The organism is Neorhizobium sp. JUb45, from assembly GCF_004343585.1.
GTDB lineage: Bacteria > Pseudomonadota > Alphaproteobacteria > Rhizobiales > Rhizobiaceae > Neorhizobium.
The window spans coordinates 56,182-113,852 of the sequence record NZ_SLYW01000011.1 but is presented as its reverse complement, the minus strand read 5'-3'; the positions used below and the strand labels follow the sequence as shown (position 1 = coordinate 113,852).

The window sequence follows — 57,671 nt, the reverse complement described above, 5'->3', positions numbered from 1 at the left end:
GCGGCACATATCGTCAAGCTGCTCCTTACAGTCTTTTTCCGGATGTCTATATCCAGAATTGCCGCGTCGAGAATGTCCGCGGAAGTTTTGACGAGATCCATGCCGACGTTTTCCAGCTGGACTATTCGCTGCACGATCTGAAGATCGACTGCCTGACCGCTGATACCGACTACCAGGGGCTATACCTCAGGCCGACGGTGGCCATCAGTGGCAAGATCGATATCCGCCGCTGCAATTTCACTCTCAATACCGCGAACGGATTGCAGCCGAGCGCACGTCTCATCTACCTTTTCAAGAATATGTCCGAGGTTTCGGACACCCGCCACCTTCTCTATTTCAGCGAGGTTTATTGTGACGTCCCGCATGGACTGGACCCGAGAACCTTTTTCTCCCCCCGCCAAGGCATGGAAATCGCTGCGGATGCCCAAGGCACTTACGTCTGGTGGCCAGACCTGAGTCAGAGAGTAATGGATCTCAAAGGTCAGCCCGCCCGGATACGCATAGGCAAGCCGCCAAATGGCGATTTCGCGCCCGCGACCTCCGTCGGTCTGGGCTACCGCAGTCCCGGATACCAAACTTCTCCAACAACCCACATGAACTTTGATCCCCAACCATAGGAGACGATCATGCCCATTGTCAGCAAGTTGCTTCTAGCCACGGCGCTCGGGGCCGCGATCTGCGGCCCGGCATCCGCAGAGGATTACCGACTTGGCGCGCAGGATAAAATCAGCATCAGCGTCTACGAGTATCCGGGGCTGAGCGGAACCTTTGCCGTCGGTCCCTCCGGTGAGATCGGTGCGCCACTGATCGGAGATGTCAAAGTGGAAGGGCATTCGACGGGTGAGGCCGGCGCGCTGATCGCGGCGGCTTTGGCACAAGCTGAAAAACTGCGGGAAACGCCCCGCGTGACGGTCCAGATCGTCGAGTATCGTCCCTATTACGTTGTCGGACACGTCGATCGGCCGGGACGCTACACCTACGAGCCCGGGATGACCGTGCTTAAGGCGTTGGGGGCGGCAGGCGGGCTGTATCGCCCCTCGGGTGGCGATGTTCTGCGGCTGGAGCGTGATGCCACCAATGCAGAGGGCCTTGTCCAGACGCTGCAGATCAGTTCCGCACAATTGCGCCTTCGTATTCAGAGGCTTCATGCGGAGCGCAATGATTTTCCCGAGTTCAAGCCGGAAGTCGTGCGCGTCGAATCTGACAAAAACGCGCTGTTGAATAGCTTCATTCAGCAGGAACAAATGATCTTCAATGCCAAGCGAAAGCTGCTTTCTGGGCAGGTCGATGCGCTGAGCAAGCTTGCGAAGACGTACAGGGCGGAGGTTGCGTCGTTGCGGGAGCGGGTGAAATTGAAGGGGGTCGAAGTTGCCGCCACGCAGGCTCGCCTCAATGTCGATTACAAGCTCGCCACATCCGGAGCCACCGCCTCGTCTGTCGCGCTGGAGCGGGAGCGCCTGTTGGCCGACATTCGGGGGGAGGAAGAGGAGCTTTTGAGCTTGGTCTTACGGGCGGAGCAAGGTGTAACTCAGAGTGAGCAATCGTTACGTAATCTTGTCGACAGTCGCGAGCGCGATGATGCGCAGGAATTGCATGATGCCGAGGTCGAGCTAGCTCAGGCCCAGGCAAAGCTTAAAACCGCAAAGGCGCTCGTCAATGAAGCGTTGGTGTCTGCTCCTGCGACATATAGAGAATGGGCGTCTGATATGCAGCAGCAGCCGTCCTACAGGATCGTCCGTGCTGCTGGCGAGGGCATTGTCGAAATTTCTGCGAACGAGAACGATCCCGTTAAGGCCGGGGACGTCTTGAAGATAGTCGCTGCATCTATCTCCCAATAATCGTGACTTGTACTCGGTTTTCTTTCGAGTGCGTCCCGATTGCTGCCCTTATATTCGCAATTACTAATTAAATAGTCCAAATTTACTAGATAGAATTTAATGTATTAATGATTTTTATATTAAGTGTATCATGTACAATGAAAAGCTGTATTGTATTTTAAACTGATGGTCGTCCGAATTGATCATATGTAGATATCTAGCTTTTTTAAGCTAAATATATCCCATTAAATCATAGATCGGCCTTTAACGAAGATTGATGAGATATGGAGGGAATATGTTGTGTGATTCAACAGCTGAAAGCTCCAAATGGTCACTGCTGGTTGGCAGTGGCCTGCGCGGCGATGCCAAAAAGACAAAAACATTGATGGATTTGTTCCAGGGATGCGGATCCCTGACTAAGGTAGACTCGAATTATCTTCCAAGAAAAAGCGAAGTAAATTCGCGGCATCTTCTAATAATACTTGACCTGACGTCGATAGATAATGCCGATTCCGTGATAAATCACCTTCAGATAGAATTTCCGGACGCACGTTTTGTAGCGGTGTTTGATAGCGAAGAGCGTGAAGCTTACAGTAGCGCTGTGCTTCTTAAGGCGCGTTATGGCAAGCCTCATGGCTTTATTCCTGTGACCGCAAACCCGGATACCTGTGCCGCTATTCTGTGTGTGGTAAATGCCGGCGGCGAGATCATGCCGTGGACACAGCTTGATCAAAACTTTCCGTCTCTGGTCCTCAACGGCGTGCATGGTAGCGGCTTCGGGCGCGTGGCGCACGTTCCACCGGCCGGCCCTCGTCCGGAAGGCTACACCAATGGCAGCTTGAGAGAGTTCGCGCTGACCGAGCGGGAAAAACAAGTTTTACGCCTCCTGATGACCGGGATGCAGAACAAGGTCATCGCAAATAAGATGGCAATTTCGGAGAACACAGTCCGAATTCATATTCATCACATTCTGCGGAAATTGGGTGTGAGGAATAGAACAGAAGCCACAAACGCAGGAATCCGATCCGGATTTATATCGCTCATGCTTTTCTTCGGTGCCGCCTGGCGTTGCACGTCAGAGATTCTGTTGTCGTAAAAGGCTTGCTCGGTTCGATACCTTTCCCAGGGGGGCGTGATGGAAATCGAATATCAACCGGCTTTGCCTTTGCGGCACCATTTGTTTTCATGGCCCGTCGATCTCTTCAGCAAAGTAAGCTTGCTGGAATTCCTGAAATATCGTCTGTCGACACGATCCAAAACGATTATCGCCAACCTTAATCTGCATGCACTGCATTGCCTCGAAAACTCGGCCGGTATGGCCTCGCTGATCAACGCAAAAAACACTTTCGTGCATATCGACGGAATGCCGATCGTATGGCTGTTGAAGGCACGAGGAATTGGCGCCAAGTCTTACCATCGTCTGACATATCTGGACTGGGCATTGGACGCATTGGCGCTTTGTGAAAGCGAAGGCTGGACGGTCGGATATATCGGATCCACCCCCGAAATCTGCCAAAAGGGGCTCGTGTATTTTCGTAGCGAGTTTCCGGGGCTTCAGATCAGGGGATGGGATGGGTTTTTCGACATGTCGGACACGACGACAGGGTCAAAACTCTCCGAGACGCTCAGCGCCGTCAATGCCTTCAAGCCGGACCTTTTGATCGTGGGGATGGGAATGCCGCGCCAGGAAGAGTTTCTTCAACTTTACTCCGGCCAATTGAACTATGGTGTCGCCATCTGTTCGGGTGCATTTTTCGAATATTTCACAGGTGGACAAAAGCGTCCGCCCAGATTTTGGGGCAGGCTGGGGCTCGAATGGTTCTACAGGCTGGCCAATGATCCGCGGCGTTATTCCAGGCGTTACCTGCTGGAGCCGCTGCTTCTGGCCCGAAGGCTCATCTGGTCCCGGCGCCGTAAAGTGATCGGTCGGGCCTGACTTCAAAAGCCTTGGCTCTTTTCCGCGGTGTTTTGACTAAAGACTGGTATGCAGTGGTGGTGGCCAGCTTAGCCGAATACAGTTTGCATCGAAGTTGTAACCCGCGGATACAGGGCGCGGGTTGTTCCGGGGATCCGTCGCCTCGGCCAAAGGTGCGGAAAAAAGGATCGAGACCCCTGTCAGAATGAAGAGGCGGCGATCGACACCTTCTGGTTGCAAGGGGCGGATGGCGGTTGGTTTTGAAAGCTCATCTTTCATCGGTTGCTCTGGTGAGCGGGACTCACGTGTGCGTTAGCAACGAGCATGCTGGTCTGGCGCATACGGGCGAAGTCCGCCCTTAAGTTCGCCTCGTCGCGACCATTGTGGCTTTTGACGGAATGGACAATCTTCTTGTTCATCTGGACCAGTCTTGACGGGCTGGCTGGCAGGCCCTGCCATGTCAGACCCAGAGGGTAGCCGTCTCCGGCAAAATCTGACGAACGAAATCCCGCAGCCACGACCAGCAAGCCAAACAATTGGTCATCACATAGCGATGTCGTGCTCAGATCTTTGCAGCCCAGCAGCCCGCCCTCCAGCATGGCAACAAGTGCCGCGTGGCTGTAGAAACAGGCCGCTCCGAGGCTGTGCTCGCCCGGCTCGTAACCGTTCGCCTGCGCAATCTTGCGTATCTGACGCAGGCGCCTGGCCAAACGCGGGGATTTCATCATGCCCAGCCATGAACTCTCAAACGCCAGGCGCCGCGCTGCTGGCCTGAAATCCCGGCGATGTCCGAGGCATGTGTGTCGAAAGCTTCCCAGCGCGCCGATCGACGGATCAAGAGAGAAAGCCCTTGCCGCGTCGCTTTGTGCGCCTTCGCCGATCATCAGCGCATCGTCATCCATGCGTAGAAGAACATCAAAATCGTAGTTCTCGATGATGGTTGTGATGGCTTTTGACAGGTTCGTGTAGAGGCGTCCTCTGACCGAGTATCCTGTGGCCGGCTCGGCCCGACAGATGCTGATTGCCATGCTGTCGGACAGTTGCGTTTTTTTCAGGCCGCTGCGGGTCTCGTCGACCAGAACGAGAACCGAGCCCTGTGTTGAAAATGCCGCGATACTATTGATCGTGTCTTTTATGTTGTTGATTGAGCTGTTGGGGCCTATCGGCATAAGTATAACGGAGCATTTTCCGCTTATAGGCTCGATCTGTTCGTGCATATCGACACCATATGGATTATGGATATAGCACGATAGCACCATGCCACGTGCCTATGATTTTCCATATATTTCTATCGGCCCTATATTTGCTTTTGGCAATAAACCAATAGGTTCTAGTCCTATTTGTGTACTTAACAAAGATTTAAAATCTGCAATGGATTGCATAGCGAAGCTGCTGTCAGCCCCCTTCCATCACCAGGCCCCAGAGGCAGAGTTGGATGTGCTATGCTCAAGAGAGACTACGCCGCCAGACCGGTATATCAGAACGAAATGCTGTTGGGTCAGACGCCAGTTGCCCCAATATTTGCGCGGGAACTGCAGATCATTAGGCAGCATTGGAAACTCGTCCTGATTTGCATCATGCTGTCAGCAGCGGCTGGCATTGCGGTGGCAATCCTGATGCCACCGCGCTACGCGGCACTGGTACAGTTCAATGTCGACTATCGAACCATGCAGCTGCGGCAACAAGACGCCGTCTATTCGGAATCCGCCGTCACGGATGGTGTCGTGGAAAGCGAGGTTGAGGTTCTCAAGTCCGAACCGACTGCTCTTGCCGTCATCACGCAGCTGAAGTTGACAGATGATCCGGAATTCGTTCCGGCAGGAACGTCCTGGCGAAACAGGCTTGCAATGTTTTCGGGTCTCGCCTTTCTTCGCGGCGACGAGGCGTCCAGTGCCAGCCGTACGGCGCTTCACAATTTCCAGAAAGCCCTATCCGTTCATCGGATCGGCCTCAGTCATATTATCGAGGTCCGCTTTCGTTCAGCCGATCCCCAAAAAGCGTCCCTCATCGCCAATACGATTGCCGACGTCTATCTGCGGGGGCAGCAAGAAGCGCGCGCGAATTATGCCAGATCTGCCAGCGCCTGGTTGAGGCCGCGCGTGCAGGAAGCCGGTCCATCAACGTCAGTGCTGGCACGCGCCGAGCCACCGTCTTATGCGTCGGGCTTGAGCGACAAGGTGATTTTCGGTGCCTTTCTCCTGTTCGGCGCCTGTTCAGGCATGGGATTGGCATTAGTGGTCGAAGCCACCAATAACCGAATCCGTAACCGCGACGATCTGGTTAACGCGGTTCCGCTCAGCTGTTACGGCGTCCTGCCCCGCGTTGCCGCCTTGCGCCGCCCAAAATCCGGTCGGGATTTCCTCGAGTTCATCGTCAAAAACCGAAACACGGCGCTGTCGCACGTTATCCATCATTGCAGACTTGCCGTCATGTCGTCACACCCGAGTGAGACGGTTCGCACGATCGGCGTAACGTCCTGCGCACAGGGGAGTGGTAAAAGTCTTGTCGCTGTGCAGTTGGCGATGCTTATGGTTCAATCAGGAGAGAAGGTTCTCTTGATCGATGCCAATCCTTATAATCCGAGCGTTTCGAGATTGCTTGCGCCACATGCCACAGGTGGCTTGCTTCAGGCCCTGAAGGGCGATGCGCCACTGCGTGATTGCATTTTCGAAAGCAACGGGCTCGGCATACTTCCAATCATCTCGACATCATACAGCAGCCAATCCGGCCTGATGTGGACGCCTCGAATGAGCCGGTTGATTGGCGAGGCACTGGCAACCTGCGAATACGATGCAATCATTTTCGACCTGCCGTCTATATCGCCCTATGCGGATGTTCGCGCCAGCGCGCCGTTGATTGACGTGTTTCTGCTGGTCGTCGGTCATGGCGAAGAGGCCGAAAACATCCGCGAGAAACTTCGAGAAATCGACGACGTGGCACAAAAGGTATCTGGCACCGTCTTGAACAACGGCGTCAATCTCTAAGCGGTCACCAACTTAAATCCGTCCGTTCTCCCGCTGCTTCCAGGCTGCGCGGTGATCGGCGTGCCTAAAGATTGGACGAGACATTGCAGCCCCTTGCAGCAAGAGCAGATACGGCGACCATAGCTGCCCGAGACGAGACGGGCGCAAGCATATGGATGAGCGGCACGGCAACGATCGTGATTGCCTCGCTTCTGCTTGAAATCCACCAATTCGACGTCGGCATAAAACTTGGCAACATCGTGTTTGCCGTCATATGCCTTTTGGTGTTCAGGACAGGCCTGTGGCGTCTCGAAGCCCGCTTTGTGCTTACTGCGGCGGATTACTGGATGATCCTTTATCTGCTGTGGGCCGCCTTTTCCGTCCTTTATTCGCCAGCCCCAGTGGAAACCATCTTCCAGGTTGGCTTGGCCACGATTGTATGGGCCTCGCTGCTTGTCCTCAGGCAGCCGCCGCTGACGAATACGCTGCATATCGTTTTTGTGGTTGCCGCGATCATATCAACCTTCTCCGTCGCCGCTTACCTTTTTGATGCCGACTTCGCCATACAGCCATTTTCATCGACCGGAGCAGCAGAGCTGCGGGGAGTATTTGAACATCAGTTGCGGCTGGGAATGCTTGCGGCAGTTGCTGTCGGCCTGCTCGTCGTTGCCTTCATCAATGGCGATCTTCCGAAGCTGCGAGGCAGGCTCACACGGCCGGTGTTCGGCGGCTGCGTCGCTGTCATCGTTGCAACATTGTATCTGTCGCAGGCCCGGTCGCCGACGGCGGCGCTCATGCTCACATTGGCTGCCTGTTGCGCGTTTGCTGCGCCTCAACGATGGCTGCGCTACACCGCAATTTTCGGCATCGGCGCAAGTGTCTTCCTCATTTATCTGTATGGGCAGGAAATATCGAGGGCGGTGTTTGCGACCGAAAGTGACCTGACATTTTCGGGCCGATTGAAGATCTGGCAGGAGACGTGGTCTGCGGCCGACCTGCAGGGCTGGACGGGTTACGGCTTCGCGTCGTTTTCGTCATCCACCTTTGACTGGCTCTGGGGGCATTATCGACCCACCAGCGCGCACAATTCACTGCTGCAAACCTATTTCGAGACCGGCTATATCGGCTCACTGCTGATGCTGGGTTTTGTCATCGCGCTGCTGTCTCGCGGCCTTTCCATCTCTTTCCGCACCAGGCGGATCTCATACACGCTGTTCATGGCGATCTATGGGGTATCTTGCAGCCTGATGAGCGTCATTTACGGCGGCAAGCTTTCTATCCTGATGACACTGATCCTGCTGATCAGCGGACAGGAGCAGGCTGGCAAAGCTGGCCCGACCGCTTCCTCCAGGCGAGCAACGTTGGATGCTGCGCGCAGACGCATGACGCCGCCGCCGTTCACCGGGAAAGCGACCGGCACATGACTGTCACTGCTTATTCCAAATGCATGCAGGGGCTAAAGGCGCAAACGCTATCGCTGATGGTATTCAGCACCGCCTCCAACCTCCTGGCGCTGATCAGCAGCATCTACATGATGCAGGTTTTCGATCGCATCCTGTCGACGGGCTCGCATGACACGCTGCTGTGGCTGACCGTCGCCGCCATCGCCGGCCTGCTCGCGATGGGACTGATCGACCATGCCCGCCGCAGGATGCTGGCCTTGGCCGGAGCATGGATGGAGGAGCGCCTTGCGACGACCGTGATCGGCCGTTGTGTCCATGCGAAGCTGGCGGGTTTCAAGAGCGAGGCCAGTACTGCCGACTTGGCGGACCTGCGTGCGTTTATCGGCGGCGAAGCAATGCTGGCCTTTCTCGATGCGCCTTGGATGCCATTTTTCATCGCCATCCTTTGGCTCATGCACCCGATGCTGGGGGCGTTGACGCTGGCGGGGGCGGCATTGCTGCTCGGGCTTGCCATCCTCAACGAAATACTGACACGCCAGAAATCCGTGCGTGCGGCAGGCGAGCAACGTTTCCTGCAGCAGCAGGCGCTGGAAATCGTCGAACAGGCCGAGATCGTCAGGCCGTTGGGTATGATCTCGAACATGCTTCAGCGCTGGCGGAGGATGCAGCAGCAGGTTCACGCCAGTTCGCATGGCGCCCAGGAAATCACCGAGCGAATTTCCGCCGTGACCAAAACCCTGCGGATGGCATTGCAAATCCTGATCATGTGCGTCGGCGCCTATCTGGTTCTGGCGGGCGAACTGACATCCGGCGGAATGATCGCCGCTTCCATTCTTCTCGGGCGTGCGCTTTCTCCGGTGGAACGGGCGCTCGGCGCATGGCGGCATTGGGTTTCTGCCTGCAAGGCACGGCGCAACCTTACCGCGCTGTTCGAAGCGGTGCCGGAGGAGAGAAAGAGGACGCAGCTGCCTGTGCCGAAGGGGCGCCTCACTGTGGAGGCCGTGCGCCATGTTACGCACGGGGCAATCGAGCCGGTTCTCCGTCGTGTGGATTTTGTGGTGGAGGTCGGGACAACCTGTGGTCTGATCGGAACTTCCGGCTCCGGAAAATCGACACTGTGCAGACTGATCGTTGGCGCCTGGACGGCGACGAGTGGGCACGTTCGCCTGGACGGCGCCGACGTTGCATCCTGGGACCCCGACGAACTTGGCCAGCACATCGGCTATCTGCCGCAGGAACCGAAACTGTTCGCAGGCACGATCGCGGACAATATCGCGCGCATGGGGCAGGGGGATCCACAAGCGGTGATGCGCGCCGCGCAGATGGCTGACGTGCATGAGATGATCCTGCGGCTGCCGGACGGATACGAAACCGATGTCGGCCTGCACGGGCACAGACTGTCCGGAGGTCAAAGGCAGCGGATAGCACTTGCCCGTGCCCTTTATGGTAATCCGGCTCTGATCGTGCTGGACGAGCCGAATTCCAATCTCGACGGGCAGGGCGAAGAGGCTCTCCGCAAGGCACTTCTGGAACTCAAGCGGCTTGGAAAGACTATCCTGATCGTCGCTCACCAGCCGAGTGCCTTGCGAACGGCCGACACGCTGATCGTCTTGCGCGATGGTATTGTTCAAGCGCAGGGGCCCCGCAGCGAGGTTTTGCGGGATCTCGCCGTAGGCCTGCCGGCATCCTCATACGACGCCGGCAGCGCCACGCATCCCTTCGCAACCCTAAGCGATGCAAAGGCGGATTAGGTCATGGAACAGACACACGGTCCTCAAAACGAGACGACTTCTATCAAGACCCTCATGGATAAAGCGCTATTGCATTTCGATGGCTGGCAAAGCTCTCTGGGCGCGTTTTTCGCCGGCATTCGTCATGATCCGGCGACGATGGTGATCTGCCTGCTGGTGGTGATGTTTATCGCTGCCGTTATTTTATGGACGAGCGCACTGCCACGTTCTCCTGAAGGCACGGAAATGTCGCTGGATGACGCCATCAAAAGCTCGCGTCGGCTGGGCTGGATAACGATCGGCCTGTTCTTCGGCATCGGTGGGTTGCTCGCTGTTGCAATACCGATGGCCGGAGCCGCCATGGCGCCCGGCGTCGTCAGCCCGGAGGGCAGCCGCAAGGCCGTACAGCATTTCGAAGGCGGCATTATCCAGCGTATCCATGTCCGGGAGGGACAAATCGTCACCAGGGGTGAGCCTCTGGTGACACTTGAGGATACGAAGGCGAAGGCGGAACTGGCGGAACTGAGGGAGCGGATGGCCTATTACCTTGCCGTCGAGGCGAGAATACAGGCCGAACGCGTGAACGCCGTTGCCGTCAGTTCACCCGTCTCGCAAGACCTGCTCGATCCGGCTCAGCTTGCCCGATCCGTTGCGGCACAGCAGAGCCTGTTGCTCAGCCAAACCGAACGGCACCTGTCGCGCCAACGTCTGCTTGCCGGTCAGATCGAGGAATTGCAGGCCCGTATCTCTGGGTTTCAGTCTCTGGATCAGGCGCAACAGGTGCAGCTGGAACTGATCGGGCGGGAGATTGGCAATGCCCAGTCTCTGGTCTCGCGCGGTCTTGAACGTCTGCCACGGCTTCTTGAACTGCAGCGGATGCAGGCGGAACTGCGTGGCGAGATGGCCTCCAATGGCGGCCAGATCGCTTCCGCCACCCAATCCATGCGGATTGCCGCGATGGAGCTTGAAGCCACCCGCAATCAGGAGAAGGAAAAAACCGAGGAGGAATTTGCCACGGTTCAGGCCGAGCTCGCTGTGCTGCGCCGCAAGATACCGGCCGTGCTGGACGTGGTGGGCCGAACCTCCATCGTTGCTCCGATCTCGGGTGTGGTGATGAATGTGCGTGTGACAACGGAGGCGGGCGTTATCAAGCCGGGTGAAGTCATCCTCGAAATCGTGCCGATGGATGGCCGGGTCGTCCTTGATGCACGGATCAATCCCATGGACATCGACCTCGTTCATGCCGGCATGAAGGCCAAGGTGGTGCTGTCTGCCTACGCACAACGCAACATGCCGCAGATTCACGGTACCTTGCGCTCCGTTTCCGCAGACAGCCTTTTGGACGAGCGAACAGGTCAGCATTATTTCCTGGCCAAGGTCGATGTCGATCCATCCGACATTCTGGCGATCAGCGCAAATCTTCAGCTCCTGCCAGGCATGCCGGCGGAAATCTTCATCCTGACCGGCGAGCGGACGGCAATGGACTATCTCCTGCGCCCGTTGCTGAATTCCATACATCGCAGTTTCAGGGAAACCTGATCGGCGCGATCCCGCAGCTTTAGACAGCATTCACACGTGCATGACGACGTCGGACGTTTCGCCGGCATTCCCAACGGGAGCAACGACCATGGCACTCAGTGATTTCACCCAGTATGCCCTCGAAGGCGTATCGATCAACAATCCGACGTCTGTCGAATTCGGTGCTGACGGCCGCCTCTATGTCACGCAGCAGGATGGCTTGATCAAGGCCCTTGAAATCGCGAAGAAAGTCGATGGCGGGTATGCGGTTGTGGACGAGGAGATCATCACGCTCGTCAAGACGATGCCGAACCACAATGACGATGGCACGATCGCTGCCGACATAAACGAGCGTGAAGTCACGGGCGTCGTCACCACCACCAATGCCTTGGGGCAGATGGTTCTCTACGTGTCCTCGTCCGACAGTCGCATTGCCGGCGGCAGCAGCGGTGACGATTCCGATCTCGATACCAATTCCAGCATCATCTCTCGCCTGACGTTGACAGACACGGGATGGGTCAAGGTCGATATCGTGCGCGGGCTGCCGCGCTCGGAGGAGAACCATGCGGCAAATGGCATGCAGCTGACGGAGATCAACGGCGTGCCGACACTGCTGGTTGCGGTGGGCGGGATCACCAATAGTGGTGCGCAGGGCAACAATTTCTCGCACACAAACGAATATTATTATTCCGGCGCAATCGTCTCGATCGACCTGGAAAAGATTGCCGATCTCGAAGCGCAAGGGTTGAAGACCTATGCGCCTCCCGGTTATGCGCCGCAGTCCTACGTCTTCGATCTCCCCACGCTCGATGATCCGACACGGCCGAACGACGTCAACGGCAAGGATATTTCCGGTAATGGCATTGCAGGAGGCGACCCTTTCGGCGGCAATGACGGGCTCAATCAGGCGATCTACGACACGTCCGGCACGGTGAAGATCTTCTCGCCCGGTTATCGTAATGCCTATGACATCGTCATCACCCAAGACGGCAAGCTATACACCTATGATAATGGCCCCAATGCCAGCTGGGGCGGCATGCCGGTCAATGCCAATGGCGAACTGATCGTCGATCTCAACAAGGACGGCATCCCGGACAACGGCCCTGCGGTGACGCTTCATGATGCGGCCAATCCCGGCAATATAGGCGTCAGCAAGCCCGACCAGCTGCATCTCATCGATACGAACATCGCCGATGGGCTGACCAATAGCTATATCGATGGCACACCTTACAACACGCAGCTCTATTTCGCTCAGGGGCTGGGTTATTACGGCGGCCATCCGAACGTCACGCGCGCTTATGGCACGCAGGCCGGGCTCTATCTCTATAACGAGGCCGGACAACCGTTGACGATCGTCAACGGCGCACTGGTCGTGTCTGCGACCGGGCCGGTGGATCTCGGGCCGATGATCGCCAACTGGGGAGACATCGTCGGCTCCGATGCCGAGGGCAACGAGTTCATCGATCCGCGACAGGCCATCTACCTGTCGCCGAAGCCCAATGACGGCAATCTGCCATTCGACGGCTCGCTCCATTCGATCGCCAGCTCGACCAACGGATTGACCGAATACACATGGAGCGGCGACGAGCTGCAACACGCACTGCTGACGGTTTCCTTCAACGGCAATCTGACAGCCCTCAATCTCGATGCCGAAGGCCGCGTCATCTCCACCGAAACGCGCGGTATAGGTGGCAATCCGTTGGATGTGACGACCCAGGGAAACAACGAGATCTTCGCGGGAACGATCTGGATTGCGACCCACGGATCGGACAAGATTTTCATTCTCGATCCGGAAGCCGGAACCGGCATCACGCCGGATCCGACCGATCGCGACCTCGATGATGTCGAGGATACGTTCGACCCGTTCGCCGCCGATCCGACCAATGGCATGGCCAATGTCATCAACGGCAACGAGACGCTGGTCTGGGAGTTTATCTCGGGTGCGCCGCTTCCCAACGATCGCCCCGACTTTTTCGATGGTGCATCCGGCCTCTATAATGGCTTTGATATCGGTTTTACCGGCATCATGACGGATGGCACCGGCCTGCCGGAATCTTTTTATGACAACGAGAACCTGATTGCAGGCGGAGCGCCCGGCGCCTTTCAGATCAAGCGCGTCGAAGCCGGAAATCCGTTCGACGATACGCAGCGCGGTGCCTACCAGTTCGGCGTAACGCCCGGTGCCGATACCGGCATCTTCACCGTGTCGACGCTGATGGACAGCTTCTTCGACGAGATTGCCGGCGTGCCGGCTGGCGCCAAACTGGTGCAGGGCATGTTTGCCGGTTCGGGCGATATGGACAATTTCGTCTATATCGCGGCGGTGAAGCTGCCGGACGGCACGACCGGCATCGAAGTTGCCTGGGAATTCGAACGGCCGTTTCAGCCTAATGGGCAAGGCACGGCGTTTTACCGCATCGATGCGCTCGCATCGGCGACATCCACCGATTCCATCAAGGTTTCCCTGGAATTCGATACGGCAACAGGCATCGTGACACCGCACTGGACCTATACCAGCGGTGGCCAGACCTTTACCGAAGCAGCGTTCGGCGGCACGATCGAAACCGTGCAGCTGGAAGGCACTGCACTCGCCGCCCTGACAGGTACGAACGAACTCGACCTGAAATCCGGCGGGACCGTTCCATCGGCGCTTGCCGTCGGTATTCTTGCCTCCAATTCGTCCGCCGAGGCTCTCCAGAATAACGTCGTCGCTGCCGTCAATGCCGGTGGAAACGACTACACTGCCATAGTTGGCGGTGAGAGCGTGACCTTCCTTTCGGATAAGCCGGGGGGTGCCGCCAACGGCTGGATCACCGGAACAGGTTACCGCAGCTTCGAGCCTGCACCCTTCAACATAGACGGCACCGAGCTTGATGTGCTGCACCAGTCCGAACGATCGCAGACCGGGACCTGGGGGTATGCGGTTCCCGTCAGCGAGGGCGGCCTGTTCGATATCGATCTCTACATGGCGGAGATTTTCTACGGGGCACCGGGTGGCGGTGCGGGCGGGCCTGATGCGCGTCTCTTCCGGATCAAGATCGAAGGCCAGTATGTCACCATTCCCGGATCTCCTGACGGCCTTCTGGACATATACGAGCTGAGCGGCGGTGCTGCCAAGGAACTGCTCCTGAGCTACGAGGTTCAGGAGCGGGCCAATGATGGAAACTCGACGCTGGATATCGAATTCGAGTCGGTAACCGGTCAGGCAAAGGTTTCCGGTTTCATCATCCGCGAGATCGAGGCGTCCGAGACATTTGCCGCCGACTGGGAAAACATCATCATCACCGGCGAGCAGAAGGATCTGAGCGGCGACACGACACCACCGGTGGTGACGATCGATGTGCAATCGGCGCCGGCTGGAGATGCGCAGTTCGTGGCGACGGTCGTGTTCACCGACACGATAGCGATGAACCTCGACAGCATCGGCGAAAACGATCTCATCATGTCCGGGCCAAGCTCCAACGAGTTGCTCGACTTCCAGAAGAGCATTTCTGCGGACGGCAAGACGGTAACTGCCGTCTACTCATTTGGTTCGACATCCGGCGGATGGGTACAAGGCAATTATTCCTTCACCGTCGCTGCAGGGGCTGCATCCGATGCCGCCGGCAATCCGGTCATCCTGACGGTCGCCAGCGCTCCATTCGGCACGCCGGACGAGGTCCTGGATCGCGGCGCTTTTGTTCTTGCCGTCAACTTCAATGGCGGGGCGATCACTGCCGAAGACGGTATCACCTATCAGGCCGACGACGACAACAACAACGACGGAACAGCATGGCTCGGCTCCTACAAATATGTCGATGGCCAGTTCGGCGATACGGTCAGCCCGATTACCAATGTCGAGGGGCCGATGGAGGCCGAGATCTACAAGACGGCGCGCTATGGCGGCAAGGCGACCGATTTTTCCTATACGATCAGCCAGCTGGAGGCGAACACCCAGTATGTGCTGACACTCAAATTCGCAGAAATCTGGTATCTGCACTCGACGCCCGGCAAACGCGTTTTCGACGTGCTGGTCAACAATGCGCTGGTGATAGACAATCTTGACCTGATGGCGCGCGCCGGCATGCACATCGCTTTCGACAAGGATGTGCTGGTCACGTCCGACGCCAATGGCGTCATCAAGATCACCATGCCGGTGACGGCCGATAATGCGCAGATAGCAGCAATTGCGCTTCACAAGGCCCCCGAACCCGCGGACCAGGGCCCAACGGCTGTGATGACGCATGATGTGCCCGACAGTGCCGATGAGGCACTTGTGGTCACTGTCGTCTATCGGGACGCAAACGGCATCGACGCGACGACTGTCGACGTGTCCGATATTGTGCTGACGGGAGCGACCGCGAGTTCCGTTACAGTCAGTTTCGATCCGCTGACATCAACGGCCATCTACACGTTCATGCCGCCGGCTGGTGGCTGGACAGATGGCGCTTACAGCGTGCAACTGGCGGCCGGAGCCGTGGCTGACGGGTCGGCCGCCGGCAATGAAAGCCTTGCCGGAACTCCCGTCAATTTCAACCTCGACTTTCCAAACAGTCCGCAGCCGGAACTGGACAAGGGGTCGCTGGTCATGGCCGTCAATTTCAACGGCGGAGCGGTCACCACCGAAGATGGCATTACCTATCAGGCCGACGAGGACAACAGTACGGATGGAACAGCCTGGATCGGCTCGCACAAGATCTCCGACGGTCAGTTCGGCGACACGCTGGCGCCGACCACGAACGCCGAGGGGCCACTTGATGCGTCACTTTACAATACGGCGCGCTACGGCGGAAAAAACACCGAATTCTCGTATGTGATCAGCAATCTTGCCGCCAACACCCAATACGTGCTGACGATGAAATTCGCCGAGATCTGGCATCTGAATTCGACACCCGGCAAACGCGTTTTCGATGTAATCGTCAACAATGTCGTGGTCCTTGACGACCTCGACCTCGTCACCGAAGCAGGTCTGCACGTCGCCTTCGACAAGGACGTGATCGTCACCTCCGACGCCAATGGTGTGATCAAGCTGACGATGCCGGCAAGCGTCGACAATGCCCAGATCGCTGCCATCGCCATCCACAATCTTCCCGGCATCGACAATCAGGGGCCGACGGCCGTTCTTTCCCACAATTTGCCCCAGAATGCCGATGCGCCGTTGGTTGTGACCGTTACCTACCACGATGATAGCGGCGTCAATTCGTCGAGCATCGATGCAAGCGATATCCTTCTGACCGGTGCAACGGCCAGCAGTGTCACCGTCAGCTACAATGCGGCGACCGCCGTGGCCGTGTATACGTTTCAGCCGCCGGCCGGTGGCTGGGGAGAGGGGGGATACAGCGTCCAGCTCGCGGCAGGGTCGGTGTCCGACACCTCTACGCCGGCCAATACCAATACCGCTGGTCTCACGCAGGCCTTCACACTCGACTTCCCCAATATTCCGCCACCGGGTGACCTCGACAAGGGAACGCTGGTACTGGCCGTCAATTTCAACGGCGGTGCTGTGACGACAGAGGACGGCATCACCTATCAGGCCGACGAGGATATCGGTACGGACGGCACCGCGTGGATTGGCTCGCACAAGATTTCGGACGGTCTTTTCGGAGACACGGTCGCACCGATCACCAACGCTGCCGGACCGCTTGATGCCTCGCTGTACACGACAGCGCGGTATGGCGGAAAAAGCACCGAGTTTTCGTATGCGATCAGCAACCTCGAGGCCAATACGCAGTATGTGCTCACCCTTAAATTCGTGGAGATCTGGTATCTGAACTCGACTGCGGGCAAGCGCGTATTCGACGTCCTCGCCAATGGCCAGATCATCCTCGACAATCTCGACCTGACCGCTCAGGCCGGTCTGCATTCCGCCTTCGACAGGGACGTTATCGTCACTTCGGATGCCAATGGCGTCATCAAGCTGACGATGCCGGCGAGTGTCGACAATGCTCAGATCGCCGCAATCGCGCTCCACAACATGCCTGCAATCGATGATCAGGGCCCTGTCGCCAGCCTCAGCTACACGGCGCCGGCATCCGAGGACGCCGCTCTTGTTGTTGCCGTGGTCTATCAGGACGCAAGCGGTATCAATGCCGCAAGCGTCGATGCATCCGATATCGTGGTGACCGGGCCTTCGAGTGCAGGCAGCCCCGCCGTCAGCTATGATACAGAAACATCCACTGCACTCTACACGTTCCAGCCGCCTGCCGGCGGATGGAGTGATGGTATCTACAGCGTGCAGCTCGCATCCGGGGCGGTATCGGACAATGCCACGCCGGCAAATGCCAGCGCCGCGGTTGCGCCCCAGAGTTTTGCCCTCGACTTCCCTGAAGGTCCCGGTATCGGGACGGGACCTTCCGAAGATTTCGATGGTGACGGCATTATCAACCAGAGCGATGGCGACATCGATGGCGATGGTGTGCTGAATGGCGATGACATGCTGGCCTATGACAGTGATGACGATGGCCACGGCGTCACGCTTGCCGCGGGTGCCAGCCTGTTGCTTGATTTCAACGTCGCCGGCACGCCTTACCAGAGCGGTTTCACGGGAGTGATGGCAAGCAGTAACCCCGCTTTCAAGGCGGAGGATACAGGCTCCGGCGTAGTGTCCGGCGGCAAATTACATGTCACCACCACCAATGGTGATACGGGCTCGGCCAATACGCCGCAGAACGGCTATCAGGTCGGCATCCGCAACGCGTCCTTCACCGTCGAGGCACAGTTCGACAATCCGTATTTCAACACCGGTGAAGTACCCAACAATTACGAACAGCTCGGTTTGCAAGTCAGCCTGCATAGCGATGCCTTCGTAAAATTCGTTTTCGGTTCGCCGGGTGCGAATATCGAATTTTCGCAAAATTCCGGTCTCGCACTGAAACCGGCCTTCGCAAACGGTCATGTTCTGGCGGATTTCGCGTCCGCCAAATTGCAACTCGCCGTCACCACGCAGGGCACGACATCAACCGCCACAGCGACGATTACGCTTCTCGATACGGCCGGCAACGTGATCCCCGGAGGTGGCCCGACAACGGTCGGTACCTTGACACTCGATCCGGCGCTGTCGGCAGCGTTACGCGATGGCGGCACGGCCGTGGGTGTCGGGGTCACTTCGACGCATTTCGGCGGAGATGCGTTCACGTGGTCGGCGGACGACTTCAAGATCATCGAAGGCGGATATCAGGCCCCGCCGCAGCCAGATGCGGCCAGCATCCTGTCGACGCAAACGGATATCGTCAAAACCGATGTCTATTCAGGCACGGCTAGTGGTGCTGCTGTTTTGAAGATCCTTGCGGGCGGCACCAATGTGCAGACGTCCAACTACGGCGGCAATTCGTTCATGCTGCAGAATGTTGGCGACAAAAAAATCGCCGGAGTGTTCCTCGACGTGCGCTCGGCACTCTACAGCGACAGCGTGTTCGACGCCGATGGTTCAGGCGGCGACCAGATCACCAAGGATTTCGCCTTTCAGACCAACCAGGCAACCGGAGCCATTCTTCCCAGCACCTACCAGCATTTCTTCTATGCGGCGCGTGATCCTGGACTGCCGGATCCTCTTTACAACAATGTCTATTCGGATTCGGCCAAGGGAGCGGGCGGCGGCTTCCGGGGGCTTCTTCTCAAGTTCTCCGGCAACCAGAACGGCTTCCAGATCGGCGAAAGCATGGGTTTCAGCGGCGATATGGATCCGAATTCCATTGCCGGCCTGCTGAAGAGCACCGTTGATGGAACCTCCGTCCCGGGCTGGGATGTCGGTGGGGTCTCCGGTGCCGAACTGATCGGCGCGCGCGTCACGATCATGTTCTCCGACGGAACGATGGCAACCGGCCAGTTGATGGGGGACGGCAGCCAGGCGGGCGCTCAGGCGCTGATCACCCAGCAACAGGGACCGTTGCCGATCGCTCACCTGAGCGTCAACGGTTACGAGGACGGTGAAAACGGAACCTACGGGGGAACGCTGCCTCAGGTCATCGTTTCCGGTCCTGTCGGAGAAACGGTCAGGGTGATCATGACACGTGGCTTCGATCCCGTGAATTCGTCCAAGCTTTTGGCGAACGGGTCGATCACCGTGGATGCTTTGGTGGCGCAGCGACTGGCGGCACATGATTTCGCAGCCAGCAATGCTGCCGATTTCCAGACGGTCGACATCGTCATCCCGGCTGGCGGGTCGATCGATATTTCCAGCCTTTTCAATTATGGCAGCGCGCCGAACGGCAATGCCGGCATACCTGATTATGACCAGTTGCAGCTTGGGTTCGTTGCTGCCGTCATCGATCCGGACAATGGCAGTCTGCCGATCGGCGCAGTCACGGATCCCATCTATCTCGTCAATAACGGCAGCCCGGTGGTTGCCGCCAACGTTGCGCCGACGGATATCAATCTTTCCGGTCTGCTGAGCGTCACGGAAAATAGCGCCGGCGCGGTGATCGGCACGCTTACTGCCGTGGATGCCAATATCGCGGACAACCACATCTTCACCACCGACGATTCCCGCTTCGAGATTATCGGTAATCAGCTGAAGCTCAGATCCAATATCGCACTCGATCATGAGCTGGCCGCAGCCACAAACGTGGCTGTGACGGCGACGGATAGCGGTGGCTTGTCGATGGTCAGGACCTTTGGTCTGGTGGTGACCAACGATCCGTCCGACGATCCGACAGGCTCGACCTTCATCGCATCCGTCAACGGCGCCAGCGGCGATCTGGAGCAGGGGTCGTTTGCGTCGAGCGTCGATCTGGAAACCAACCGTATCATCGGTATCCAGTTCACCGTTCCTGCCGGCATCGATCTGTCATCGGGCGCATTCATCGAAAGCGCCATCATCAGCTGGATCTCCGACAGGTCTCATACGACGACAAACACGGCGTTGACCTTCTCGGTAGAAAGCCAGTTGAACGGTGCGCCCATCACCACCGGCGTGACCAACCGGAGCTATCTGCCGGAGCGCGATATCTGGCAGGCGGGTGGAAGCTGGACCGACGGGCAGAAGATTACCGTGGGGATCGATCTTGCCGACCAGCTGAACGATCTCATTGTTACCGACGGGCTGGTGGCGGGCGACGTCATCACGGTCAAGGTCGAGGGCACCGGCGGCACGCGTTACATCGAGGCTGCAGGTGGAAACCGCAGCGGACCGGAATTGGCGATCACCTATGTCGATGCGGCGAACCGCGCCTTTTTCGCGCGTGATTATGCGCCCTCAACGTTCGACGACAACGTGGAGGACTATCTCCATATCACCCAGTCAAATCCGGTGGATCAGGAGGTGCCGGATATCCTGTGGGCAGGACATGAAACGTTACCAAGCGATATTACCGATATGGCAGACACGCATCTGGCACACCATTTCGATCTTTGAGGCTCAGGAGTGCTGTCAGGCGCTAAACGAACTGCATCGATGATCTGAACATCAATACGTCGATCGGCTTGACCGACAGATTTTGATGTCGCCCGGTTTAAGGATCGGTGCAGTTGAACGGCTGACACCCGATAACGGCACGCAGCGCTTCATACACGTTCAGCTCAGCCACAAGGGAAAAGGCGAAATTATTCTTGCCGATGGTGTGAATTGAAAATGACAATATATCGCCTTTGGTGGTGCGAAATCATTGGCGAACAGCCGTGATGCACTTCTCTCGGGATCCGCGGCGATCGGCTCGAGCCTATCTTCGGGTATGCACTTCGCCAATCGCCACTGGCCCGATGAAAACCAGCGCCGCCAAAACCGTTTCCATCTAGCAATGAACCGATCTGGCAGAGTGGCTGCGGTACGATGGGCTTTCAAATGGGCGCCATCGATCATCGACTGCTCGGGCTTGCCGCGTTTGGCTGTCAGTTCGGCCAAAATCCGGTTAAAGCGGCATGCGTTCGATGTCGGTGAAGCAAGCAAGGTAAGCCGCCGCGAGCTATTTAGACGACGTCGCAGCCAATTGGCCCCCATCCTGGATTTTTATAGGCTTCCTCGGCTGATTTCGTGGATCAGCGCATCATGCCGTGTGGAGGACGGGCAACCAGCTCGTTTCTTATGAAAAAATAATACACAGTCACATGTTGACTTTCTCCATTTGGTTGCATTATCTTACATTAAATCAATTTAGAGTATATGTTGAAGGCGGTAATGTAGCAGGTTGGGAGACCTGTATAAGTTCCTGACGGCGAGATGTAGCAAAGTAGATCAAGACACCCGTGGGGGGCTTTTCCAGAAGAGACGGGGCACGGCCGTCTCGGCCGATTCCATCGTTGAGTTCAGTTTGTCGGTCGTTCGCACGAGTAAAATTCTCCGCACAGAACAACCAATAGTTGGTGCCTGAGTCGAATTTTGAGCCGTTTGCAACAGTCTTGCTGCTGCTGGGTCACGTTCGTCGACGTCGGCATGGAAGCCACCGTGAACAGTATCCGCCTATAGGGGCCGACGTTGCGTGCGGCCCAAAGGAAAACCGCGTTTTCTCCTCTCTCGATCAGCAAGAAGCAACAGAATTTGGAGTCTGCAATGACAGAGACGCACGCCAAGGGCATTGGTCAGGCGATGGGATCGACTGCGCCTCCGATTACGCCGAAACCCGCATTTGCCCAGACAGATCTGGTTGCATTGTCACGCTATTTTCTGTTGCGGATGTTGCGGAACGTCACCAGTGACGGTTATGTGATCGAGGACCCTGTCAGCCCTGATGTGTTTTCAAAAGCGGGCTGTGTCATTGCCGCGCCTTCCTATCCGGCCAATACGCCGGGGGTTGATCAGGACTACGTGTTCAACTGGGTGCGCGACGGAGCTATCACGGCTATCGAGATCGCCTTCGCAAATCTCCCTCCCGTCAGCGGAGGTGGGGTACCTACTCTCCTGGACTATGTCAGTTTCGCTTCTATCTGTCAGAACAACGCCAAAAGCTCGGCGAGTGTCACGCTCGGTCATGCCTGTTTCACTGTGTCCGGCGAGGTCCGCCCGTGGTCTGAACAGAATGATGGCCCCGCCATACAATCGATCGCCTTGCTGATCGCCTACGATCAACTAGACAGCGCCACCCAGCCGCTGGCAAAGCGACTGATCGAAACCAATCTTTCCTACCTTTTGCAGGTCTACCAGAACATGACCGCCAACCTGTGGGAGGAATATGTTGGATATTCCTTCTTCGCCAGAGCCGTACAACTGCGCTTTTTTCGCGAAATTTCCAGCAATTCGATCGGTGTTTCTGTTCCCGCAGGCGTTGCAGATGCCATTTCCTGGCTGGAAGCTCAGCTTGCCACGCATTGGAACGGCCAGCTCTATGTGAGCATTCTCGACGCCGCGGCGCAGCCTGGATATGACGCCAATATCGATATCATATGCTCGGTCTGTTATGGCGGTATCGATCCGACCGATACGAAAATACTGGCGACCGCCGCCATTCTCAAAAGCCAGTGGGCCGATCCGTCGATTTCGACCTTCTATCCGATCAACGGTGCCGATGCCGGCAAGGGACTTGGCCCGCTGTTCGGACGTTACCCCGGTGACCATTATGACGGTGACGTGGCTTTTCCCGTGACCGGCGGCCATCCATGGGCGCTATGCACGGCCAATTTTGCCGAGTTTCAGTACCGTCTTGCCAATGCCATCGAGGCGCGGGGTGCCATCCCGCTGGATGATCTTTCAAAGCCGTTTTTCGCAGGGCTGTCGATCGATGGCTCCACTTCGCCTGCCGATGCTGCTTCCGCACTCCGCAGTTCCTCCGACGCGATGCTGCGTGCCATCGTCTATCACAGTGACCACTACGAGTTGAGCGAGCAGTTCGACGGCACGTCCGGTTACGAGAAGAGCGTGCGCAATCTGACCTGGAGTTATGCGGCATTCCTGTCGGCCGTGCGTGCCCGCTCCGGTATTGCCCAGGCCGCCAAGCCGGCTGATCCGGGCAAAGCCAAAGCAAAGTCCTCTCGCAGTCTGGCATCTGCCGCCACATAGGCGGTCGGGCCTGGCTGCCGCGTCTATGTTTCCTTCGTGACCAACAAACCAACGGCCGGCTCCCGGATTGAGTAACAGTGGCGTTTCCAAAGCAAGGAAGCCGGCCGGGCATGGTCGTGTTTCAACGTGGCTCCGTATGGCCTGCCGCTGCAGTCATCCGGGAATGATGGAGGATTTTGGAGTGCTGTTCCCACCTGAATCGGCCGTGAGGGCCGATCCGACGACCGTCGATGGTTCCGACGATTATGATATCGTCATCGTCGGAACCGGCATATCCGGAGCGATCATTTGCAGGCAGGCCGCAGAAGCCGGCAAGCGCGTCCTTCTTCTGGAAGCCGGAACCGGTGCAAACCGCACGCTGGCGGGATACGACGATCTGCTGACGAATTTTTATTCCGCTGCAACGAAAGACAATCAATCGCCATTTCCGGTGAATGCAAATGCGGCCATGCCCCGCAGTCCGCAATTACGCAAGCTGCACGCGGGTGACACCGACAGTTCATCGTATATGGTGCAATCCGGCCCCTATGTCAGCGACACGACCTATACCCGTATCTTTGGCGGCACCACCATGCATTGGGAAGCAAAGACGCCACGCATGCTGGCATCAGACTTCCGGTCGCGCAGCCTGTTCGGCCAGGGGCTCGACTGGCCGCTGAGCTTCGAGGAGGTGGAAAAGGATTATCGCTTCGCCGAGCGGGAAATTGGTGTGTCGGCGGATGTAGAGGACCAGACTTATCTGGGCCAGACGTTTCCCGACGGATATGTCTTTCCCATGCGCGGATTGCCGCTGTCTTACCTGGACCAGCAGGTCAATGAGGGTATCGAGGGTTCCAGCGTCGAGCTTTACGGGAAAAACTATCCGTTGAAGGTCAGGCCCTATCCGCAAGGGCGCAACGGCATACCCAATCCGGCCTATGATGGTGGCAGGGGCTACCGTCCGGTCGGTGCCGTCGATACGCATCAGGTCGAGGAGGGCGGGCGCTGTCAGGGCAATACCAATTGCGTGCCGCTCTGTCCCGTGCAGGCGCGGTATCATTCCGGCAAGACGCTGGCCAAGGCATTCTCGACCAATACCGGCAAAAGTGGGCCGTCACGGGTCACATTGCTGTCGCAGGCCGTCGCCTCCCGGGTTGTGATCGATCCGGACAGCGGCAAGGTCGAAGCGCTGGAGGTGAAGGTTTACAAGGATCCTTCTTCCGGGGCACACGAGACGATCACCGTCAGGAGCAAAGTGTTCGTTCTGTCTGGCGGTGCCATCGAGACGGCGCGTCTGATGCTGGCTTCCGGCCTGCCCAGCACCAGCGGTCTGGTCGGGCGCAATCTCATGGATCATGCCTATCTCCTGAACTGGGCGCTGATGCCGCAGATCTGCGGCACGATGCGCGGCACCAGTTCGACAGGTGGCATCGTCGATCTGCGCGATGGCCCGTTCCGGGAAAAACAGGCCGCTTTTGCCATCGATATTCACAACGATGGATGGGGCTGGGCAACGGGTGCCCCGACCTCCGACCTGATGGAACTGGTGGACGACCGCAACCTTTATGGCGCGGATCTTCGGCGCGGCGTGATCGATCGCGTGTCGCGGCAGCTGTTGCTGGCAGTCATGCTGGAGGTCATGCCGGTCGAAAGCAACCGCATCACGGTGGATCCGCAATATACGGATCAACTGGGCAACATGCGGCCGATCCTCTCCTTCACCGTTCCGGAATACACCATGCGGGGTGCTGCCTATGCCCGCCATTTTTCCCGCACGGTGTTTGCGCGCCTCGGTGCCGAGGATCACACGGAATACGACCTCAGCGATTACGGTTATGTGGCCTATGAGGGAGAGGGCTATGCCATACGTGGCGGCAATCATCTGGCCGGCACCCACATTATGGGGACGAACAAAAACAACTCGGTGGTCAACAAGAACCAGCGTAGCTGGGACCATGAAAACCTCTATCTCGTGGGCGGCGGAAGCATGCCGACGATCGGCACGGCCAATGTCACGTTGACGCTGGCGGCAATGTGCTTTCGCACCGGCCGAGACATCCTCAAACGCCTGCACTGAAGCACGGGCGGCTGCTGCCGCACGGCGGCATGCGCCTGAATGAAAGCCACCTGACCGCCACGAGAACCATTTCACGGAGCTTGAGCATGGATAACAACAGGATCAAAACGCTTCCCGAACTGAAGGAGTTTCTCTACCGGGCAATGCAGCTCGAACATGCCACCATTCCTCCCTATCTGACGGCGCTCTATTCGATCCGGCCCGGCATCAATCAGGACGCGGCACAGATCCTGCGTGTGATCGTCGTGGAAGAGATGCTGCATCTCACCATTGCAGCCAATATCCTCAATGCCATCGGCGGCAAGCCGGATCTCACCCGAGCCGGCTTCGTGGCCAATTATCCGGCCTATCTGCCGGACGGGGAAACCGACTTCGAAGTCGGCATCCAGGCTTTCGGCCGGCAGGCGCTGGAGACGTTTCTGAAAATCGAACGGCCCGCCGAGCGGCCTGATAATCTGCAGGCGGGCAATGCACTGATCCGCCGCAAGGCTGTGCCGAATGGAACGATGCTGGGGGCCCACCCGAGCAATGAGAACCTGCATTTTTACAGCATCGGCGAGTTCTATTCCTATATCGCCGAGGGCATCAAGGATCTGGAAGAACAGGCGAGGCAGTCTGGAAAGACGATCTTCACCGGTGACCGATCAAGGCAGATCACCTCGGAATATTATTATTCCGGTGGCGGTGAACTGTTTCCGGTTTACGACCTCGAGACCGCCCTCGACGCCATCGAACTGGTTACCGAACAGGGGGAGGGCGAGGGCGACACGATCTATGACGATGACGACCACGAACTGGCGCATTTCTTCCGGTTTCAGGAATTGTTCAAGGGCCGCTATTACCAGAAAGGCGACAAGCCGGGGCATCCGACCGGGCCCGAGCTGACGGTCGACTGGGATGGCGCCTATCCGATCGCGACAAATCTCAAGGTTGCGCAGATCGAGGCGGGGTCGCAGTTGCGCGATGCAGCGATCGCGTTCAATCGCCGTTATGGCGAATTCCTCGGCCTTCTGACGCGCGCCTATAACGGCAAGCCGAACCTGTTGCTGGAAGCCGTGCCGATGATGTTCGAGTTCCGCAACATGATCGTCGAGCTCATCCGCAATCCTTTGCCGGGGCGACCCGGTGTCAACGGCAGTCCGACCTATGAGATCGGCGGCGACAGTGCTCCCTCGCCGGTCGGCCAGAAGGTGGAGGTCGGCGCATGAGCAGCCGTCTTGAAACCTTTCTCGACCTCTCTACCGAACTGACGGCCTTCTCTCATTTCGATCTTTTGGGAACGGGACTGGCGGAACGTTATCTCGACACGCTCGACACGGTTGTCGGCAAGGAAACGACCGATGCCTTGCTGGCGGCTTTCCGCGGACTGCCGTCATCGAATGACGGTGGCCGCGCCAAGGCACTGCGCCTGACAGTGCTGGGAAATGAACTTCTTGGGGACGTTGCCCGCGCACTGATCAAGCTTTGGTATTCAGGCCGCTGGTTCGAACTGCCATCCAGCTGGACCCAGCGATTTGGACCAAGGCCCGCCAACCGGGATTTTGTCATTTCTCCCGACTCCTATGTCGAGGGACTGTTGTGGAAGGCGATCGGTGCCCATCCGGCCGGTGCCAAAGCGCCCGGTTATGGCTCCTGGGCCGCGCCGCCCGTCATTCCGTCATTTCTCGGTTCCGCGTTCGAAGTCTGATGCCCTTCCCGTTTGCCGCCAAAAAACTGGAGAATTGTCATGGAAAAGAACCTGCATCGCCTGACGCCCGACAAGGTCTGGCTCGGTGTCATCCCCACACTCTGGTGGAATGACGATTTCATCAATATCGATATCGGCATCCCCTATGAGCAGGCCCTGAGCGAAATGGCGCTTGCCGGTTATGTCGGCTGCGGGGTGGGTCACAAATATCCGACCGACCCGAAGATTTTGCGGCCGGCGCTGGAATTGCGGGGCTTGCGGATTTCCGAGCCCTGGGTCAGCACCTATTTCACCATCAAGGCGATGAAGCAGCATACGCTCGACAATGTCGATGCCCAGCTGGATTTTCTGGAGGCGATGGAAGGCGGAAGCAACGATCCGCGGCGGGCCGATCTGGTGGTCGCGGAATTTGGCGGTGCCGCCAATCCCCAGCCCATCGCGCTGTTTCCAAATTGCCCGGACTTTTCAGATGATCAATGGAAACGTCTGATCGAAGGTCTGCATGAGGCGGGCGCGAAGGCCAAGGCGCGGAAGCGGCGGCTCTGCTATCACCCGCATCTGGGCACCGGCGTGATGAAGACGGAAGCGATCCACCGGCTGATGGATGAGACGGATCCGGCGCTGGTCAACATGCTTCTGGATACCGCGCATCAGGCTGCGGCCGGAGCCGATCCGCTGGCGCTGGCAAAACGTTATGGCAAACGTATCAAACATGTTCACCTGAAGGACATCCGCGCTGACGTGGTCGCGGCCATCCATGCCAAGGGGCTGTCATTCCAGCAGGGCATCGAAGCCGGCATTTTCACGGTGCCCGGAGACGGTTCCATCCAGACCTTTCCGCAAATCCTCGATGCCCTGGCCGCCGCAGATTTCGCCGGTTGGATCTGCGTCGAAGCGGAGCAGGATCCAGCCAAGGCCAATCCGTTGCAATACGCAAAGATGGGCCGGGCCTATCTGCACAAATTGCTCGGTTGGTAGCGCATCCAGGACATTGAGGCCGATCCACAATGGTTCCCCGGATCGGTCATGTTTCAAAGCATTCCCACAGCTGGAGCGATGACGATGACGGCGCCATACACCCGAGAGATCTATTTCAGCTTCTTCATGTTCACGGCAGACCTGAAGCCGGACGATACGGCCTATACCCAGATCCTGATCGGGCATCTGCGGGCCCTGAGCGACATGGGCTATACCGGCTTCGATCTGCATATCGCCAGCGGGCCGGCCGGGCTGGACCATGCCGTCGAACTTGCCAGCTATCGCCGCCTGAAGGCTGCTTTCGACAAGGCCGGTTTCAAGGACAAGAAGTTCACGACCAATGTCGGAACGACCCGCACCTTCGATCCGACCTCACCCTATGAACAGCAACGTCGGCAAGCGCTGGATTATCTGAAATCGCGTGTCGATATCACCTGGGCATTGGGTGGAGACGGATCAATCATGTCCGGCCCGTTCCTCTATCCATACGGTGTCTTTCCGACGACCGATTCCGGAGACGGCATCTGGAGCGACGCACTTCAGGACTGGCTGAAGCCACGTTATGCGGCGGCGGCTCCGATCTTTCGCGAACTGGCCGATTATGCGCATCGGAAAAAGGTGACGCTCGCGATCGAGCCGGTGAAGAACTGGGAAACGCCCGGCACGACCATGGTTTCGGATGCTCTGGATTTTCTGGATGCCCACAATATACCGGCCTGCGGCGTGACGATCGATACCGCTCAGGTGGTGATGGAAAGCCAGGGGCCTGCGGTCTTCAGGAGCAATGTGGCGCGGGCGATCGCCAGGAACCAGCTCAATTACATCCATATTTCGGCCCCGGACCGTGGCGCTATACAGGATTGCTGGATCCCCTGGGACATCATGCTCGGCGAGATCGAGCCGGCCTATGCCGGACCTTATCTGGTCGAAGTCTTCAACGCGATCCCGCCTTTCGAAAGTTCGATGAGGATGACACGCAGGCGGTTCTGGCGGCCGGGCGAAGATGCGCCGGAGAAAGGCCGCGACAGCGCCTATGACGTTGCGCTCATCGGCCTGAAGACATTGCAGGACAAGCTCACCGCGCACGGTTCCTCGGTCAAGCCGTGATAGGTGAACGGCTTGCGCCAAAGCTCGGATTTTCGAAAGAGGGAGATACGTTCATGGTAACGCAATTGCCTGATCCGATCATCATCGCCCGACGCGTGGGCGGGGTGCGGCTTCACACCTTCATTTCCGCATATACGCAAGACAACATCGCCAATGCGACGCACATCATCGAAAGCGAGAACAAGCTGGTTCTCATCGACGGGCAGTTTCTCGTTCCGTACGCATTGAAATTCAGGGCTTATGCCGACAGTCTCGGCAAGCCTATCGACCGGATCTACCTGTCCCACCGTCATCCGGATCACTGGTTTGGTCTGGCTGCAGCATTCTGCGACATTCCGATGTATGCGCTCGCCGAAACGATCGAATTTCTCAAGCAGGATGGGGCAACGTCGCTTGCGGACCACTGGAAAATGGGCAATCTCGCACCTGACAGCGTGCCGATGCCGCAAGAGGTCGTATCTGCCGGAGAGGAGACGATCGACGGGGTCAGATATGTCTTCGACCAGGTGGTGGATACGGAGATCGATTTTCTGCTCACCATCGCGCTTCCCGATCTCGGTGTGATCATCCTGCAGGATCTGATTTACAGCGGCACCCATCTCTATCTCACCCAGACCATGGAACACTGGATCAAGGTTCTGCAGAAAATCCTGCTGGGCGATTTCGATCTGTTCCTTGCAGGGCACGGAGTGCCGGCCGACAGAAACGAAGTGGCGCGGAATATAGAGTATCTGACCGTCGCCATGGATGCGGTCGGCACGGGACTCGTGAACGACGATTTCAAGCACTTCATGATCGCACATTATCCCGAGCGAAAATGCCCGGCGATTTTCAACATTTACATGCCGCGCCTTTTCGGCAACGCGCGCCAGTTCTGACGCATGCCGCGGCCAGCGGTTTTGCGGTGATGACATGCAACATACAGAAGATTACGGGCGTGGCGGGTGTCCATGAGGGAGCGCTGCCCGCTGATGTCTTTCATCTTTTCAAGAAGAGGAGCAGGCGGGCATGACCGATACATATACAGTGGGAAATTATCTGGTCGACAGACTTCATCAGCTCGGTCTGCAGCATCTGTTTTCCATCGCCGGCGACTATTCGATCGAATGGGTGGATAACTATGTCGAGCAAGGCGGCATCCAGGTCATCCAGGAGGTCAACGAGCTTAACGGCGGTTATGCCGCCGATGGTTATGCCCGCCTCAAGGGCATTGGTGCCTTGTGCGTCACCTATTCCGCGGGTTCGTTGTCTGCGACCAATGCAATCGCGGGCGCCTTTGTCGAGAAAGTACCTGTCGTTCTGATTGCCGGCGCGCCGAGCATCAAGAAGGCCCTTACCTTCGAGCAAACCGGCTACAGCGCCCATCACTTCATCACCAACCACCTGACAGATCTGCAGGTTTTCGAGTATATCACCGCCGCTGCGGTGAGGATCGATAGTCCGCAGATCGCCCCCATGCAGATCGATTACGCGCTGACCCAATGCATAACCCAGCGGCGTCCCGTCTATATCGAACTGCTCGAGGATATGGTGGACCTGGCCTGCCCGCAGCCTCTCGGCACTTTGACGGCGGCCCCCGTTATTTCCGACCCGGACAGCCTGTCCCAGACCATCGCGCAGATCGGCGAAAGCCTGCGGCAGGCGTCCAATCCGCTGCTGTGGATCGGGATAGAGATCGATCGCTTCGGGCTTCAGGCAGAAGTCGAGAAACTGATGCAGAAGTTGCATATCCCCTATGTCACCGAGTTTATGAGCAAGGCTGTCCTGTCGGAAAACGATGCCCAGTTTGCCGGCGTGTTCGACGGGCGATCTTCATCGCCTGCCGTGCAGGAGTTGATGAAAAAATCCGATTTCGCGCTGGGCCTCGGTGTCTGGCTGACCGACATAAACGACCTCGGCTGGCCGATCGATTTCGCCAAGACCGCTTTTGCATCCTTCGACACGTTCAAATTTGGTGCCGTTTTTAATGCGCAGGTTTCACTGGCGGATCTGATCGACGGTCTGCTTCAGGCGCCGATACAATGCAGAAGCGACCCGTTGCCGGAATATGTGTTTCCCGAGCCGGTGCCCGGCAGCCTGACGGACGAAATCTCGTATCAGGGTTTCTACGATTTTATCCGGTATTACATCGATTCGAACATGATCATCGGAAGCGATGCCAGCCTGAATTATTTCGGAAGCATGCTGCTCAAGATCGGCACGCCCGGCGGCTTCATCGTCCAGTCCTCCTATTCGACGATCGGTTACATGGCGGCGGCTGCTACCGGCGCCAGTCTTGCGAAAGACGCGTCCCAGCGCGTGGTCGTGTTTTCCGGCGATGGCGGTTTCCAGATGACTGCGCAATGCCTGTCGACACAAACCCGTTTCGGCCTCAACCCGATCATCTTCGTCATCGACAACGGGGTTTATGGCGTCGAGCAGTGGCTCGCCGATGCATCGGTCTTCGCGACGAAGAAGCCGTTCCACAAATCCTGCATCCTCCATCGCTGGAATTACAGCAAGCTTGCCGATGTCTTCGGTTGCAAGGGATGGGAGGCGCGCACCTACGGCGACCTCAAGGATGCGGTCATCGGAGCGCTGGCCAATCTCGATAGCCCTTCAATCATACAGGTAGTGGTGCCAAGCTGGTCAATTCCCGATAATGCAAGGTGGAAGGAGAATTAGTCGTAACGCCTTCCCGTTTTCCGGTTTTTCGCAGCCGTCGGGTGTCAAACCGGCCGTTCTGGATTTGCAACAGATGTATGGGCGCTGTAGATCAGTAACATGATCCTCATGGCGGCGAATCTTCGCCCGCCGACCTGAATTTCTGATGACTGCACGCGCTGAACAGCGCCGTTGACGTCCGCCGAAATGAGAGCCTGATGCAAAGCCTTTATGCCCACCCCAAAGACGCACTCGAAAAAGTATGGGGCTACAAGACCTTTCGCGGACAGCAGGAGGCGGTTATCGACACTGTCCTGCGCGGCGGCGATGCGCTTGTCCTGTTTCCGACGGGCAAGGGAAAATCCCTGTGCTTCCAGATCCCGGCGCTTTGCCTCGATGGATTGACCATCGTCGTGTCGCCTCTTGTGGCGCTGATGCATGATCAGGTGGAGGATCTGAAAGCGCTCGGTGTTGCGGCCGGTTGCCTCTCTTCGGGGCAGACGGACGAACAGAACAGCGAGGTGCGGCAACAGCTGCATGCCGGCAGCTTGAAGCTGCTTTATGTAACGCCCGAGCGTATCGTCCTGCCGTCATTCCAGACCATGCTTGGCCGGGTGAAGGTTTCGCTGATATGCGTCGACGAATGTCACTGCGTCAGCACCTGGGGCAATAATTTCCGCAAGGACTATCTCGGGCTTGGCAGCCTGAAAGCACTTTTCCCCGGTGTGCCGAGGATTGCCCTGACGGCGACCGCCGATCCGCATACGCGCGAGGATATCATCAGGCTGCTCGATCTCGGCGATGCGCAGGTGTTTGTCGATAGTTTTGATCGCCCCAATATCTATTACGAAATCGTGGAGCGCTCGAACGGGCGCGCGCAGTTGCTGGAGTTTCTGAACAAATTCAAGGGCGAGAGCGGTATCGTCTACTGCCTTTCACGCAACAAGGTGGAGGAGACCTGCAACTGGCTGAATGACCAAGGGTTCCGGGCCCGCTATTATCACGCTCGCATGGATCCCGCCCTCAAGACAGAGGTGCAGGAAGCATTCCGCATGGAGGAAGGGCTTTGCCTCGTGGCCACGGTGGCGTTCGGCATGGGTATCAACAAGCCCAATGTCCGTTATGTCGCGCATCTCGATCTGCCGTCTTCCGTCGAAGGTTATTACCAGGAAACAGGCCGCGCGGGTCGTGATGGCCTGCCGTCCTCGACCTTCATGACCTACAGCATGCAGGATATCGTCCAGCGGCACCGGATGATCGAGGAGAATGCCGAATCCTCCGATGAGACCAAGCGCATCGAACGGTCCAAACTGAATGCATTGCTGGCCATATGCGAAACCGCGGGATGCCGGCGCACAGCCATCCTGTCCCACTTCGGTGAACGTTATGGGCAGGCCTGCGGCAATTGCGATACGTGTCGGCAACCGGTCGAACAGTGGGACGGCACGGATGCGGCGATCAAGGCGCTCGCCGCCGTCTACAGGACCGGCGAACGGTTCGGCACCGGACATCTCATCGATGTTCTGATCGGAAAGGTTACCGAAAAGACGCAGAAATTCGGCCATACCGAATTCCCGGTTTTTGGGGTCGGTCGTGACCATTCGGTGCAGACATGGCAATCGGTTTTCCGGCAATTGCTGGCATTCGATCACATCGGTATCGACCACGGCAATTTTGGCGCGGTGATATTGCGCGAAAGCGCTGCCGACGTTTTCAAGAAGCGGTGTCAGGTGATCTTCCGCAGGGACAAGACGCGCGCCGATCGCAAGGCCGCAAGAGGATCGAGCGCGGGTGCAAATAGCAGAGCCGGTCTTTCGGAGGTTGAGGCCGTTTTGTTCGAACGCCTGCGGCAGCTTCGTCTGGAGATCGCGAAAGACGCCGGCATCGCGCCCTACATGGTTTTCCCGGACACGACGCTGGTGGCCTTTGCACGAGAGCGCCCGACGAACGAGCGCGAAATGCTCGGTATCGCGGGCGTGGGAGAAACAAAGTTCAAGCGTTACGGCGACGATTTTCTGGCCGCCATTTCTGAATAGCTGCGGGTTTCAGCACTTCTCCGTTTGGAGCAGCTTTAGAAGCCGGAGTTGTCACACCTCTGTCTCAACCGAAACACCTGTCGAGTCTCGCCCGCTAGACGTCGCTGATTGATGGAAGATGTAACTCCACTTCCCGTCGGCTCTTGTCTTCCAGCGGCTGGATTTTTTCATTCCAGAAAGCGGCAGCTTCCTGTGTGTCGCCTTCCCAGTCACGTGTGCTGACGATGTTGTCATCGACTTTCGCGCGCCGTTTGCCGCCCAACCGGATATATTCCTCTGCCAGCAGAAGAGATGGCGTCTTGCCATCTTCGCGCGTTTCGTCGTCGTGCTGTGACTGAGGTGTGTGAGCGGTTTCACTGAGAATGCGGCGCAATGCATCCTGCTCCGGTGTTGCGGGCCTGCGGTCGAGAAACACCTGCGCGGGCATACGGGTTTCGTGTCCACCGGAAGGCGGGTTGCCGCGATGGACGACGATGGCGTCACGAGAGCCGTGTTGCTGCTCAAGCAACCAACTGTCGCCGTTCGAGCTTCTGGCGAATTCCTTCATGTCGTCCATGTGCGTGGATCCTTTTCGGGTCATGTGTTCAGGCATGTGAATGGTGCCGTACGGACCAAACTCCCCCATTCGCCATTGGTTGCAATTCCCTTTGAAATGCCTGAGCCAACCTCACTGTGTACGAGATTTTCTCTGTTGGCCGAACTGCTATGACCGCAAGTATTTCGTCTCGCTCTTCATCATTTGTCATCAAAGGCGCCGTAATTCATACGCGATGAATTCTTCGTGGAGCAGGATATGATCGCTATACAGCCTCATCGACATGTTTCGCCAAAGGCATCGAGCGCCGAAGGATTTACGGCGCGCCGATACGATGATTTCGCCGAGGTTGAGCAGCTCTGGCGGCATATGGAGGATCGAGGCTGGGTCAGCCTATTCCAGCAATATGACTGGGCTGAGCAGGTCCGGGCAAATCTGGCGACAGGGTCGGACACCCTTCCCTTTGTTGTCGAGATCACCGATCCGCGTGTCGAAGCGCCGGTGATGTTGCTGCCTTTCGTGTTGCGAAAGAAAAGCGGCTACAGCGTCGTTGAATATTTCGGGCTCGGGGTCTGCGATATCACTGCGCCGCTGCTTGCCCCCGACTATGTTTTTCCAGCCGATGTCGGCCCAGCCTTATGGGAGGCAATCCTTTCTGTTCTCCCGAAAGCTGATTTCATTCGCTTGGACCAGATCATTAGTAAAGTCGGCGAGGCCGCCAATCCGCTCCTGTCGCTCCCTGATGTCCATGTCAGCATATCACCGAGTTTCGAGGCACCGATCGATGGCGCATTCGAGACGGTGGTTGATCGTATCGTCAACAATCAGACGCGCCGCATCCTGAAAACCTCCAGTCGACGAATAGCCGAGATCGGTGAGGCGCGGTTTGTCGCGGCGACCACGAAGGCCGAGCTGGACGTCCTGATCCCGGCAATGATTTCACAACGTCTGCAGCGCTTTCAGGAGATGGGTCGGGTCGATCTTCTGACGCGGCCGGACGTTCAGGCCTTCTACAGGAGTGCCGCGGTTGCCGGTCTGGAAGGGAAGGGGCCAGCCCGCGTTTTCGGACTTTTTGTCGGCGACGAATGCATTGCCACCACATACGGCCTTGTCGACGGCCGCAGTTTTTGCCTGACCATCATGACGATGGCAGGTGGCCCTTGGCAAGCATGTTCGCCCGGCATGGCAATCATCGCACGCGTAATCCAGTGGTCGCGGCAGCAGGATTTGAAGGTCATCGATTTTTCTGTTGGAGAGCTGTCTTACAAGACCGGCTTTGGCGGACAACGACAGGAGCGCTACGCCTTGTGGCAAGGGCTCACCGTCAAGGGGCGCTCGGCCATCGTGATCTTGCATGCCTTGTCGGCCACGAAGCGGACGCTGAAAAATAATCCTGCCCTGTTCAATCGACTACGGTCATGCGTGCAGTTTGTTCGCCGAATGCGCCGCTCGCGAAGCAAACCTGAAGTGTAAAGAAGCGATGGCTTCAAATGACACATCGGCAGCATTTGGCCTCATACAGTAGACAGAAAATTTAGACATCTGAGCAATAACTCAGGATTGTATGATCGAGCCTGACATGCGTTAGGAATTTTTATGTCCAATGTTTTGCATGTCGCTTCCAAGCCATATCAGCCGGACCAAAGTTTCGATGGTGGATCGACTGTCGAGCTGGGCGATCTCAAATCCATATTGCTGCATCGTCGTGGCCTGATCCTTGGCACTGCCGCTTTGCTGACGCTGGCAGTGATGCTTTATGGCCTGCTCACGCCGGCACTGTTCAGCTCCACGGCGCAAATCATCATCGACCCTCGCGACCGGCAGGTCATCACCAACGACATAAACCCCAGCAGCATTTCGCCGGATGGCGGCATTGCGCAGGTCGAAAGTCAGGTCACGGTCGCACAGTCGACCAATGTGCTGTTGCGGGCCATCAAGGCCACGGATTTGACGCGTGATCCGGAGTTCAACTCTGCCGGATTGCTCGGTGCATCCGGGGGCAATGTCGAAGCCTTGAGTGATGAAGACCGGCAGGTTGTGGGAAGCGATGTCGCCACGGTCAAAACGCTGGATACTTTACGCCGAAAAATGTCGGTGAAGCGCAATGACAAGGTTCTCGTGATCGACATTATGGTTACGACGAAAAGTCCGGCCAAATCGGCGATGCTCGCCAATGCGATTGCAAGCGCGTACCTCGCAGATCAGGCGGAGGCACGATCCCAATCCGCCAGCGAAGCCTCGTCCGCCCTGTCGGCAAGGCTCGAGGAACAGCGCCGCCAGGTCGAGACCGCGGAAAATGCGGTCGAGCGATACAAGCTCGACAATAACATGGTCATGACATCCGGGCGCTTGCTGAGCGATCAGGATCTGACCGAGATCAACACGCAATTGGCGCTGGCGCAAAGCAACACCGTTGCCCTCAAGGCACGCGTTGACCAGATCCGAATGTATCGCGAGCAGGGGACGTCCGCAAACGTCGCGGCGGAAGCGATGCAATCCGATGTGCTCACGCAATTGCGTGCCCATCAGGCGACGCTTGAAAACCGGGCGACCAGCCTGGAAGCGCAACTCGGTCCCCGCCATCCCGCAATGCTGACAGCCCAGTCGCAAATGCGGAACTTGCAAACTCTCATCACGCAGGAGCTTTCGCGCATCGAAGCGTCTGCGATTGCGGATTATGAGCGTGCCGTCTCGAATGAGAAAACCCTTGCCGCCAAGGTTGGCGGGCTCAAGGGCCAGTCGTTCTCGACCTCGCAGGCATCGGTGCGGCTGCGCGAACTTGAGCGGGATCTGGAAGCCGTGCGCTCGATCTATGCCAATTATCTGACGCGTGTGCAGGAGACCCGAGAGCAGGTCCATGTCGACACCACGAATGCGCGGATCATTACGCAGGCCATGCCGGCGCAGCGCAAAAGCTGGCCGCCACTGTCATTCCTGCTGGCGGGGGCAATGTGTGGCGGGCTGGGACTTGGCGCGGGTTTGGCGCTGCTTGCGGAATACAATTCGCCAACGATCCTTTCGGGCGGTCAACTCCGATCCGCGTTGAATATTCCGCTGCTTGGCATTGTGCCGGGCGGTGGTGGTGCCGGCAGGCGCCGCGTCCGTCGCGCGAAGGCCAAAGACGGCGCCGAACAGATGATGACCGGTAGTCCGAAGACCGATGGTGTGATCGGGCTTGCGCTGCGCAGCATTGTCGATTCCGAGCGCTGGCAATCGCATGGCGGCATGGCACCTGCAATCGTGCTGACGTCGCGATCTGAGGATGAAGATCACAGAATGCGTATCGCCGGCCTTTTCGGTGCGGCGTTTGCTGCGCGCGGCGAGCGGATCCTCATCGTCGACGCCAATATGAGCGTCGGCGCGCGTGATCCGGGCCTGACGGATGTTCTGGCCGGAAACGCCGATTTTGACGACGTGATCCATTTCCGTTTCGGCAAGAACATTGCCTATATGGGGCGTGGCCAGGTTCACGATCTGCTCAACGAAAAAACCATAGGTATCGCCAGTCGAACGATGCTGCGCCGGGCATCACGCATGTTCGATGCTGTCGTTATCGATGGCGGAAACCTGTCCGAGAACCTCAGGGCCATTCCGCTTGCGGAACTTGCGAGCGAGGTTTTGCTGATCGCCGAGCTGAACGTAACCCCGTTGAGCAACGCAGTCTCAATGGCCCAATCGATGGTGATCATGGGCGCGCCGCTGACCGGCTCCCTGCTGATCGATGCAGGCCTGAGGGGCTGACATGGCCCCTCCTTCAAACCGTCTCGTTGAACGTAAACGGTTGGTCGCGGAACCCGTCGTTGCTCGTATCGATATGATCAGCCGATATGGACTGACCGCCGCAGTGGTCATGCTGTTCATGGTTTCGGGTGGCATGCTCTGGGTGCTGGGTTACAATTATGAGGGCCTCACCGGCGGCGCCATCAGCAAGATCCATCCCGCCACATATCTGGTCTTTCTCATTCTCGCCTGGCGCAGCTGTGTTTATGGAAATCCGATAGGCTTCTGTGTTCATTTGGCAAACCAGCGGCCCGGTGCAGCCTTCATGGCCGGCATCGCCGCAATGGTTCTGCTTTTTGTGATCCTGAGGCAACGCCCCAATATGGCGGGTCTTGTCGATACCTATCTCGGCGCGACCTTCCTGGTTCTCCTGCTTGCCGATGCGGACAGGGCGCTGATGGCAAGGCTCGAAAAGCTTCTGCATGTGATGATGACGCTCAACGCGCTGCTGGCGCTGTTCGAGTTCGCGACCAAGCACCTGCTTTTCCCGTTTCGGCTCGACGGGCAGGCCTTCGAAACGGACCTGCGTTCATCGGCATTTCATGGCCATCCGTTGACCAATGCCGCTGTCACGGCGTGTTACGTCGCGGCATTGCTGAGTGGCGCGCGAAGCCTCCCCAATGGTCTGCGGTTCGCGCTGATCGCTCTCCAAGGTGCGGCACTTGTCGCCTTTGGTGGAAGAACGGCGATGGTGGCCATCATCGTTTTCGGTAGCGCCTACTGTATAAGCCGTGCCTATCGCACCCTGCGCCATCGCCGGGTCAGTCTGCCGGCGGCAGCGGTCACCATCATGCTGGTCGCGCTGTCTCCGGTCGTTCTGGGCGGTCTGGCAGCCTACGGTTTTTTTGATGCGTTGCTTGAACGGTTCCTGTCCGATGGCGGCAGTGCCAATTCTCGCATCGAGATGCTGGAGCTGTTTCAGTATTTCACTCTTCACGAGCTGATCGTCGGCCCGGACCTCGATCTGCTCGATACCGTGCGCAGAATGCACGGCCTCGAATGGGGTATCGAAAACCCGATCATCCGCATGACCCTCTATCAGGGCGCCTTCATCACCCTGCTGATGGCGCTGGGTTTTGCCATTTTCATGTATGAACTGACACGGCGATGCCTGCCCGGCACATGGTTGCCGATGGCCGTATGGCTGCTGGTGATGATGTCCGCCGAGACGATCTCGTCCAAGACGACCCTGTTGAGCAAATTCTGCTTCATCATCCTGTGTCTCTACTATCCGGGCTCGGAGCGGCAGCCGCGGCCCGTTAACCAGATGGCCAGAAACTCCGGGTTCGGCCCCCGGCAAACTTGAATTTGCGGCTCAATCAACGACAGTACTGCCGGGGTATATCCGGTTTTCGATCATCACTAAAAAGGGGGAGCAAAGAATGACGAACCTGTGGGCAAGCTTTGTTCATCCCATCAGCCGTTACATGCGCAGAAAACGCGCCAGACAGATCCTGCAGCTCTACCCGGATTTCAGCAATGCCTCCGTTCTCGATCTTGGCGGCTCTCGGCATTACTGGGAAAAGATGATCGGACTGATGGAGCCGAAAAGCCTGACGGTGCTGAATGTCGAAGATGATGGTCAGGCCGTCAGCTATTCCAACCTGCTGCCCAATCTGAAAATCGAGATCTACGACGGCATCAAGATACCTTATCCGGACGATCACTTCGACGTGGTCTTCTGTAACTCCGTGATCGAGCATGTGCCGCCGGCGCTTCGCCAAAACCTCGTCAACGAGATCAGGCGCACCGGACGAACCTATTTTGTTCAGACACCGTCATATTATTTTCCGGTCGAACCGCATTTCGTCATGCCCTTCGTTCATTGGCTCCCAAGAGCCATCGGCCGAAAACTCGTTCGCATAAGTCTCTATGCGATCCTGTCGAAAGCCACGCCGCAGAAGCTGGACGCCTATTTCGACGAGGTTCATCTTCTGTCGGCGAAAGAGCTGAAAGGCTACGCCCCGGAAGCCACGCTCGTGCCCGAACGACTGCTTGGTCTGACAAAATCCTATACGCTGGTCAATCTGGCGCCGCAGGCCTGAGCCGCAGCGTCGTAGTGCCGCCAGAACCAGTTACGGCGTGGGTGAGGCGAGGCCAAGAGCATCCAGTATCGCGGGATCGAGCGCGCGCGTGGTGTCGTCCATCAATCCCATGCCATCAAACAGGTTCCAGAATGCCCATGGCAAGCCTGCCTTTTCGGCACTCAGTCTGACGTCCCTGATATAACGCGCCCTGTCTGCCGCATGCGCGGCGACGTAACGGTGATCGCTTTTCAGCGCACCGAATTCGCCCATCAGAATGCGATCGGCAGCAATGCCGTGCCGTCGTCCCCAGTTTGCGACCTCGGACATGTATCCGTCGACAAAATTCCGGTCGGGCAATCCATCGAAATAGTCTTTCAGCACACGTTCTGCCTCGCGATAGGCGTCTTTCTTGTCCCGCTCGGGAGATGTCGTGTCCTGAGCGATGCGCACTCTCACCGCCGCAAGGGTTTCTTCAAGGGAACCAGCCGAGCCCGGCCAGGGAACGGAATTGAGATAACGATAGAGCGGCTCGCCAATCCACGGCGCGCCCTGATGGCTGAAGACATAGGGCTCGTAAAAATGAAAGGTGTAGATGAGGGGCTGAAATGCCTCCATAGGACGCGGGTCGAGGGTAGAAAGGCCGGAGATCATGCTGCCGCAAGCACCCGTCGCGATCAGCATCAGATCAGGTGAGGCGGAACGTGCGGCGGTCAGGAAAGCTGTCTGTGTCTTGTCCCAGACCGCCGATGTGCATGATTGCGGCGGCTCATTGACACATTCCAACGCAACACGTCCGGGGGCGCGCTGGCCCAAAAGCTTCGACCATGTGCCGATCAGTTTCAGATAGGCCTCGAAGCCCGGCGCATCCGGCCCCGATATCAGGTTCTGCGGGTACCAGTAGTGCGTTGCAGTGTTCGGGCTGAAATTGACGATGACCCGTAATCCCGTATCCATCGCCATGTCGACAGCGTCCACCAGCATGTCCGAAAGCCGGGCAACCTGTTGCGGTTTCATCGCGAGAAACGGGCCGGGATCAACGGGCAGGCGAATGAAGTCCAGACCGCATGTTTTCAAACGCACGAGATCGGCGCGCGTCGGCACCGGACGCTCCGTTTGGAACGGAGGCCAGTCGTAATCTCTGCTGGGCGCCGGGAATTCGCGTGTCAGCGAAAACCACGGAAAGACATTGATCCCCCGGCGAAACCCCGCGTGTCTTCCCTCAGTCGTTGTCGCAGCGACGTTCGCCCCGCCCATCAAGGAAAGGGCGGCCGCAGACGACGCCTGGCCGAGAAAACTGCGGCGGTGCCGGTTGATCACGTAACGTCCGCAGTTCTTTTGCGCACCGGCAGAACGTCCTTTTTGCCCGACAAGCTCAGGCATTCCCGTTTGTAGGTGCCCAATATGTCCTCCCACCGGAATACGGCTGCCGCGCGCTCGCGCGCCGCAGCAGCGCAGCGTTTGACGAGAAGGTCGTCCGCGAGAGCTTGCGACAACGATAAGTCGCAACTGTCGACGTCGGAAAAATAGACGGCTGCCGACCCAGCGGTCCATCGATTGTAGCGGTTGTCATGGGCCACCACCATGTTTCCGGCCGCCAGTGATTCCACCAGCGAAGGGTTTGTTCCTCCAACGGTATGGCCGTGAACATAGGCTCTCGCGTGAAACCGCAACGCTTCGACCACCTGCGGATCGTAGATTGCGCCCGGAAACACCACCTCATCACTGGCAGCGCGCTTGACGGCATCATGATAGGCATTGCCCGCGACGAAGTTGCCGAGAATGACAAGTCTGGCGTTTCGCCGCCGTTTCGAAAATGCCGTGACCAGAGTGAGAATATTGTTGTCCGGTTCTATCCTGGCGATCGAGATGAGGTAACTGCCGGGTTCAAGCCCAAGCTCTCGCACCGGCTGATCCGAGGCTTTGGTAACGGGCACGCCGCCATAAGGGATCGTCACGATATTCTTGGACGGCCGGCGTGTCGCCAGATGGCTGGCGATTTCCGGATGGTCGGCGACGAGCCGGTTTGATGACCATGCGGCGATCCATTCGTTCAGCCAGAACCACGCCTTGACAGGATAGCTCCATTTGGGACGACGCCATTCGATGCCATCCATATTGGTAATGATCTTGCGTCCCATCAGACGAAGATAGGGCAGGAAAATCGCGCCATTGTATCCTAGAACGAGGTTGACGCTGTCTCGACGTGCAGCGTGCAATGCGCAATGCATGTCGAACTCCAGCGTCGCCCGCGCCCCTTTGGACGCGACTTCGATATGGATGAGTTCGATGCCGTGCCACATTTCGCTACGCACGCGCTCGGTTACGGTTGTAACCTCGTGCTGGCAATAGACACCGACATTCCAACCGGATTCGACAAGGAAAAGTGCAAATTTTTCTGCGAAAGTCTCGAAGCCGCCATGCGCTGCCGGAATGCCCCGAGTTCCCAAAATGAGTATAGATGGCTTGTAATGATACATATAGTCAGGCCCCCACCTTTCATTATGTCTAACAATGACATATCGCCTTTGTTATTACTCAATGATTGCAAGGAGCGTGCCAGGCACAATTCTTGCTATGCCTCTTAAAGACATTGCCAATATTCTATTAATACGTGGAGGGAGACCCATCATGCGAATTGCCTGTATTCATCAGGGCTACGAGCTGTATGGCTCCGATCGGAGTTTTGTAGAAAGCGTCGAGAGCTTACGATTGCTATATCCCTCCGCTGAAATCGAGGTCGTCCTTCCGCGTGACGGTCCAATCACCGAGCTTTTGCGCGATGTCGCCACGCGGATCGTATTCGAGCCTTTGTGGATTTTGCGGCGCAAGGCACTGCCTCGTCTGCTGACGGTTGATCTGGCAAGGCTGCCGGTCGCGGTCATGCGCGCCATCCGGCGCCTGAGAGGCTTCGATCTGGTCTATGTCAACACGTCGATCATCATTGATTACGCAATTGCCGCGCGGTTCGTTGGCAACAAGGCCGTGCTTCACATCCACGAAATACCGGAGGGACTGGCGCTCAAGGTTTTACGCGCCCTGATGCGATGGAGCCGCGCCGAGATCATCTTCAACTCCAATGCGACCCGTCTGGCGTTCGACCTGCCGGCGACAATGCGCAGCAGCGTCATCTATAACGGTGTTGCCGGCCCCGCCGAGGCGCAGCCCATGACCTATGATGGCCAGCGGCGCTTGCGTGTTCTCATGCTCGGCCGGGTGAACCGGATCAAGGGCCAGGAGGTTCTCCTCGAAGCCATTTCGATGATGGATGCCGCGTGGCAGGCGCGCATCGACATTCGCATGGTGGGCAGCGCCTTCGAAAACGACGAGCCCGAGCAGGCCTTGAAAGCGCAGATCGCGCAGATGAAGCTGGGCCAGCAGGTTTCCATGCTGCCGTTTACGGATGACCCGTCCGAGCATTATCGCTGGGCCGATATCGTTGTGGTGCCGTCGCGGCGTCCGGAATCTCTCGGGCGGGTCGCCATCGAGGCCATGGCATATGGGCGGCCACCGGTTGTCTCGGCGATCGGTGGTTTGATGGAAGTCGTCGAGCATCAACGAACAGGCTGGCTGGTGCCGCCGGCAGACCCGGCGGCTTTGGCGGCTCAGCTGCAAGCCATCGCGTCGGAGCCCGACCTGTGGCGTGGTTTCGTCGAGAACGGACGCCTGCGTTACGAGAGCATGTTCAGTCATTCCGCGTCCACGAAGGCGATCGCCGCTCTCGTTTCAGCCCGGCACCAGAAGGCGGTTGTTTTGACCGGGGCGTTAGACAAGCCCGGCACTTGTGAAACATGATGATCGTTTCTAACTCATTGTTTTCCCGCGGCCGAAGACTTGTTCTGATGGTCGGCGGCGAGGCGATCCAGAGCGGCTTCCATTTCGCCCTCAATATCTACATGCTCCATGTGCTGGCACCGTATGACTACGGCGTGTTTGCCATCAGCATGGTGATGGGCGGAGCCGGCATCGCATTCATTCGGTCTCTCTGCGGCATGCCTGCCAGCATCTGGATCGGTAGGACCATGTCGCCCAGAAAGGCGCATGCCTATGATGTGACATTCGGGTCTGTTGCCTTCTTTCTGGCCATGGGCATGGCAGTGCCGGTTGCCGGACTTCTATACGCTTGGCAGATCGACAGCATGATTGCCGGTGGACTGTTCGTCGGCCTCTGGTCGTTGCGAAACTACCTGCGCACGTCCTACTTCGCCCAGCGACGTTCCGTCATCGTCAGCTGGAGCGATACCTGTTTTACGGCTGTGGGCATTGCCGCCACTGCCATTGCGGCCTGGCAGGGCGGCGATATCCTCGGCAATGTCTTCGACGCATTGGCTTTTGCAAATGGGCTTGCGATCGTCGTTCTTCTGGCATTGGCACGGCGCCCGGTCCGTATCACGTTGAGACCTGCGGTCAGAAGACGGTATGTCGGCCTGTGGCCTCAACTGAAATGGTCCGCCTTCAGCGTGACGACTATACTGGCCCAAGGGCAATGCACGGCACTGATGGTCACGGCTGTTGCGGGGCCGGCGGCTTTTGCGCCGATCGCTGCCGTATTGTCGCTGTTTGCACCTTTGCGCATCATCGCCACCGCTTTCGACAACATGATGCAGCCGGAACTGTCCGCGCTGGTGGCGCAGAGGGAGATCGGTCGTGTGTGGGGTCAGGCGCGATTTTGGTCGCTGGTCATGGGGGCAGGGGCGATCGTGTATGGGGTGGCCGTCTTCGCCCTTGCGCCCCATCTCAAGGCGCAATCTCTGGCAGGGCTTGAGATTGGTTCGACCGGTGTGCCTGCGTTGATCATATTCGCGATGATCATGGTCTACAGCATTCCGCGCCTTGTTCTGGAGGTTCTCAACGACTTCTGGACACTGGCCATGATCAATTTCAGTGCCGCGCTCGTAGGGCTCGCCGCCATTCTGGCGATCCTTGTCGTGGCGTCTCCGTCGATCGCACTTGCCGGTGCGGCAGTCTCCGAAAGCATCGTCTGTCTGGCGTGCTGGCTGGCGATGAAACGCAAGCTTGATCTGGCAGACAGGTCCGGCAGGCAAGACACGTCCGGTGAGCAAGAACAGGGTAAGCGGCATGCATATTAGCCTGCGTTTCGATGGCAATCATCTTCGGCAATGGCATGTGGCGCTTGCCGAACGCCTGCAAGCGCTGCCGGCTGTCCGCGTGTCGATCGACGCCCGTCCTTCGTCGCCGGCACTGCCCGGCTCGCTGGAAATGCTTTTCAAGCTGGAGACGCTTCTGTTCGGCCTGTCGTCCCGACTGTCTGCCAGAACGATCGACAGGTCGCAGATCGCCAGTTTCGAGACTGCCCATGAAGAGCCGATCGATCTCGTCATCGATCTCTGCGGCGACATGATGCCGGACGAAGGCCGGGTATGGACAATCTCCTTCAACGGAGCCTCCGGAGAGGCAGCACTTCTATCCCTGCTCGTTGACCGGGAAACACCCACGGCAGAGATATCGGAAAACGCTCACATCATACGTGCCGCCCGCCTTGGCACAGAACACGGCGGTGTGGTGTTAGCCAGTTTCAGCGACATGCTCGATCGCACGACCACGATGCTGATCGCCGCACTGTCTGGAGCCCCCGCCGCTGCATTGCCGGACCTTGGTCCGCAGACCCGTCCCCGCCTGGATCGATTGTCGGCGCGGAACATAGGCGTTCTGGCATCGAAAAAGCTGGCCCAGCGGGTGGTTCAGCACCTCTACCACCTTTGCTACAATGCGCCTTCATGGCGGGTGGGCTGGCGGCGCCTGGATGGCCCGGATCTCTTTGACCTGAAGGCCCATCCGGACACCGGCTGGAAGGTTCTGGCTGACGACGGGAGAAGATTTTACGCCGACCCCTTTCCGATCGTGCATCAGGGAAAAACGACGCTTTTTGTCGAGGACTACGAGTATTCGACCGCCAAGGGCATCATCTCGGCAGTGACATTCGATGCCGACGGTCCGGTCGGTCGGCCCGAACCGGTTCTCGAACATGCCTGTCATCTCTCCTATCCTTTTGTCTTTGAGCGGGATGGACAGATCTGGATGATCCCTGAGACCTGTGCGGCCGAAACAGTCGAGCTTTACAGGGCGACGTCGTTTCCCGGCGGCTGGGTCAAGGAAGCGACGCTATTGTCCGGTATCTCGGCCAGCGACGTGACGCTGATAGAGAATCTCGGACAGTGGTGGATGTTTGCGACCGTCCGCGACGGCGGTGGATCCTATTCGGACGCACTTCACATATGGACGGCGAATGATTTTCGCGGCCCATGGACGCCGCATCGCGGCAACCCCGTCCTGATCGATATCGCATCGGCGCGCCCGGCCGGCCGTATGGTCTGGCGTGACGGTGCTCTCCTGCGGCCGGTGCAGGATTGCCGCAAGGGATATGGCGTCGCCCTTGGCATCGCGCAGGTGAAACGGCTTGATCATGATGGTTTCGAACAATCACTTCTGGCCAGCCTGACCTCGGGAAAGCAGTGGTCCGGTCAGCGAATACATACGCTCAACAGTGCAGGTGGGTTCGAATTCATCGATGGTTCCGCTTACGCGCCGCGTTGGCGATGAGCGGTGAACGATCTGCCAAATGGCAATTGGCGGCATCGGGTGAAACCGATGCAGCCAACCAGATCAACCACTTTTAATGCCAGCCAATCCCTCTTGTTACCGATGATCCGTCAGTGCGCACGGATCGGCTCATGCGCGCCGCCAAGATTGGGCCACAGGCTGATCGAGCACAGCAGCGAAGTGACCAGAAGCGCCAGGATCATGTAGAAGGTCGGCAGAAAGCCTCCGAATGTGAACGACACGATCGAACCGATGACGCTGCCGATACCAAAGCCGAGGTAGATCAGGCCGTAGTTGCGGGCCAGATTGGCCATGCCGAAGAAATCGCTGACCAGACCCGGATAGACGGTGATCGTTCCGCCGAAGGCAAAGGCGACGCAGGCGACCGCCACGAAGAACGAATAGGCATTGAGCGGAACGAAGAGCAGAAGCGACATGCCGGCCAGCGCGCAGGCGATGGCAAAGCTGATGATGTGGATGCGGGCGAGCTTGTCCGACAGGATGCCTAGCACGAGGCGTCCAAGCAGATTGGCGGCGGCGATGATGGCGACGGTGTCAGCGGCGACCGAGGCCGGCAGGTCGACATAGCGTTCGCCGACATCCTTGGCCACGCCGATCAGGTAAAGGCCGCTCATGCACACCGTCAGGAAGATCAATGCCAGCATCCAGTATCTCGGCTGACGGATCGCTTCATTCAACGCATAGTCCTGAGTGCCGGCGCTGGTAGCGTTGACGGGAACCTGCGGTGCTTCCTTCATCAGCAGCGCACCGCCCACCACCAGCAGGACGGCCAGCAGCGCCCAGATGTGAAAGGCACTCTCCATGCCGAAATGGGTGAGCAGCGTCAGGTTGAGATATTTGAAGCCGAGGCTGCCGAGACCATAGGCGCCGATGGCACAGGCCGATGCCAGGCCCTTACGTTCCGGGAACCATTTGACGCAGTTCGACAAGGTCAGCAGGTAACCGGTGCCATCGGCTGCGCCGACCAGAATGCCGCCATAGATAAAGAGGGCCGGCAGGCTTCCCGCCGTCGAGGTCAGGTACAATCCAAGGCCCAATCCGAGACCGGCACCGATGGCCACGGTCCTGAGACCGAATTTCTCCTGAAGCCGGCTCGAAAGCGACGAGGCCACCGCCAGCGCCATGCTGAGAAGGCCGAAGGTGAGTGCCACCTGGGTCAGCGGCTCCGACAGCTTCGACGACAGTCCCTCGTTGAACAGGCTCCAGGTATAGACCGAGCCAAGACCGAACTGGCACATGATTGTGCCGACGAGAGTGCGGTACCGCACCGAATTCGAAAGAGCTTTCATCAACTTAACTCCGTAATGGATACGGAGGAAATCTAGGCGCCTTCGCGATGCGGCTGGTGGAAAAAAAGCGTGAAGTGGCAGATCCTTGGAATGAGCTGCAGTCATAGCAGCATAAGCTGCTTGAACTCCTTCAGATGCGACCGGCTGACGGGAATTTCGACATCGTCGAAGTTGTGCAGCTTGATCACGTAGGTGCCATTGAACCAGGGCGAAATCTCCCGGATCTTGCTGATATTGATGCACCATGAACGGTGGCAGCGGAAAAAGGTATCGCCGGGAAGCTTCTCCACGAAATCGCCGATACTGGTCGGAATGACGTAGTGGCCGCGGGCCGTGTGGACATAGGTCAGCTTCTCATCCGCACGCGTATAATAGATAAGATCGCTTGGCAGGACGATGATGCTGTCCTTGCGCTGAATATTGACGGTGCGCTTGGCTTGCGAGATAGCGGGAGCCGGGACAGCAACCGGAGTGGTGCGGCTGGCCTCCAGCTTGCGCAGCGTGTTGGCCACACGCTGCTCGTTGAACGGCTTGAGGATGTAATCGAACACTTCCAGCTCGAAAGCTTCGGCGGCATGTTCCTTGGAAGCTGTCACCATCACCACCAGCGGCGGGTTGGCCTGTTTCTTGAGGGTTCTGGCAAGCGTCATGCCGTCGATCGAAGGAATGTTTATATCCAGAAAGACCACATCGAGATCATGCCCCTGAAGATAGCGTAGCGCCGCCAGACCATCTTCCTCACTGCCTTCCACCTTGATGGAGCTATGGTTTTCGATCAGCCATGCGAGTTCGTCGCGGGCCAGATATTCGTCTTCGACAATCAGGGCTTTCATGCTGCTTCCTCATGCGCGATCGGCAGGTCAAAACTGACGGATGTGCCCGGCTCCAGCCGGCGGATCGTCAGTCCTTTGCCGTGCAGTAGCTTCAGCCGTTCGTGGACGTTGATCAGGCCTATACGGTCACGAATGGCCTGACCGGTGGCGACCAGTTCGATGACATCGGGATCGATGCCACGCCCCGTATCGCTGATGCAGACGTTGATCCGGTCAGCCAGCCGCTTGACCGCGATGTGAACCGTACCCGGCTTCGGCTGCGACTGGATGCCGTGCAGAATGGCGTTTTCGACCAGAGGCTGAAGTGAAAGGCTCGGGATATCGACATTGACGTCATCGACATCGAAAGTGACGGTCAGCTTGGGGCCGAAGCGGGCCTGCTCGATGGCGACATAATCCTCAACCTGTCGCAATTCATCCTGGATATCGATCATGCCGTCACTGAGCGACAGGTTCTGCCGCAGATAGTCGGCTAGCTTGGCGATGACCTGCCGCGCTTCCGTGGGCCGCAGGCGGATCAGTGACGATATGGCGTTGAGCGCATTGAACAGAAAATGCGGGTTGATCTTGCTCTGCAGGGCACGAAACTCCGCCTTGGCTGCCATCTCCCGCAGCACTTTCACGCGCGACAGTTCCATCTGCGTCGAAATCAGCTGCGACAGGCCGACGGCCAGTTCGCGCATGGAATCGGAAATCCTGTCGGGCTGGCAGAAGAAGATCTTGAGCGTGCCGGTGACCTGACCGTTTTCGCGCAACGGGATGATGGCCACCGAACGGAAATTGGCGGCAGGATAACGACGCAGGTTGTTATCGACGGTGATGCGGTCATTCTGGATCGCATCCGCGGTCAGCGCGCTGACCTGTTTATGGTATTGCTGGTCATAATATTCATGGCCAGTGCCGATATAGGCCAAAACGCTCTGGCGATCGGTGATCGCGACGGCGTCCGCTTCCAGGCATTCATGGATGACCGCGCAAACCTCGGTCAACGTATCGTCCTGCAGGTTCTGGAAGAATGGCAGCGTTCTGTTGGCGATGATCAGCGCCAGCCGTGCCTCGCGCGCCGCCGTCAGCTCCTTCTCGTCCTCGATATCCTGAATACGCTTGATGATCATGCCTGTGCACATCGATCCGGCAATCATCGGCCAGGCGATCTGCGAGACGATGCCCGTGCCGATCCCGTTCGGCGTCAGCAGCAGGATCAGCAGCATGGTGAGCGCTTCACACACCATGCCGGCAAGGCTGCCGGACAGCCACAGCCACTTGCGACTGCCGCGATAATGAATGACGACGGCGAAAATGCCGGCGCAGACACTGCTGATCAGGCAGGGGATGGCCGTATAGCCATTCAGATCGATGAGATAACGGTGGGCCCCGGAAATGATGCCGGCCGGTATGCCGACCCATGGGCCGAACAGAATGCCGCCGGCCATGATGGCGACGATGCGCACATTGACCAGCGCCCCCTCGACAGGAATGCCCATATAGGTTCCACCAACGGCAAAGCCGCAAAACAGCGCCGAAAGCCCGAACAGTTCAAGACCGTTCAGTTTTCCTTTCCACAATGCATTCTTGAACAGCCGTGTACGGCCGAGGAAAAACAGCACCATCAGCATCAGCGATGCGCGTTCGAACAGGGCGAGAAGCATCATCTGCCGTCACCGCGTGACTTGGATGTGTTTCGGACGGGCAAAAAGTGCCCGAGGCGTCGCGGCAAATTTCATTTATTCCTGCTCTCATTTCGCGCCCGGAAAACACGCTCCTCCTCGTCGTGTCCGGGCTGCCTGATGACAGGTATTGAAAGACTGAAATCGCGCCTTGATATTTCGCAAATCGGCAGAAATCTTATGCTGGACTTGCAGGCCGCTTTGGGCCGGCGCTGCTGCTATGGCGGGATGATCCAACCAAAACCTTGGTTCTCGATCACCCGGTGAGCTGCGTGTTGCGCAGCCCACCCTGCCTGGCTCTGAGCGCTTAACGCGCCGCCCAATTGGCGCCGCGACGAAAGATCGTCTTCATCTGCGGCACGTCGAATTCCTTGGCCACATGCCCGAGCGAGGAATAGAAAACGCGACCCTCGCCGTATTTTCGTTTCCACACGACCGGCATCACAACGCCGTCGATCCAGTAGGCATGATCGCCGGTGAATGTGGTCGTTGCCAGCACCTCGTTGGAGGGGTCGACATGCATGTAATATTGTTCTGATGTGTAGGGGAAATCCGCAATCCCCTCCATCAGCGGATCATCAGGGCGGGTGATGTTGACGGTGTAATCGATGATATTGCCGGGATGCGCCACCCATTGGCCGCCGATGATGAACTGGTAGTCGACCGACTCTCGAAACGCATCGCCCGCACCGCCATGGTAACCGGCAATGCCGACGCCGCCCTGAATGGCGGCGGCAAGATTTTTTACTTCTTCCTTTTCGATCTTCGACATGGTCACGATAGGCACGATCAGGCTGAGGTCGTGGATCGAGGGGTCGGCAAAGGCTTCGGTCGAATGTTCGAGATAGACCTTGAAGCCGTCTTCCTCCAGCATGTCCTTGATGACGGCTGCGCATTCTTCCGGCTCATGGCCGCTCCAGCCGCCCCAGACGATAAGTGCTTCCCGCATGATTTCATCTCCTCCTGAAATTATTTCGCCAGTTTGCCGTCGATCAGCGATGCCGACAGTGGGGCAGGCCGCTCCGTCGCGATGTTGATCTCGATCGTGCGGCCCTCTTCCGATGCCGTGTGGAACGCCTCCATCACCTCCAGCACATGCAGTGCCAGATCACCATTGGCCCGGTGCGGCCGGTTGTTGCGGATCGCGTATGCCAGGTCGGCGACGCCGATCGAGCGGAAATTGCCGTCCGCATAGGGTTGCGACAGAGGCTGTTCATCGAACTGTCCGCCCTTCTTGAGGTACGACACAGAGCCGCCAAAGTGATTGGGGTCGGGAACGATCAGCGTGCCCTCTGTGCCATACACTTCCAGCGGCACATGCTTGTGGCCGGCGATATCGAAACTCATGCCGATCTGCACGACGGCGCCATTGGCAAAAGCCATGACGCCCGCCACATGGGTCGGCACCTGCACCGGAATGCGCTCGCCATTGCGCGGTTCGCTGGTGATGATGCGCTCCGATCGTGGCGTCGTGGCAAAACCCGCGACTTTCGAGACCGGGCCGAGCAGGTTGACGAGGTCGGTGATGTAATAGGGCCCCATATCGAGCATCGGCCCGCCGCCGACTTCGTAATAGAAGCCGGGATTGGGGTGCCAGCGTTCATGGCCGGGGCACATGAATGTGGCCGTGCCGCCGACCGGAATGCCGATGACGCCCTGATCGATGAGGCCGCGCGCCGTCTGGTGGCCGCCGCCGAGAAAGGTGTCGGGTGCAGCGCCGATGCGCAACCTCTTGGCTCTTGCTGCCTCGGCCAGCTTTTTGCCTTCGGCAAAGTTGATGCCCAGCGGCTTTTCCGAATAGGTGTGTTTGCCGGCATCCAGCGCCTGCAGCGCAACGGTCACATGCGCCTTGGGCACCGTGAGGTTGACGATGATCTCCACTTTCGGGTCGGCAAGAAGTTCATCTATGGTCTTGACCGGAAGATTGAACTCAGCCGCCTTTGCCTTGGCGATCTCCCGATTGAGGTCGGCCAGCCCGCGAATGTCGAGGATCGGAAAATCGCCGGTCATCGCTTTCAGGTAAGCGCTCGAAATATTGCCGCATCCGATGATGCCGATACCAACTTTTTCCATCATTCTCCTCCCGATGGCGTGTGGTTGTGCGCACGTTCAGCGCGCTGGTCCGGTGGTGCTCCATGGTGATTCATAGAGCTCGTAAAGCGCGACGGCTGCTGCTCCGCGTGCCCAGAACTCGTCGTTCGAATCGTCGAAAACCAGTTCGCTCACTCCCTTCAGCGATGGCGGAATGGCGAGCGCATAGGCATCGCCCAGGCTTTTCAGAAAGGGTTCGCCGAGTGCCAGAGACGTGCCGACAATGATGACCCGCGGCGGCGCAAACAGGGTCACGATGTTGGCGATGCTGAACCCGATCGCTTCGCCGGCTCTGATTGCCGCAGCAATCAGAAGGGTGTCGTCCGACCTGATGAGCGCCTGTGCATGCGCCATGCCGCGCCCGAGCTTGACTGCCTCCGCAAAGGCGCCGTCACCTTGCTGATCGGCCAGAATGGCGTTTTCCCCGGCCTGCGACGATAACCGGACAACGCCGTCCCGCCCCATGCCGAGCACGAGGTCGCCGAGATTATGGCTGAGGCCGCCGGCGCCGCGAAACAAGCGGCCTTCATGCAAAACGCCGAGGCCCAGCGTCTGTTCAAGCGAAATCAGCACCATGTCTTCAAGGTCGCGCGCCTTGCCGAACCAATGGTGCGCCAGCGTAATGGCGGTGGCGTCGCTTTCAATGATGGTCGGTGTGCCCAGGCGTGCGGACATTTCCGCGGCGAAATCGACGTCCGCATCCTTCAGGATCGGGCTTGAACGGATATGGCCGGTGCGATGCTCGATCACGCCCGGCAAGCCGAGGCAGACGCTATGCACATCCTTGAGCGAGAGTTCGGCGTCAACGACACAGCGTCGCACGCCATCCTCCACGAGGTCGGCAATCACCGAGATCGGCTGACGGTCGATCCGGATCGGTAATGTCAGGGCGGATAGAACGTCGCCGCGAAAATCGGTGACGACGAACACCATGCGGCTTGCGGTAATCTTGGCGCCCACCACACGCGCCGCAGCCGGGTTGAGTTCCAGCATGACCCTTGGCCGCCCGCGCGCCGCGGCATTGCGGATATCGCCTTCATGCCGGGTCAGGATCAGGCCGTCATCCAGCAGGGATCCGGTAATGGCGGATACGGTGGTGGTGGAAAGCTCTGTCCGCTCGGAAATTTCCACGCGAGAAATCGGTCCGTGTCTGCGGATCGCATCCAGAACGCTCAGGCGGTTCATGGCTCGCATCAGTTCGGGGTCGGCAGTTTTCATCTTGTCGCGCAGCCCTTGCATTATGCCCGAATTATTACGCCAAGCGAATTAAATCGCATCTTTGTAGGGCTGATTTTGGCGGTTACGCAAGAGGTGTGAGTGTGAATTGCGTCAAAAATCGGCATTTGCGCGGAATTTTAGCGATGCCTATTGACAGGGAGGGTTGGCTCCTCAATTATTTAATTCGGATAGAGGATTAAAAGAGCTTTGGGAGGAGCGCCTTTGATGTCCATTACATTTTTCCGTTCACGCATGTTTACGACTGCTGCGGCCCTTGCCGCGGCCTTCAGCTTTGCCGCAAGTCCTGCGGCTGCCGATAGCGTCATCCGCTGGATGCATGTCGAGCAGGTGCCGGGCAATATCGAGCTTTGGAACCAGATCGCCAAGGAGTTTGAAGCAAAGCATCCGGGCGTCAAGATCGAGCTGCAATTCCTGGAAAACCAGGCCTTCAAGGCAAAGATGCCGACCTTGTTGCAGTCGAACGATGCGCCAAGCTTCTTTTACACCTGGGGCGGCGGCGTGCTGAAGGCGCAGTCGGAAACCGGTGCATTGCGCCCGATCGATGCGGCGCTGGATGCCGACGGCGGTCAATGGCGCGCCTCCATCAATCCGAACGCCGTCAGTGGCCTGAGTTTTGATGGCAAGGTCTGGGCTTCGCCGACAAAGAGCGGCCTCGTGTCGTTCTACTACAACAAGGAAATGTTCAAGAAGGCAGGCGTCGATGCGTCAAAAATCGCCACCTGGGATGATTTTCTGGCGGCGGTGAAGACCCTCAAGGATGCGGGTGTCACGCCGATCGCAGGCGGTGGCCTGGATAAATGGCCCCTGCATTTCTACTGGAGTTATCTTTCCATGCGCGAGGCCGGTCAGAAGGGTTTTGCCGATGCCAAGGCGGGCGAAAACGACGGCTTCATCGCCGAACCTTTCGTCAAGGCCGGCCAGCATCTGGCTGAACTCGGCAAGCTCCAGCCGTTCCAGAACGGTTATCTCGGTGCGACGTGGAATGATGCGCTTGCCGCCTTCGGTGATGGCCGTGCCGCGATCATCCTCAGCTTCGAAAATACGCCGGCCACGCAGGCCTCCAACTCGACCAGCCGCAAGGGATTGGCGGATGACAATATCGGGCGCTTCCCGTTCCCGACCATTGAAGGCGCTCCCGGTGTCGTCACCGACAGTTTCGGTGGCCTCAATGGCTGGGCGGTGACGAAAAACGCACCACCCGAAACCGAAGAGTTCCTGCGTTACATGGCAAGCGTCGATGTCCAGAAACGTCTGGCAAAGGACACGCAGATCATGCCGGTGGCCAAGGGCGCAAGCGAGGCGATTGCCAAGCCGCTCCTCAAAGAGGTCGCTGAAACGCTTGCCAAGGAAACCTGGCACCAGAACTTTCTCGATCAGGATCTCGGGCCGAATGTCGGTGCTGTCGTCAACGATGTCAGCGTCGAGATCGTCTCCGGCGGACTGGAGCCTGCCGATGCCGCCCAGCAGATCGAGGATGCCTATTCCCTCGAGCGCCAATAGGCATTGCACCTGCGCTCCCGCTCCATGGGGTTTTGACCTCCGGAGCGGGAGCGCAGGTGATGCTTTTACCGACATACCGCCCCGTCCGTGCGAGATGAGGAATGCGAATGAGCATGAGCGAAACAACCATGCCCGGCAGGAGTTTTGCCCCGGCAAATGGGAAGACAGGGCCGCGTGCGACTTTGCAACGCCGCAAGCGTTCTCTGAAACACAGCAAATGGCCGGTTCTGTTGTTATTCCTGCCGCCAGCGCTGATGCTGTTCACGGTCCTCGTCATTCTGCCGATGGGCGAAGCAGCGTGGTACTCGTTCTATAACTGGAACGGTTATGGCCTGCCGTCGCAATGGGTCGGCTGGCGCAATTACCAGCTGATCTTCCGCAACGGCGCCTTCAGCCAGGCACTGATCAACAATGGCATGATCGTTGTTGCATCGATCCTGATCCAGATCCCGCTGGCTTTGTGGCTGGCGACGATGATTTCCAGCCGCATCCATGGCGCCCTGTTTTTCCGTCTGATCTTTTTCCTGCCCTACGTGCTCGCCGATGTCGCGGCCGGCATGATCTGGCGTTTCGTCTATGATGGTGATTTCGGTCTGGTCGGCGGCATCGCGCATCTGTTCGGCGCTGAGCCGCCCTATTGGCTGGCCGATCGCGATACCGCCATGTACGCCATCCTCGGCGTCGTCATCTGGAAATATTTCGGTTTTCACATGATGCTGTTCATCGCCGGTCTGCAGGCGATCGACAAGAGCGTACTGGAAGCCGCCGATATCGATGGCGCCACCGGTCTCCAGAAGTTTCGTCTGGTCACCTTGCCGCTGCTCGGCTCCACCGTACGCCTCTCCGTCTTCTTCGCGGTCGTCGGCTCGCTGCAACTGTTCGACATGATCATGCCGCTCACCGGTGGTGGCCCGTCCAACTCGACGCAGACCATGGTGACCTTCCTCTACAATTTCGGGGTGACCCGCATGCAGGTTGGTTTCGGCAGCGCCGTTGGCGTCGTGCTGTTCGTCATCTGCGTCACGCTCGCCTTCAGCTACAAGCGGATATTCATGCGCCATGACTGATATCGCCACATCCCCACCCATCGATGCGGCAACGGCGCCCGGTTCCGGCCAGCGCCTGCGCACCGCAACACAGATCTACATGTATGCCGCGCTCGTCATCGTCGCCGCCATTGTGGTGGTGCCGCTGATCAGCACCGCGCTCGGCGGTTTCAAATCGCTCAGCGATCTGCGCGGCAATCCTTTCGGCCTGCCGACGGAATGGCAGTGGTCGAACTATGGCGATATCATCGTCAGCCAGCGTTACTGGCTGCAGATGGGTAATTCGCTGGTGATCGCATTGCTGACGGTTTTCCTGACGCTGGCTTTTGGCGCCATGGCGGCCTTCTGTTTTGCGCATATCCGCTTTTTCGGCTCGGATTACCTGCTCAACTACTTTCTGATCGGCCTGATGTTTCCGGCCGCAACCGCCATCCTGCCGCTTTATATCCGCATCCGCGATCTCGGCCTGGTCGATACCTATTGGGGCGTGGTGCTGCCGCAGGTGGCGTTCGGCACAGGCATGAGCATCATGCTGTTCCGCAACTATTTTCGGAACCTGCCCTCGGAACTCTTCGACGCCGCCTTCGTCGATGGCTGCGGGTACATGCGGTTTTTCTGGCATGTGACGCTGCCGTTGTCGCGGCCGATCATCGCCACGGTCGGCATCATTTCCTTCGTCGGCAGCTGGAACAGCTACATCCTGCCGCTGATCATGCTCAATTCGGAGAGCCGTTACCCCTGGCCGCTCGGCATCATGATCTATCGTGGCGAGTTCAATACCGAATGGCAGCTGGTGCTGGCCTTCATCACGCTCACCATCCTGCCCACCATCATCGTGTTTTTCCTGGCTCAGAAACACATTATCGCCGGTCTCACCGCCGGCGCCGTCAAATCCTGATCATCGGACCGGAGGATCAACCATGGCATCCGTAGAACTTTCAGAGGTCCGCAAGGCTTTTGGTGCACTCGAAGTCATTCACGGCGTTTCGCTGTCCATCGAGGAGGGGGAGTTCGTGGCGCTGGTCGGCCCGTCCGGCTGCGGCAAGTCCACCCTTTTGCGCATGATCGCCGGGCTGGAGGATATTTCCGGTGGCGACATCATCATCGACAATGCCGTCGTCAACGACCTGACGCCGCGCGAGCGCAACATCGCCATGGTGTTCCAGTCCTATGCGCTTTATCCGCATATGACGGTGGCCGAAAACATGGGCTTCAACCTGCGGCTCTCCGGCGCAGCCAAGGCTGAAATAGCCGAGCGGGTCAACGAAGCCGCCCGCATGCTCGATCTTTTGCCGCTGATGGAGCGCAAGCCCGCCCAGCTTTCCGG

The 57,671-nt window shown here is 58.0% G+C and carries 39 protein-coding genes (2 of these 39 only partly in view); 29 read left to right on the top strand and 10 right to left on the bottom strand.

Annotated features, from left to right (window positions below):
* From EDF70_RS26330 to EDF70_RS26315, 4 genes are all read left to right on the top strand, one after another.
* On the top strand, window positions 1–617 hold the 3' portion of the coding sequence (locus tag EDF70_RS26330) for a hypothetical protein (RefSeq protein ID WP_132280062.1). Its footprint begins 265 nt before the window's first position; 617 of the gene's 882 nt are visible here — the last part of the coding sequence; the start codon falls outside the window, past its left edge; its stop codon occupies window positions 615–617.
* 9 nt (window positions 618–626) lie between these two features.
* Window positions 627–1,838: a polysaccharide biosynthesis/export family protein gene (locus EDF70_RS26325; RefSeq protein ID WP_132280059.1), complete on the top strand. Its 1,212-nt coding sequence runs from the start codon at window positions 627–629 to the stop codon at window positions 1,836–1,838.
* A 274-nt stretch (window positions 1,839–2,112) separates the two neighbouring features.
* The gene (locus EDF70_RS26320) at window positions 2,113–2,913 is read left to right on the top strand and encodes a response regulator transcription factor (RefSeq protein WP_165932142.1); all 801 of its coding nucleotides are present in this window, start codon (window positions 2,113–2,115) and stop codon (window positions 2,911–2,913) included.
* A 39-nt stretch (window positions 2,914–2,952) separates the two neighbouring features.
* Entirely contained in the window at window positions 2,953–3,753 is an 801-nt protein-coding gene (locus EDF70_RS26315; RefSeq protein ID WP_132280053.1) for a WecB/TagA/CpsF family glycosyltransferase, read from the top strand.
* 254 nt (window positions 3,754–4,007) lie between these two features.
* Here EDF70_RS26315 and EDF70_RS26310 read toward each other — a convergent pair whose 3' ends face one another.
* Window positions 4,008–4,949 (bottom strand): hypothetical protein, encoded by a 942-nt coding sequence (locus tag EDF70_RS26310; RefSeq protein ID WP_132280050.1) that lies wholly within the window; start codon window positions 4,947–4,949, stop codon window positions 4,008–4,010.
* A gap of 159 nt (window positions 4,950–5,108) precedes the next feature.
* Between EDF70_RS26310 and EDF70_RS26305 the strand changes: the two genes are divergently transcribed.
* The 14 genes from EDF70_RS26305 (at window position 5,109) to recQ (ending at window position 33,758) form a co-directional block, all read left to right on the top strand.
* Complete coding sequence (locus EDF70_RS26305; RefSeq protein WP_132280046.1) at window positions 5,109–6,716, top strand: tyrosine-protein kinase domain-containing protein; 1,608 nt, start codon at window positions 5,109–5,111, stop codon at window positions 6,714–6,716.
* Window positions 6,717–6,871: 155 nt separating this feature from the next.
* Complete coding sequence (locus tag EDF70_RS26300; RefSeq protein ID WP_132280043.1) at window positions 6,872–8,119, top strand: O-antigen ligase family protein; 1,248 nt, start codon at window positions 6,872–6,874, stop codon at window positions 8,117–8,119.
* The gene (locus EDF70_RS26295; RefSeq protein ID WP_132280040.1) at window positions 8,116–9,849 is read left to right on the top strand and encodes a type I secretion system permease/ATPase; all 1,734 of its coding nucleotides are present in this window, start codon (window positions 8,116–8,118) and stop codon (window positions 9,847–9,849) included. The genes EDF70_RS26300 and EDF70_RS26295 overlap by 4 nt, the downstream gene beginning before the upstream one ends.
* Window positions 9,850–9,852: 3 nt before the next feature.
* Window positions 9,853–11,367, top strand: coding sequence for an HlyD family type I secretion periplasmic adaptor subunit (locus EDF70_RS26290; RefSeq protein WP_132280037.1), 1,515 nt, complete (start codon window positions 9,853–9,855; stop codon window positions 11,365–11,367).
* A gap of 88 nt (window positions 11,368–11,455) precedes the next feature.
* Complete coding sequence (locus tag EDF70_RS26285) at window positions 11,456–20,677, top strand: malectin domain-containing carbohydrate-binding protein (protein ID WP_165932141.1); 9,222 nt, start codon at window positions 11,456–11,458, stop codon at window positions 20,675–20,677.
* 1,131 nt (window positions 20,678–21,808) lie between these two features.
* The gene (locus tag EDF70_RS26280) at window positions 21,809–23,251 is read left to right on the top strand and encodes a glycoside hydrolase family 15 protein (protein WP_132280031.1); all 1,443 of its coding nucleotides are present in this window, start codon (window positions 21,809–21,811) and stop codon (window positions 23,249–23,251) included.
* A gap of 181 nt (window positions 23,252–23,432) precedes the next feature.
* Complete coding sequence (locus EDF70_RS26275) at window positions 23,433–25,307, top strand: GMC family oxidoreductase (protein WP_132280028.1); 1,875 nt, start codon at window positions 23,433–23,435, stop codon at window positions 25,305–25,307.
* Between the two features lie 86 nt (window positions 25,308–25,393).
* Entirely contained in the window at window positions 25,394–26,515 is a 1,122-nt protein-coding gene (locus tag EDF70_RS26270; RefSeq protein ID WP_132280025.1) for a ferritin-like protein, read from the top strand.
* Window positions 26,512–26,994 carry a hypothetical protein gene (locus tag EDF70_RS26265; RefSeq protein WP_132280022.1) on the top strand — a complete coding sequence of 161 codons (483 nt, stop codon included), beginning with the start codon at window positions 26,512–26,514 and terminating at the stop codon, window positions 26,992–26,994. Before EDF70_RS26270 ends, EDF70_RS26265 begins: the two co-directional genes overlap by 4 nt.
* 39 nt (window positions 26,995–27,033) lie before the next feature.
* Complete coding sequence (iolE, locus tag EDF70_RS26260; protein WP_132280019.1) at window positions 27,034–27,972, top strand: myo-inosose-2 dehydratase; 939 nt, start codon at window positions 27,034–27,036, stop codon at window positions 27,970–27,972.
* A gap of 84 nt (window positions 27,973–28,056) precedes the next feature.
* Window positions 28,057–29,079 (top strand): sugar phosphate isomerase/epimerase family protein, encoded by a 1,023-nt coding sequence (locus EDF70_RS26255; RefSeq protein WP_132280016.1) that lies wholly within the window; start codon window positions 28,057–28,059, stop codon window positions 29,077–29,079.
* Between the two features lie 53 nt (window positions 29,080–29,132).
* Window positions 29,133–29,957, top strand: coding sequence for an MBL fold metallo-hydrolase (locus EDF70_RS26250; protein ID WP_132280013.1), 825 nt, complete (start codon window positions 29,133–29,135; stop codon window positions 29,955–29,957).
* A 130-nt stretch (window positions 29,958–30,087) separates the two neighbouring features.
* Window positions 30,088–31,743 (top strand): thiamine pyrophosphate-dependent enzyme, encoded by a 1,656-nt coding sequence (locus tag EDF70_RS26245; RefSeq protein ID WP_132280010.1) that lies wholly within the window; start codon window positions 30,088–30,090, stop codon window positions 31,741–31,743.
* Window positions 31,744–31,940: 197 nt separating this feature from the next.
* A complete protein-coding gene (recQ, locus tag EDF70_RS26240) occupies window positions 31,941–33,758 on the top strand; it encodes a DNA helicase RecQ (RefSeq protein WP_132280007.1) in 1,818 nt (605 codons plus the stop codon).
* 94 nt (window positions 33,759–33,852) lie between these two features.
* Here recQ and EDF70_RS30465 read toward each other — a convergent pair whose 3' ends face one another.
* Entirely contained in the window at window positions 33,853–34,314 is a 462-nt protein-coding gene (locus EDF70_RS30465) for a hypothetical protein (protein ID WP_245519371.1), read from the bottom strand.
* Between the two features lie 237 nt (window positions 34,315–34,551).
* Between EDF70_RS30465 and EDF70_RS26230 the strand changes: the two genes are divergently transcribed.
* From EDF70_RS26230 to EDF70_RS26215, 4 genes are all read left to right on the top strand, one after another.
* Window positions 34,552–35,766 carry a GNAT family N-acetyltransferase gene (locus EDF70_RS26230; RefSeq protein ID WP_132280004.1) on the top strand — a complete coding sequence of 405 codons (1,215 nt, stop codon included), beginning with the start codon at window positions 34,552–34,554 and terminating at the stop codon, window positions 35,764–35,766.
* Between the two features lie 123 nt (window positions 35,767–35,889).
* On the top strand, window positions 35,890–38,034 hold the full coding sequence (locus tag EDF70_RS26225) for a GNVR domain-containing protein (RefSeq protein WP_132280001.1): 2,145 nt from the start codon (window positions 35,890–35,892) through the stop codon (window positions 38,032–38,034).
* A gap of 1 nt (window position 38,035) precedes the next feature.
* Complete coding sequence (locus EDF70_RS26220; protein WP_132279998.1) at window positions 38,036–39,379, top strand: VpsF family polysaccharide biosynthesis protein; 1,344 nt, start codon at window positions 38,036–38,038, stop codon at window positions 39,377–39,379.
* Window positions 39,380–39,455: 76 nt separating this feature from the next.
* Window positions 39,456–40,118: a class I SAM-dependent methyltransferase gene (locus tag EDF70_RS26215; protein ID WP_132279995.1), complete on the top strand. Its 663-nt coding sequence runs from the start codon at window positions 39,456–39,458 to the stop codon at window positions 40,116–40,118.
* A 30-nt stretch (window positions 40,119–40,148) separates the two neighbouring features.
* Here the strand turns inward: EDF70_RS26215 and EDF70_RS26210 are convergent, their stop codons facing one another.
* The gene (locus EDF70_RS26210; protein ID WP_348639740.1) at window positions 40,149–41,201 is read right to left on the bottom strand and encodes a cellulase family glycosylhydrolase; all 1,053 of its coding nucleotides are present in this window, start codon (window positions 41,199–41,201) and stop codon (window positions 40,149–40,151) included.
* A gap of 212 nt (window positions 41,202–41,413) precedes the next feature.
* Window positions 41,414–42,577, bottom strand: a complete 1,164-nt coding sequence (locus tag EDF70_RS26205; protein WP_132279992.1) for a DUF1972 domain-containing protein — start codon at window positions 42,575–42,577, stop codon at window positions 41,414–41,416.
* Window positions 42,578–42,611: 34 nt separating this feature from the next.
* On the opposite strand from EDF70_RS26205, the gene EDF70_RS26200 reads away from it, so the two are divergent.
* The 3 genes from EDF70_RS26200 to EDF70_RS26190 are packed head-to-tail and all read left to right on the top strand — an operon-like array spanning window position 42,612 to window position 46,658.
* Entirely contained in the window at window positions 42,612–43,892 is a 1,281-nt protein-coding gene (locus tag EDF70_RS26200) for a glycosyltransferase family 4 protein (protein ID WP_348639739.1), read from the top strand.
* Window positions 43,889–45,187, top strand: a complete 1,299-nt coding sequence (locus EDF70_RS26195; protein ID WP_132279988.1) for a hypothetical protein — start codon at window positions 43,889–43,891, stop codon at window positions 45,185–45,187. The genes EDF70_RS26200 and EDF70_RS26195 overlap by 4 nt, the downstream gene beginning before the upstream one ends.
* Window positions 45,177–46,658 carry a formyl transferase gene (locus EDF70_RS26190; protein WP_132279984.1) on the top strand — a complete coding sequence of 494 codons (1,482 nt, stop codon included), beginning with the start codon at window positions 45,177–45,179 and terminating at the stop codon, window positions 46,656–46,658. The genes EDF70_RS26195 and EDF70_RS26190 overlap by 11 nt, the downstream gene beginning before the upstream one ends.
* Before the next feature lie 110 nt (window positions 46,659–46,768).
* On the opposite strand, the gene EDF70_RS26185 is transcribed toward EDF70_RS26190, so the two are convergent.
* From EDF70_RS26185 to EDF70_RS26160, 6 genes are all read right to left on the bottom strand, one after another.
* Window positions 46,769–47,968, bottom strand: coding sequence for an OFA family MFS transporter (locus EDF70_RS26185; RefSeq protein WP_132279981.1), 1,200 nt, complete (start codon window positions 47,966–47,968; stop codon window positions 46,769–46,771).
* 101 nt (window positions 47,969–48,069) lie between these two features.
* A complete protein-coding gene (locus tag EDF70_RS26180; RefSeq protein ID WP_132279978.1) occupies window positions 48,070–48,801 on the bottom strand; it encodes a LytTR family DNA-binding domain-containing protein in 732 nt (243 codons plus the stop codon).
* Entirely contained in the window at window positions 48,798–50,453 is a 1,656-nt protein-coding gene (locus EDF70_RS26175) for a LytS/YhcK type 5TM receptor domain-containing protein (protein WP_207908332.1), read from the bottom strand. Before EDF70_RS26175 ends, EDF70_RS26180 begins: the two co-directional genes overlap by 4 nt.
* A gap of 322 nt (window positions 50,454–50,775) precedes the next feature.
* Window positions 50,776–51,417: a ThuA domain-containing protein gene (locus EDF70_RS26170; protein ID WP_132279975.1), complete on the bottom strand. Its 642-nt coding sequence runs from the start codon at window positions 51,415–51,417 to the stop codon at window positions 50,776–50,778.
* 20 nt (window positions 51,418–51,437) lie between these two features.
* The gene (locus tag EDF70_RS26165) at window positions 51,438–52,541 is read right to left on the bottom strand and encodes a Gfo/Idh/MocA family oxidoreductase (protein WP_132279972.1); all 1,104 of its coding nucleotides are present in this window, start codon (window positions 52,539–52,541) and stop codon (window positions 51,438–51,440) included.
* 36 nt (window positions 52,542–52,577) lie between these two features.
* Window positions 52,578–53,777, bottom strand: a complete 1,200-nt coding sequence (locus tag EDF70_RS26160; RefSeq protein ID WP_132279969.1) for an ROK family transcriptional regulator — start codon at window positions 53,775–53,777, stop codon at window positions 52,578–52,580.
* A 225-nt stretch (window positions 53,778–54,002) separates the two neighbouring features.
* Here EDF70_RS26160 and EDF70_RS26155 point away from each other — a divergent pair, with 225 nt between their 5' ends.
* The 4 genes from EDF70_RS26155 to ugpC form a co-directional block, all read left to right on the top strand.
* Window positions 54,003–55,298, top strand: a complete 1,296-nt coding sequence (locus tag EDF70_RS26155; protein ID WP_132279966.1) for an extracellular solute-binding protein — start codon at window positions 54,003–54,005, stop codon at window positions 55,296–55,298.
* Window positions 55,299–55,426: 128 nt separating this feature from the next.
* Complete coding sequence (locus EDF70_RS26150) at window positions 55,427–56,365, top strand: sugar ABC transporter permease (RefSeq protein WP_132280145.1); 939 nt, start codon at window positions 55,427–55,429, stop codon at window positions 56,363–56,365.
* Window positions 56,358–57,242, top strand: a complete 885-nt coding sequence (locus EDF70_RS26145) for a carbohydrate ABC transporter permease (protein WP_207908331.1) — start codon at window positions 56,358–56,360, stop codon at window positions 57,240–57,242. The genes EDF70_RS26150 and EDF70_RS26145 overlap by 8 nt, the downstream gene beginning before the upstream one ends.
* Before the next feature lie 22 nt (window positions 57,243–57,264).
* Window positions 57,265–57,671 carry the 5' end (the start) of a sn-glycerol-3-phosphate ABC transporter ATP-binding protein UgpC gene (gene ugpC / locus EDF70_RS26140; RefSeq protein WP_132279963.1) on the top strand. 664 nt of this gene lie beyond the right edge of the window, so the window shows 407 of its 1,071 coding nt (coding positions 1–407); the start codon lies at window positions 57,265–57,267; its stop codon lies beyond the right edge, outside the window.

Bases quoted from the DNA above. Each gene is read 5' to 3' on its own strand.
- EDF70_RS26230 (WP_132280004.1), top strand. From the start codon at position 34,552: ATGATCGCTATACAGCCTCATCGACATGTTTCGCCAAAGGCATCGAGC.
- EDF70_RS26195 (WP_132279988.1), top strand. From the start codon at position 43,889: ATGATGATCGTTTCTAACTCATTGTTTTCCCGCGGCCGAAGACTTGTT.
- EDF70_RS26190 (WP_132279984.1), top strand. From the start codon at position 45,177: ATGCATATTAGCCTGCGTTTCGATGGCAATCATCTTCGGCAATGGCAT.
- EDF70_RS26285 (WP_165932141.1), top strand. From the start codon at position 11,456: ATGGCACTCAGTGATTTCACCCAGTATGCCCTCGAAGGCGTATCGATC.
- EDF70_RS26315 (WP_132280053.1), top strand. From the start codon at position 2,953: ATGGAAATCGAATATCAACCGGCTTTGCCTTTGCGGCACCATTTGTTT.
- EDF70_RS26265 (WP_132280022.1), top strand. From the start codon at position 26,512: ATGAGCAGCCGTCTTGAAACCTTTCTCGACCTCTCTACCGAACTGACG.
- EDF70_RS26225 (WP_132280001.1), top strand. From the start codon at position 35,890: ATGTCCAATGTTTTGCATGTCGCTTCCAAGCCATATCAGCCGGACCAA.
- EDF70_RS26270 (WP_132280025.1), top strand. From the start codon at position 25,394: ATGGATAACAACAGGATCAAAACGCTTCCCGAACTGAAGGAGTTTCTC.
- EDF70_RS26145 (WP_207908331.1), top strand. From the start codon at position 56,358: ATGACTGATATCGCCACATCCCCACCCATCGATGCGGCAACGGCGCCC.
- EDF70_RS26170 (WP_132279975.1), bottom strand. From the start codon at position 51,417: ATGCGGGAAGCACTTATCGTCTGGGGCGGCTGGAGCGGCCATGAGCCG.
- EDF70_RS26250 (WP_132280013.1), top strand. From the start codon at position 29,133: ATGGTAACGCAATTGCCTGATCCGATCATCATCGCCCGACGCGTGGGC.
- EDF70_RS26165 (WP_132279972.1), bottom strand. From the start codon at position 52,541: ATGGAAAAAGTTGGTATCGGCATCATCGGATGCGGCAATATTTCGAGC.
- EDF70_RS26220 (WP_132279998.1), top strand. From the start codon at position 38,036: ATGGCCCCTCCTTCAAACCGTCTCGTTGAACGTAAACGGTTGGTCGCG.
- EDF70_RS26155 (WP_132279966.1), top strand. From the start codon at position 54,003: ATGTCCATTACATTTTTCCGTTCACGCATGTTTACGACTGCTGCGGCC.
- EDF70_RS26215 (WP_132279995.1), top strand. From the start codon at position 39,456: ATGACGAACCTGTGGGCAAGCTTTGTTCATCCCATCAGCCGTTACATG.
- EDF70_RS26245 (WP_132280010.1), top strand. From the start codon at position 30,088: ATGACCGATACATATACAGTGGGAAATTATCTGGTCGACAGACTTCAT.
- iolE (WP_132280019.1), top strand. From the start codon at position 27,034: ATGGAAAAGAACCTGCATCGCCTGACGCCCGACAAGGTCTGGCTCGGT.
- EDF70_RS26200 (WP_348639739.1), top strand. From the start codon at position 42,612: ATGACATATCGCCTTTGTTATTACTCAATGATTGCAAGGAGCGTGCCA.
- EDF70_RS26300 (WP_132280043.1), top strand. From the start codon at position 6,872: ATGAGCGGCACGGCAACGATCGTGATTGCCTCGCTTCTGCTTGAAATC.
- EDF70_RS26295 (WP_132280040.1), top strand. From the start codon at position 8,116: ATGACTGTCACTGCTTATTCCAAATGCATGCAGGGGCTAAAGGCGCAA.
- recQ (WP_132280007.1), top strand. From the start codon at position 31,941: ATGCAAAGCCTTTATGCCCACCCCAAAGACGCACTCGAAAAAGTATGG.
- EDF70_RS30465 (WP_245519371.1), bottom strand. From the start codon at position 34,314: ATGGACGACATGAAGGAATTCGCCAGAAGCTCGAACGGCGACAGTTGG.
- EDF70_RS26290 (WP_132280037.1), top strand. From the start codon at position 9,853: ATGGAACAGACACACGGTCCTCAAAACGAGACGACTTCTATCAAGACC.
- EDF70_RS26310 (WP_132280050.1), bottom strand. From the start codon at position 4,949: ATGCACGAACAGATCGAGCCTATAAGCGGAAAATGCTCCGTTATACTT.
- EDF70_RS26175 (WP_207908332.1), bottom strand. From the start codon at position 50,453: ATGATGCTTCTCGCCCTGTTCGAACGCGCATCGCTGATGCTGATGGTG.
- EDF70_RS26280 (WP_132280031.1), top strand. From the start codon at position 21,809: ATGACAGAGACGCACGCCAAGGGCATTGGTCAGGCGATGGGATCGACT.
- EDF70_RS26160 (WP_132279969.1), bottom strand. From the start codon at position 53,777: ATGAAAACTGCCGACCCCGAACTGATGCGAGCCATGAACCGCCTGAGC.
- EDF70_RS26320 (WP_165932142.1), top strand. From the start codon at position 2,113: ATGTTGTGTGATTCAACAGCTGAAAGCTCCAAATGGTCACTGCTGGTT.
- EDF70_RS26255 (WP_132280016.1), top strand. From the start codon at position 28,057: ATGACGGCGCCATACACCCGAGAGATCTATTTCAGCTTCTTCATGTTC.
- EDF70_RS26150 (WP_132280145.1), top strand. From the start codon at position 55,427: ATGCCCGGCAGGAGTTTTGCCCCGGCAAATGGGAAGACAGGGCCGCGT.
- EDF70_RS26325 (WP_132280059.1), top strand. From the start codon at position 627: ATGCCCATTGTCAGCAAGTTGCTTCTAGCCACGGCGCTCGGGGCCGCG.
- EDF70_RS26185 (WP_132279981.1), bottom strand. From the start codon at position 47,968: ATGAAAGCTCTTTCGAATTCGGTGCGGTACCGCACTCTCGTCGGCACA.
- EDF70_RS26180 (WP_132279978.1), bottom strand. From the start codon at position 48,801: ATGAAAGCCCTGATTGTCGAAGACGAATATCTGGCCCGCGACGAACTC.
- EDF70_RS26205 (WP_132279992.1), bottom strand. From the start codon at position 42,577: ATGTATCATTACAAGCCATCTATACTCATTTTGGGAACTCGGGGCATT.